Here is a 57,449-nt window from a genome sequence, read left to right on the forward strand (position 1 = left end):
GGTGCGCGGCTCGCCGTTACGCGGGATCTCGATGCCGAGCATCGACGGCCGCACGTTGCCGAGCAGCTTGACGCGCTCGGCTGTGGTGCGGGCGCGGTTGAGGGAGAGCAGGAACTCGCGCAGCGGGTTGCTCACCGCGATCGGAGCGTCGGAGGTCGTGTCGACGCCGCCACCGATCCCGGCATCGATACGCCCGGCTGCGATCGCATCGCCCACCGAGATGATCGACTGCAGGCCGGTGCCGCACGCCTGTTGCAGATCCCACGCGGGGGTGTAGGGGCTCAGGGCGCTACCGAGAACGCTTTCACGGACGAGGTTGAAGTCTCGGCTGTGTTTGAGCACCGCCCCGCCGACGACGGCGCCGAGACGCTCGCCTTGCAGGTTGAAACGACTCACGAGACCGTCGAGGGTTGCAGTGAACATGTCCTGGTTGGACGCGCGTGCGTACCTGCGGTCCGAACGCGCGAACGGGATCCGGTTGCCACCGAGGACGGCGACGCGACGCTGCTGCGTGGAACGAGCCATATGACGCTGCTGCGTGGAACGAGCCATATGACGCGGCTGCGTGGATCGGGCTTTGGTGGTCACTGGCATCTCCCGCATTCAGGTGGACTCGAACTGTGGCTACTATTCTTACTCAGGAGTAAGTTAGTTGTCGACTACAGCATCGACGACCGAATTCGAAGAAGGTGGAAACGTGGCTGACGCCAAGGGCGCACCCAAGCTCTATTCCCAGCTCATCTCGTCCGCACCCGGCTCTTTCCTTGCGAAACAGTTCGGTCTGCCCCAGCCGGAGAAGCTTCGCCGCTACCAGCCCGGCGAGCCGGCGCTGCCCGGCCCCGTCCTCCTCGGCGGCAACGGTCGCCTCGTGGAACCGATCCGCACGCTGCTGCACGAGTACACGTTCGCAGACCCTGCCGACACCGTGTTCGGCGCTCTCGTGTTCGACGCTACCGGCATCAGCGACGCCGCGGGCCTCGAACAGCTCCATACGTTTTTCCAGCCGGTCATCCGGAGCCTCGCGCCCAGCGGGCGCGTCGTCGTCCTCGGCACCGCCCCCGAGGACACGGACTCCGTCGACGAGCAGATCGCGCAGCGTGCCCTCGAAGGCTTCACGCGCAGCCTCGGCAAGGAGCTGCGGCGCGGTGCCACCGTCCAGCTCGTCTACGTCTCGCCGAAGGCCTCGACCGGTCTGTCCGGCGTCGAGTCGACGTTGCGCTTTCTGCTGTCCGCCAAGTCGGCGTTCGTCGACGGCCAGGTCGTCCGCGTCGGCGACGGCGACGCCACCGCCCCCGCGTCGTGGGACAAGCCGCTCGACGGGAAGGTCGCGGTCGTCACCGGTGCCGCGCGCGGCATCGGCGCGACGATCGCAGAGGTCCTCGCCCGCGACGGCGCAACGGTCATCGCAGCAGACGTCCCTGCTGCCGGTGAAGCGCTGTCGCAGACCGCCAACCGCGTGGGTGGCACGTCCGTCCCGCTCGACGTCACCGCTGCCGATGCCGGCGACAAACTTGCCGCACACCTGCTCGAGCGACACGGCGGCGCCGACATCATCGTCCACAACGCCGGCATCACCCGCGACAAGCTGCTCGCCAACATGGACGGCGGCAAGTGGAACTCGGTGATGGCCGTGAACCTCGTGGCCCCGCAGAAAATCACCGAGGCCCTCGTCGCGAAGGGGGCGCTGAAGGAGGGCGGTCGCGTGATCGACGTGTCGTCGATCGCAGGCATCGCAGGCAACCGCGGGCAGACCAACTACGGTGCATCCAAGGCGGGCGTCATCGGTCTCGTACAGGCCACCGCGCCCGTCCTCGCGAAGAAGAAGATCACCATCAACGCCGTCGCGCCGGGCTTCATCGAAACTGCGATGACCGCCGCGGTCCCGCTCGCGACCCGCGAAGGTGGCCGCCTGATGAGCTCACTGAACCAGGGCGGCGAGACCGTCGACGTCGCCGAGACCGTGGCCTGGTTCGCGAACCCCGCGTCGAGCGCCGTCACCGGGCAGGTCGTGCGGGTCTGCGGCCAGTCCATGCTGGGGGCTTGATGAGCGAGATCGAACTGTCGGAGAGCCCGTCGATCCTCGGCGTCTACGGTCGCGCCGTGCTGTCGGCGCTGCCGGTCGTGGGGGCATCCGGCGATTCGCTGCCCGACGACACGCTGGTGCTCCGCGACCTGCGGGTCGATCCCGACAACCTCGCCGAGTACGCAAGAGTGTGCGGTCTGCGTTTCGGCGACACGTTGCCGCTGACGTATCCGTTCATCCTCACGTTCCCGCTCGTGATGAAACTGATGGTGTCCAAGGGGTTTCCGTTCGCGGCGATCGGTTCGGTGCATGCCGAGAACGTGATCGAGCAAGTGCGGCCGATCTCCGTCACCGAGCCCCTCGACCTGCGTGTGCACGCCGAGAACATGCGTGAACACCGCAAGGGCTTGCTCGTCGACGTCGTCACCGTCGTCAAGGTGGGGCGCGAGACGGTGTGGCGCCAGACCTCGACGTTTCTGCATCAGCAGCGCACGTCGCTCTCGGGTGAGCCGAAGCCGGAACCGAAGACCGAGGAGATCCCGGCCGTCCCCACCGCCACGCTGCGCGTCGACCAGAAGACGATCGACAGGTACGCGGCGGTGTCGGGCGATCGCAATCCGATTCACGTGTCGTCACTGGGCGCGAAGGCCTTCGGGTTCCCGAAATCCATCGCGCACGGAATGTGGACCGCCGCAGCGACACTGTCGACGGTGGAAGGGCGGATCCCCGAGAAGGTCACCTACTCGGTGCGGTTCGGCAAGCCCGTGCTCCTACCGTCGTCGCTGAGCCTCTACGCGCAGCACGAGAGCGATCATGACGGAAAGGCAGGCGGCTGGGATCTCGCGGTGCGGCACCCGAAGAAGCAGTACCCGCACCTCACCGCGACCCTGCGCTGAATCCCCACAGCACTCGTCCGCGTCTCTCGCGTGCGGCGAGGGAAGAGGGTGCGCCGGGGCGCGATGGGGGCGTCCCGGCGCACCGTTCCGAGAAGAAGTCCGATCAGCCCGGCTGATCGGACTTCTTCTTGCCTGCCAGGCCGCGCCACGCGAGGTTCTCGAGCAGGTCCGCGGCCTTCTCGACGTCGATCTCGCCGCCTGCGACACGGTCCGCGACGGCTTCGCCTGCCCCGACGAGCGCAACGGCCATGATCTGGAAGTCGGTTCCGGGTTCCGGGTCGCGTGTGCTGGATTCGAGGAGATGGGCGGTCAATTCGATCAACTGATCGCGACTGTTCTGCACCGAACCGGCGAAGGCCTGCTGCCCGAATGCCTGCCGGTAGAGCACCATCCACGAGTTGCGGTGGGCGTCGACGAAACCGAGGAACGACTCCAGCGCCACGCGCAACTGTTCGCGCGGCGACAGCGACAGATCGCCGGCGGGCTTGAGCGCCTCGACGAACGCCTGCCCCTCGCGGCTGATGCACGCGGCGAACAGTTCGTCCTTCGACCCGTAGTAGAGGTAGAGCATCGGCTTCGAGATCGCCGCACGCGCCGCGATCGCATCCATCGACGCGTCATGAAACCCGTTTTCGGAGAACACATCCACGGCGGCGTCGAGCATCTGCTGCTCTCGCACCGCACGGGGCAGTCGCTTGGTACCGCCGGCCATGACTCCTCCAACACCTACGTGACGAACAAGTTCTTACTCTACGGTAGGGAGTCGGAGTCCACCGCGTGATCGACGCGTTCTCAGCAGTCGAGCGCGCCCTTGGCACGCGCGACGGTGCGGACGGACTCGTCGACCTGCGCTGCGGGCAGCTCACCCGAGGTCACTGCGTTCTCGAGGTGATCGAGAACGGCCGGAACCTGGTCGGTGGTCAGCCACAACGCCTGGTCGACGCCCGCGACCAACGCGGCCTCGACCGCTTCGGTGATCGGATAGGTATCGGTGATCGCCTGCATTCCCGACAGATCGTCGGTGAAGATCACACCGTCGAAGGGGCGACCGCCATAGCCGGTACCCGTTCGCAGCAGGTCCACCGCAGCGGGGCTGATGCTGGCGGGGACCCCGTCCGTCAGGCCGGGTACGTCCAGGTGCCCGAGCATCACCGCGACGTCGGACGAGACCAACTCCCGGTAGGGCAGGAGGTCCTTGGCGACGAGTTCGTCGAACGGCGGGGTGCTCACGGCACCGGTATGCGAATCACCCGACGCAGAGCCGTGACCGGGGAAGTGCTTGAGCACCGGCAGGATGCCGGCGTCTTGCAGCCCGCGGGCGTACGCGCCAGCGTAGTCGGTGACGACAGCCGGGTCGTCGGAGTAGGAACGGTCGCCGATCACAGAGTTGTCGGGCTGATCACTGACATCCACGTCGGGTGCGTAATTCACGGTGATCCCGAGTTCACGCAGCTCCTGCCCTCGCTCGAACGCCATCCCGTACGTCTCGTCGATGGTCATGGTCTGCGCTGTGGCGCGGGCCGACGGGTCGGGGCCGAGCAGTTCGCCCACCCGCGACACGCGACCCCCTTCTTCGTCGATCGTCACCATCAACGGCAGCGGGCTCTGCGCCGCGACTCCCGGGATCTGACGTTCCGCCAGCATCGCGGGGTCGGTCCAGCTGCCGACGAAGATGCCGCCGATCTGTTCCGCCTGGATCATTGCCAGCGCGTCGTCGGCACCGGTGACACCGACGTTGAGCAACTGCGCGAGTTTCTGACGCAACGACAGCGACGCGAGCAGGTCGTCGCCGCACACAGCAGGCTGCGCGGACGACGCCGGAGTGGCCGACTGCGGCGGTGCCGATTCCGTGGACGTCGACTCCGGCGCGGGGGCGTCGGCGCTGTCGCCGGCACCGCAGGCCGTGACCGCGAGTGCCGAGGTGAGAACGACGGCGAGGCTGTGTCGAATCCGCATGATCCTCGACGGTAGCCGACTCGTGTAGGTGCCTCCCCACCACCCGCTCAGGCGAGGTATCGTGCACCCAGCCACTGCTGATACGAGAGCTTTCACGTACACGACCTGGAGGAGTGCACGTTGGCCGCAGACCTGATTCTCATTGCTTACGACGGATCCGAGAACTCCAAGCGCGCCGTGCAATACGCGGGTCGTTTCCTCGAATCGTGCCGTGCCATCGTCGTCACCGCGTGGGAGCCCATGGTCCGCCAGGCCGCGCGGATGTCGGGCCTGTCGGGTGTCATGCAGCCCGAATGGGTGCCGGACGAGGAGAACGAGGACGTGGCTCTGTCCGACGCGAAGGTGACCAACAGGGAAGGCCTCGAGCTCGCCAACTCTCTCGGTCTCCATGCCGAGGGTCGCACCGTCGAAGTCGTCAACGCGGTGTGGGCGGCCATCATCGAAGCCGCCGACGAACTGGACGTCGACATCATCGTCACCGGCACCCGCGGCACCACAGGGCTGCGTTCGCTATTGCAGTCCTCGGTCGCCGACCACGTGCTCCGCCACAGTCATCGACCGGTCCTGATCGTGCCTCCCGGCCGCTGACGTCCCACTCCACGGAATCCCCCGCACTACGAGCGGAACGGCGTGTGGGCGATATTGTCGTCTCACCATGGACGGATTCCTGCTCTCGCGCGCCGATCGTTGTGTACACGCCATCGGGACGCGGCGCCTGTTCTCCGATGTCGCCACGGCCTCGACGGCTCTGCGCCGCGGCAAGGCCGATCTGATCGTCGGTGCGCTGCCTTTCGCCCCGGACCGAGCAGTCGCGCTGACCGAACCCGAGACCGTCGCGATCACCGACGGACCGTGGCAGGCCCCCGCCGATCTCCCCGATCTGCCTCCGGTGCGGATGACTGCACAGATTCCCCTCCCCCGCATCCATTCCGCGCGGGTGCGTTCGCTCGTCGAGCGGCTCGAACTCGGCGAGTTCGACAAGGTGGTCGCGGCGCGACGAGTGACGCTCGAGGCCGACGAACCGATCGACCCGCTGTCACTGGCTGCACGCATGATCGAACGCCACCCCGACGCGACGACCTACGCGCTCGACCTCAGCGCGGCAGACGAACGGTACTGGGGCCACACCCTCGTCGGCGCGACACCGGAACTGCTGGTCAGCGTGCGCGGCGCGCGCGTGACGTGCCGGCCACTTGCCGGTACCGCCGCCCGCCAGGCCGATCCGGATGCCGATCGCAAGGCCGGTGAGGAGCTGCTGACGTCGCCGAAGAACCTGGCCGAGCACGCGTTCGTCATCGACTGGATCCGATCGCGGCTGACCCCGCTGTGCAGCGACCTCGACATCCCCGCCGGACCGGAGCTGACGTCGACGCCGGACGTGTGGCATCTCGCGACCCCGATCACCGGGACGCTGCGCGATCCAGGTACCGACGCGCTCACCGTCGCCGCAACCCTGCACCCGACACCTGCGGTCGCGGGGACGCCCACCGAAGCGGCCCTCGCGACGATCCGGGCGACCGAAGGCAACCGCCGCTTCTACGGCGGTGCGGTCGGCTGGTGCGACTCGAACGGCGACGGCGACTGGCTCGTCGCGATCCGCTGCGCCGAGATCAGCTCCGACGGGCTGCGGGCCGTCACGTGGGCCGGCGGTGGCATCGTCGCGGAGTCCGATCCCGACGACGAACTCGCCGAGACCACCGCGAAGCTACGCACGTTGCTGGGCACCATCGGACTCTGAACCGCCGAACACGGTGCGCTGGCATCGTCTCCGTGATCCACGGGTGATACCTTGACGCGGAGCCAAACGACGTGAGTCGATCGATGATGGGGAGTTGGGTATGGGGAAGTTCCTGGGACCAGGCTTGATCAGCGCGGTGGCAGGCGTCGTGGTCGGCGCTGTCGCGGTATTCGGAGTCACAGCCGCGGTGTCCGAGAATTCTCGTCCCGATATCGATCGCAGCGGCAACGCTGACTCGTCTCTCCTGAACCAGGTTGAATACGGCAGCCGCTGACGGCGCCGGCAACGTTTCGAGTTCACGTACGCACGGCGCCGCGGACCCTTCCGGCGCCAGGTCTTCGCAGTCCGGGGAAATGCAGCCGTCCGCGGAACCACTGTCGCGACGGTGGCTGTATGTTGTCACCGCCGTCGCATTTGTGCTGTCGTTCGCTCAGGTCCCCGGTCTGATCGTTGCTGATACCAAATACGACCTGACGCAGAACCCGATCGGTTTCCTCACACGCGCGGCCCACCAATGGAGCAGCGTGGCACCGCTCGGGCAGGTGCAGAATCAGGCGTACGGGTACTTCTTTCCCCACGGTTCGTTCTTCGCTCTCGGCCAGCTTCTGCACATCCCCCCGTGGATCACGCAGCGTCTGTGGTGGGTGCTGCTGCTCGTCGCGGGTTTCTGGGGTCTGATCCGGCTCGCTGAAGCACTCGGAATCGGCAGCCGTAGTTCGCGGGTGATCGCGGCAACCGTGTTCGTGTTGTCGCCGCGCGTCCTGACGACTCTCGGGTCGATCTCCTCGGAAGCACATCCGCTGATGCTTGCGCCGTGGGTGCTCCTGCCCCTGGTGCGCTATCTGAACGGGCGGGATACCCTCTCGCACCGTGTGCTCGCCGCGCAGTCCGCCGTCGCCGTCGCTCTGATGGGCGCGATCAACGCCGTCGCCACCGCCGCAGCCTGCCTCGTCGCGGCGCTGTGGTGGATCGCGCACCGGCCGAACCGACGCTGGTGGCGTTTCACCGTCTGGTGGTTGCCACTGTGCGTGGTCGCGGTGACGTGGTGGATGGTGCCGTTGCTGTTGCTCGGCAGGGTCAGCCCCCCGTTCCTGGACTTCATCGAGTCGTCCGGAGTGACGACGCAGTGGACGTCTCTGGCCGAGACACTGCGCGGCACCAGCAGCTGGACGCCGTTCGTGTCGCCGGAGCGGATCGCCGGCGCCGTACTGGTCACCCAGCCCGCCGCGGTGCTCGTCACCGGCCTGCTCGCCGCCGCAGGGCTCGCGGGCCTGGCGATGCGGACGATGCCCGCGCGTGGGCGATGGACCCTGATCCTGCTCGTCGGTGTCGCAGGGCTCGGCGCCGGATACGTCGGCGAGCTGAGTTCCCCGCTCGCCGAACAGGTGCGCCTGTTCCTCGATTCCGCGGGTGCGCCCCTGCGCAACGTGCACAAACTCGAGCCGCTGGTGCGGCTCCCGCTCGTCCTCGGGTTGGCGCACCTGCTGCGGTGGGTGCCTTTGCCTGGTTCGGTGCCGTGGCGCCGCGCCCGCACCGCGTTCGCGCATCCCGAACGCAACCCGATGGTCGCCTTCTCCACCTTGGTCCTCGTGGCCGCGACCCTCGCGACCTCGCTCGCGTGGACGGGAAAGCTCGCACCCCGCGGCGCGTACGACGAGGTACCCGAATACTGGCGCGAGACCGCACAGTGGCTCGACGAGCACACCGACGAACGCGGCGAACGCGCCCTGATCCTTCCCGGAGCACCGTTCGGCAGCCAGATCTGGGGTCTGACCCGCGACGAGCCGATCCAGGCTCTCGCGTCCACGCCGTGGGTCTCACGCGACGCGGTGCCGTTGGTGCCCCCGGGCGCGATCCGCGCCCTCGATTCCGTGCAGCGGCTCATCGCCGACGGTCGCCCGTCTCCCGGGCTCGCGGCGACACTGCGCGGCATGGGAATCGGCTACCTGGTGGTGCGCAACGACCTCGATCCCGACACCTCCCCCTCGGCACGGCCTGCGCTGGTACACCGGGCCGTCGAGGGATCACCGGGAATCGAGCGGGTCGCCGAGTTCGGCTCGGAGATCGAACGCGCTCAGCCGGACGACGTCGTCGCCGACGCCGACCTGCGTCCTGCGTATCGGGCGGTGGAGATCTATCGGGTCGACGAACCAGCGGACGCTCCGGTCGGCCCGTACGCGGTGGACACCGCATCGGTCCCCGTCGTGCAGGGCGGGCCCGAATCATTGCTGAGCCTGAACACCACCGACCCCACTCATGTGGGTCCGAGAGTGTTCGCGGCGGACGGTGCACGTGCGGGCCGGGACGCGGATGCCGGACAGGACCCGAGCACGCTGACGGTGACCGACACCCCCACCGATCGGGAAACCGACTACGGGCAGGTCGATCACCATTCATCGACGATCCGCGCCGAAGGTGACGCGCGCCGCACGCACAATCTGGTGCCCGACTATCCCGTCCCCGACACCGACCTCGTACAGGCCGAGTGGGAGGGAGCCCGGATCAGCGTGTCGAGTGCGGCATCGGACGCCACGCAGCTCGGTGGGACGTCGGTCGGCAGTGGCTCGGCCGCCGCGATCGACGGTGACCCGACAACCGGCTGGCACAGCAACGGTCTCGAATCCGCGATCGGGCAATGGCTGCAACTCGATCTCGACACCCCGATCGATGCGGGCATCCTGCACCTGACAACAAGTTCCGGTGCGCTGGGTGCACCGGTGAAATGGCTCGAGGTGACCACCGACCGGGGAAGCACCGCGGTCCGTGTCGAGGAGCCGGGCACCCCGCAGACCGTGGCGTTGCCGCTGGGTACGACGACGTGGATCCGGATCACCGCGACGTATGCCGAAGGGGGCAGCCGCGGCAACCAGTTCGGGCTGTCCGAAGTCGCACTCGAGGACCACACCGACCGCACCGACCCGCAGTTCCTCGACATCCGGCGCCGCATCGTCGTCCCCGGCCCCGCTGACGGCGCCTCGGTGCGCGGCTGGGATCTTCGGCAGGAATTCCCGGGTCGCGGTAGTTGCATCGACACCCCCGACCGGGTGCGGTGCGCATTCGGGCTGTCCACCGCACCCGAGGAACCGAATCTGTTCACGCGCACGCTGAACGTGCCGGTCGAGTCGTGGGTGACCCCGCAGTTGTGGGTGCGTGCCCGCCCCGGGCCGGCCCTCGACGAGGTGATCGACCGGTCCGATCGGGTCGTTGCCCGAGGCCCCGCCGACGTGGTGGATCTGCAGGGTTCGGCGTTCGCCGCCACCGACGGTGATCCGCGGACGTCGTGGACAGCGGAGGAAAGCTCCCTCGAGCCCGGCGCTCCGCACCCGACCTTGACCCTCGATTTGCCGTCACCGCAGGTGGTGACGGGTCTCGATCTCGCGACATCGTTGGGAGCGCTCCCGGCGACACCCACCCGGGTCGTCGTGAACCTCGGCAACGGCCCGCAGGTCCGGGAACTCGACGAGGACTCCTCGGCGACATTCGGTGCCGATGGCACGGCGATCGAGGTGACACCACACCTCACCGACCGGGTGCAACTCACCCTCGTCGATCACGACCACATGATCGATCGCACGATTCTCGGGTTCTCGAAGGAGACGCCGCCGGGGCTTGCCGAGATCACCGTTCTCGGTGAGGACGGCCCGATCGGCGCACAAGATCCGATCTACGATCGCGTCGTCACCGTCGGGTGCGACGCGGGGCCCGTGATCACGATCGACGGCCGTAGCTACCGCACCTCGGTCACCGGAACCGTCCGCGACCTCGCGGAGGGCGCGGAGGTGCCGGCGACCCTGTGCGACACCGACACGGTCGGGATGTCGGCGGGACGGATCGATGTGGACGTCGAGCCGGGTACCGCCTTCGTGGCGTCGAGCCTGCAGTTGCCGCTCGCGGGTGCGGAACCACCGCGCACCGATCCCGTGGAACTCGAGAGGGGAGTGTGGACGGAGAACCTGCGTGAGCTGCAGCTGCCCCCTTCCGATTCGGATCGGCTGATCGTGGTTCCGGAAAGCACGAACGTCGGGTGGGTCGCCGCCGCCCCGGACGGCACCGAGTTGACGCCGGTGGTGGTGGACGGATGGCAGCAGGGCTGGATCGTCCCCGCCGGAACAATGCCGTCGGATGGTGGGGGAACGGTCACTCTCGAGTTCGCGACCGATCGCTGGTACCGCCTGGGAATCTTCGGTGGCCTTCTACTCCTGCTTCCCCTGTTCGCCCTCGCACTCCGCCCCCTCCGGCGCCGCCGACCGGTGCCTGAGCCCGGTCCCGCGCCACGGACGTGGCATTCGGCCACCGTCGCGCTCGTCGGGGTCGCAGCCGCTTTCGGCGTCGTCGCCGGTGGCGTGGGAGTCGCCGTGACGGCGCTCGCCGCGGCTGGTGCGATCGCTGCCGCGGCGCGGTGGGGTTCCACGGCGGTGTCGCGGACCCTCGTCGGTGTCGGCGGCGGGTCGACGATGCTCGCGATGGCGCTGTTGTCGACAGGACCGTGGCGCTCCCCCGACGGCTACGTCGGGCACTCGTACCTGGTTCAGTTCACGGCGCTGCTCGGACTTGTCGCGGTGGGTGTCGCGGCAGCCCGCGCGCCGGAGTTGCCCGAGGCCTGGCGGCGGCGTTCCCAGCGGCGGAACGCCCGCCGGGCCGGTTCTTCGACGAATGCGTAGCTCACGGACGCCACTGCGACGCTCAGCACGAGTGTCACGGTCAGCACGAACCAGAAGCGTCCCTGGAAGGCGGGGATCCCGAACACCGGCAGGACGACGGCGAGCACGGCGAGATGCCAGATGAAGATGCTGTACGACCAGCGGCCGATCGCCAGTGCGAGCGGACTCGCCAGGATGCGATGTTCGGTGCGCGGTGCGAGCACCAGCGGCGCCAGCAGTGCGAAACTCATGAGCGCGCCCAGCACGATCTTGCCGTTGTACTCCCACGGTTCGAGCGTGGTGAGGGTCTCCGGACCTGCGAGCGGTGTGATCGCGAGACCGAACGCGACGAGCGCCACGACCGCCATGACGTGCCGTTTCGCGGCCAGACGATGCATCCACGTCGGGGGGTGCACGGCGAGTTCGGCGAGGATCATACCCGCGGCGAACCACGGTATGTAGCCGGGCAACCAGTTGTCGTGGTTGATGTGGTCCGGTGTCGCCACGGGCATCCACACCCATGCCAGCGACAGCACGGCCGCACTCAGCAGGATCGGGATCCGGAAGCGGGCTGTGCCGCCGCGTAGTCGGCTCACCGACCAGGCAAGCAGCGGCAGCGCGATATAGAAGGCCATCTCCACCGAGAGGCTCCACATCTGGGTGAGTCCCTCGGTGAGGCTCAGCGGAACGAACACCTGCACCAGCGCAAGGTTGGCCCACCACACCGTCGGGCCACCACCCGCGCCGGGGAGCAGCCACAGGATGAGGATCACCGCCACCCAGTAGGCTGGCAGGATCCGGGCGGCGCGCGAGACGAAGTAGCGACGTGTCGACGGACGAGCACCCTCCCCGCGTGCGGCGGCCGCATGCGGGCGCCACAACAGGAACCCGGAGAGCGCGAAGAACAGCGCCACCGCGAGGTCGAATCGACCCCATACCCTGCCGATCCAGGGATCATGAACCGCTCCGGTCTGGAATGCGACGTGGGTGATCAGCACACCAACGGCGGCAATTCCTCGCATGCCTTCCAGCGCGGGGAGGAAGCCTCCCGCGGGTCGGGGCGGAACTGTGGGAGAGGTCATCGGCGACCAGTGTGCCGTGTAGTGCCCGATACGAGAAGTGTGGCCCCCACGGCGTGCGGGCGCGCACCACCGAAGCCCGGACTGTTAGTGTCTGGGCTCACGTGGTGTTCGCGGGTCGGATGCCAGACGATCCGTGCAGCCCTGCTGCCGGTGGGGGTACTCGATGGAACCGTTGAGTGAGGAGATACAGCATGGCTGAGCGTTCCAGCTCGGGCCGGATACTGGCGATGATTCTGGTGGGCTTGGGGACATTCCTCCTGGCCATCGCGATTCTGATCCCGACGTACACCGTCGGGAAGCTGAAGAAGACGCCGCTCGACCTCGAGGTGACCACGGTCGCCGACGGCACGGGCGACATTCTGAATTCGAGTGCGCTGCTCGCCGGTAACGCTCAGGTCGACACCGATGTCCCGATCGTGGCTCAGCGCTTCGTCACGGTCGAGGATCCTGCGGACGGCGAGATCATGACGCTCCAGGCCGGCCAGACGGTGCGCCGCCTCGACATGCAGGGCGACACCGGGCTCGTGTCCGCGACCGTCGACCGCCTCACGATCGACCGGGTGTCGTCGATGCCGGTGTCGGAGGAGGAGTACCCGGATCGGGTGAGCACGATCCAGACGTCCGCGGATTCGCCGGGCGAGGAGATCGACAACCGCGACGGTCTGCAGTACAAGTTCCCGTTCGACGTGAAGCAGGAGTCGTACCCGTACTACGACAACAATGCGCGCCAGACCTTCCCCATCGACTTCGTCGGTGAGGAAGAGATCAACGGCATGCCCGTATACCACTTCAGTCAGGAGATCGGCCCGATCGATCTGTCGGAGGCCGATCCGAGCGCCCCGACCTACAAGCTCGAACTACCTGCGTCGACGTGGGGTGTCGGTGAAGGCGACGAACCCGTCGAGATGACCCGCTGGTACAACAACGTCCGCGACCTGTGGGTCGACCCGATCACCGGCGTCATCGTCAAGGGCCAGGAAGCGCAGGATCAATACTATGCACGCGAGGCAGACACCCCCGAGGTCACCGTCCTCAACGTGACGCTGCCGTTCGACGAGCCCACGATCGAGTTCCAGCTCGAGCAGGCCCGCGACGGTCAGGACCAACTGTCGCTCTTCGGTAAGACCCTGCCGATCGTCGCCGGAATCCTCGGTGTCATCCTGCTGGTCGTCGGCTTCGTCCTCGGTCTCCGCGGTGGTGGAAACGGCGGTCGCCGTGCAGCCGCGCCGGGCAGCCCCGCTCCTGCGGGTCCGGCCTCTGCGGCAGCAACGGGTGCAGGTGGTGCGCATGCCGCCGACACGCAACGCGACTTCACGGACGACCGCACCGAGGTGATTCCGCGCTCGGATCTCCCGCAAGAGCCGGAGCAGCGGGACTGGACGACCGACCAGACACAGGAGATTCCCCGCACAGACCTGAACAAGCCCCCCACTCAGGACTGATCGAGACCGGACGAACGCCGCCTCACACCTCCCGGTGTGGGCGGCGTTCGTGCGTGGGAGCCGAGTGATCTTCGCCGTGGACGCCCCGCGGACAGCGAGTACCGACCGCCCCGCGGACAGCGAGTACCGACACCACCGCCGCCGTGACAGCGGCAACACCGACGGCGATGGCGATGAAGTGCTTCATCGTCGACGCGACCGTCGCCATGAGCACGGCCTCGACCGCGAGACCCACCCACGCGACACCGGCCAGCGCGGTGCGGTCCCCGGCGATCGCAGACAGCAACGCGCCCTGCAGCACGGCGAGACACGCGCCTTGGAGCGCGAACAACCACAGCAGGGACTGGACAGGCTCGTAGGCGTCCCCGACGAGAAGTGGCACAACGGGCGCGCAGAGCGCCGCTGCCGCCACGAGCGCCCCACCGAGACCGACGAGGACCGCGAGGGCCGAACGCACGGCAGACGCCGACTCGGCCGGGTTCGCCATCCGGGGGTATAACACCACCCCGACGGCCTGGGGCAACCAGAACGCCACCTTCGTCGCGACCGCGCCGAGTGCATAAAGGCCAGCGGAGTCGGCATCGAGCAGCATGCGCGCGAGCATCAGATCGAGTGAGGTCAATGCGATCAACGCCAGTTGGACCTGTGACGCGCGCAGCACCGCTGCCGCACCCGGTATGCGTGGCGCAGCTTCCGCGTCGCCGGTGCGCTGGACGGGTTCGCCGCGAGCGACGAACAGCGCGGCGGCCACCGCCACCACTCCCGTTCCCACCGCGCCGGCGAACAGCGCGGCACCCGGGCCGCCATCGGCTGCGAGTACCGCGACGGCAGGGACCACCTTCGCAACCCCCGCGGCGGCGAGAACGACGCTCAGCGCCGCGAACCGGGCTCGTCCCTGCAGCAACCCCTGCTCGGCCGCGAGAAGCACCAGCAGAGGCGCCGACACCAGCGACCCGAACGCACCCGCAGTGCTCGTGTCCAGTGCCCATGACACCACCGGCACGAGTGCCACGGCGACGACCGCGGCGATCAGTGCGCACCGATACCCGAGGCGACGCAGCACCGCGATGCTCGCTCCGTGCACTGCTTCACGCGCGATGACGGTCTGCAGTGCCAGCGCCGGGACCGCGAGAACCAACTGAGCCGCGAGCAGGCTCGCGAACTCCCCGTACCCGGCGGGGCCGAGCCACCGTCCGGCGGGCAGATGCAGCAGATAGGACGCGATGTTGGCGGTCATCGCACCGAGGGTCACCATCGTCATACCCGCCACCGCGGTTCCTGTCCCGGAGTGGCGCGTCGTGTTCTCTGGCGGCATCCGACCATCCTCGCACTCGTGCGCACCGTAGTCTGCGGCCATGTCCACGCAGGGTCAGCACCGTCTTCGCGCGACGACACGTGCGCCGGCACCGACACCGTCGTTCGTTCCGGCACTGTCGTTCGTTCCGGCACTGTGGTCACTTGCCCTGACCGTCGTCGTGCTCGGCCCGATGTTCACCTCACACGGCTATCTGTTGCTGCGCGACGCGGTGAGCACCCCGCGCTCGTACCTCACGGACTCGGCCCTTGGGCTGTCCGATGCTGCGGCTCGCGCGGTCCCTCAGGATGCGTTGCTCGCGTGGGTGACGACCGTCGTCGACGGCGGTATCGCGGTGACCGCTCTTCTCGCTTCCTCGCTGTGGGCGGCGGGCTTCGGTGCAGCACGGCTCGTTTCGGTTCTGCTACCCGGTGCCGGTGTGCCCGCGCAGGTGACGGCGGTGACCGTCGCGATCTGGAACCCGTACGTCGGCGAGCGATTGCTGCAGGGGCACTGGAGCCTCTTCGCGGGCTACGCGGCGCTTCCGTGGGCTGTGTGTGCGGCGGTGGCGGTGCGCCGACGCAGGAGTGGCGGATGGTGGGCGCTCGCGTTCTGGCTCGGAGTCGCGGGACTCACCCCGACCGGGGTGCTGCTCGCCGCGGTGACCTCGATTGCGATCCTCGCGATGCCCGGTGGCCGCGTATCGCGGGTGGGCAGGCTCGTGGGCGCCGGCGCGCTGATCGTGGCGGTGTCGGCACCGTGGCTCGTCGCCACCGCACTGTCCGGTGGTGGCACCGCGGCCGACCCGGCAGGTGTCGGTGCGTTCGCGGCCCGCGCGGAGCCGCTTCTGGGTACTGTCGGGTCGGTCGCCGGTCTCGGCGGCATCTGGAATGCCGATGCGGTACCGAGTTCACGCACGACGCCGTGGGCGCTCATCGGGACCGTGCTGCTGCTCGTGGTCGTCGCGTGCGGACTGCCCGCGCTGTGGCGCCGACGCCGCAACCCGGTGATCGTCGCGCTCGCTATCCTCGCAGTCGTCGCGGTGCTCGGCACCACTCTCGGCGCCACCGCACCGGGTCTGCGGTTCGGGGAATGGGCGATGGTGAACATTCCCGGGGCCGGACTGCTGCGCGACACCCAGAAGTGGGTGGCACTGCTGATGCCGCTCTACGTGGTGGCCGCGGCCGCAGGAGTGGGGGCGTTGCGGCAACATTTCACCCCCGACCGCGCCCGCAGCGACATCGCGTGGGCGGTGTTGTCGGTCGTCGCCGTGGTGGGTGCGCTCCCCGACCTCGCGTGGGGAGTCGGCGGTCAGGTGCGACCCGTCCACTACCCCGACGGGTGGCAGCAGGTGGCGAGCATCGTCACGGCGGGCGAGGGTGACGCCGCGGTGCTGCCCACTGGGATGTTCCGCCGGTTCGACTACTCCGGCCCGGTGGCAGTCCTCGACCCGGCACCCCGCATGGTGCGCGCCGACGTGCTGCAGACCGGAACCCTCATCGTCGAGGGCGGAGCGGTGGAGGGAGAGGGCACCCGTGCCGTCGACGTCGAGCAGCTCCTTCTCGATGGTTCGGATCCGTCCGAACTGGCGGCGCGGGGTGTCGGCTGGGTCGTGGTCGAGCACGGCACCCCGGGCGATCACGGCCGGTCGGAGGAGACCCTCGACCTGCTCACCCAGGTCTACAGCGACGACGACCTGACTCTCTATCAGGTGGACGGCGCGTGGGCTCGGGAGACGACCGGGCGGACCGTCGCGATCCTTGCGCACCTGCTGCTGATGCTGGTGGTGGTCGCCGGGGCGACCGGCATGCTCGCAGCCCGTCTACATACCCGCGCAGCGGAGCTGTTCCGTGCCCTGGCCCGCCTTCTCCGCCGTGATTCGGGGAAACAGGCCTGACGCCCACTGCCCCGATGCGACACCGGTCAGTACTTCGAGCACACCGGATCCGGTGGCCTCCCACGAGAACTCGCCCGCCCTGATTCGGGCCTTGTCGCCCAGCTCGGTGCGGCGCTCGGCATCACCGAGCAGCTCCGCGACCGCGGCGGTGAGGTCGTCGACGGAATCGACGAGGACACCCGTGACGCCGTCGACGATCGAATCCGTGAGTCCCTTCGAACTGCGGTATCCGACCGTCGGGACACCGTGCTGCGCGGCCTCGATCACCGCGAGCCCCCACCCTTCCTTGCGGGACGGCATCACGTGCAGCCAGGACCGCGCCAGGACCGCATGCTTGCACTCCTCGGAGACGTGGCCGTGGAAGGTGACGGCGTCGTCGATACCCAGCTCGGCGGCAAGGCTACGCAGGTTCTGTTCCCACCAGCCACCGCCGACGACGTCGAGGTGCAGGCCGGGGACGCGGGAGCGTAACACCGAGACGGCGGTGAGCGCGTCCTCGATCTGCTTGTGCGGCACGAGTCGCGACAGCACGCACACGCTCGGATGCGCGGTACGGGTGTGGTCGGCGCCTGGAACGACCTCTGAGGGGATGGCGTCGGCACCGTTGCGGACGACCGCGATGCGGTGGTGGTCGACGCCGAGCACCCGCAGTTCGTCGGACGACGGCAGCGAGACCGTCAGGTACTGGCTGCGGCGATGCACTCGCGGCGACAACGTGGATTCGATCCACCACCCGAGCTTCGCCATCACGCGACCCGCGACCGGCCACTGCTCGCGGTGGCAATGGTGCACGAGCACCGTCACCGGGGCGCCGGCGACGAACCGGGAGAAGAACGGGATGCCGTTCTGGGTGTCGATGACGGCGTCGGGACGGATGCCCTTCAGCGGACCGAATCCGAGTCGTCCTGCGGCGATCGCAGCGAGAGCGCGCGGGTATACCCCGAGGCGGCCGCCGCCGCGGCTGACGTCGATACCGTCGATGGTGTCGCGCTTGCTCGCGCCGGGATATGACGCGGTGCGCAGCGTCACTTTGATTCCGCGGGCGGCGAGTTGCGCTCCGACCTGCTCGAGATAGCGCTCGCTGCCGCCTCCCTGCGGGTGCCCGCTGTCGCGCCAGCAGAGCAGTAGAACCTCCCGCACGCGGATTCCCCCCGGTAGTAGAACACGCCCGTATGGACGCGGTGGACGTCACGGACACCCTAGCGGGTGTGCTCGCGATGTAGGTGCACGACGGCTCTGCCGGTGGGCACTACTGTGGTTCCACGTGCCATCGAAGACCACGTCCGATCCCCGTGTGACCCGGCTGTTCGAACGCCGCGCCACGTTGCGGCGCTCCATCGGCCTGCTCGGCAGCTTCCGATTCGAGCAGAGTGCACCCGACAGATTCTACGGCGGCCTCGCCCGCGACACCGCCGACCTCGTCGGCGATCTCTACACAGACCTGACCGGGAACAGCCTCGCGGGCACGACCGTCGTCGACGTCGGAGGCGGTCCCGGCTATTTCGCCGACGTGTTCGCCGAGGCGGGCTCGCGGTACGTGCCGATCGAGCCCGATCCGTCCGAGATGCACGCCGCCGGGCTTCGGGTGGGTGGCGCGATCCGCGGGTCGGGTCTCGCGCTGCCGCTGCGCACCGGGTCTGTGGACGTGTGCTTGTCGTCGAATGTCGCCGAACATGTGCCGCAGCCGTGGGCGATGGCCGACGAGATGCTGCGAGTGACCCGCCCCGGCGGGCTGATGGTGCTCTCGTACACGCTGTGGTGGGGCCCGTTCGGCGGACACGAGACCGGTCCGTGGCACGCGTTCGGCGGCGAATACGCGGCACGGCGCTACACCCGGAAGCACGGGAAGGAACCGAAGAACCGATACGGAGTGTCGCTGTTCGAGGTCAGCTGCACCGAGGGTCTCGACTGGGCCCGGTCGACGCCCGGGGGTGAGTTGCTCGCCGCGTTCCCCCGCTATCACCCGCGGTGGGCGTGGCCGCTCGTGCGGGTGCCGGGGGTGCGCGAGTTCCTGGTCAGCAACCTGGTGCTCGTGCTGCGCCGACGATGATCATCTAATCTCGCCAGATGACCGCATTGGCACTCGACGTGGGTGGCACGAAGTTCGCCGCGGCATTCGTCGCCGACGACGGGACGCCCGTCGAGCCGAAGACCGCGTCCGTCCCCCCGACCGGCGCGTGGGACGCCTGTGCCGCCCTGCTGCGCGAGGTTGCCGAAGCCGAACCGATCTCTGCCGTCGGGATCGCGGCGGCAGGCCCGGTCGACGCACGGAACGGCACCGTTTCGCCCATCAACATTCCCGAGTGGCTGTTCGGATTTCCCTTGGTGGAGGCCGTGCGCAGCCTCTTTCCCCACGCGCGCGTCTCGTTGGCGATGGACGGTGCGGCCGCCACACTGGCCGAGCACCGATTCGGTGCCGGTCGTGGAACGGACGATCTCCTCGGAGTGGTCCTCGGCACCGGCATCGGTGGCGGCCTCGTCCTCGACGGTCGCCTGGTGTCCGGCCGCACGGGGAACGCCGGGCACATCGGCCACATCGTCTCGGCATACGGCACCGAGTTGTGCACCTGCGGCGGTGCGGGCTGCATCGAGACGGTGGCGAGCGGAACCGCCACGGTGAAGTGGGCGCGGGCACGCGGCTGGGCGGGGTCGGACGGTGTTGCACTCGCGGCTGCGGCGCAGGCCGGCAACGGTGTCGCGGCAGCTGCGCTCGAGCGCGCAGGAACCGCGCTGGGTCAGGTCATCGCATCTGCTGCCGCACTGACGGACGTCTCGCTCGTCGTCGTAGGCGGCGGGTTCGCGGAGTCGGGAACGCTGCTGTGGCGCCCGATGCTCGCGTCCGCGGCACGGCAGGCCCGCCTGAGCTTCATCCGGGATCTGCGTATCGTGCCGGCTTCGCTGGGTGCGCTGGGAACACTCGTAGGTGCCTCCGCCCTCACACATGGTCACGAGTAGGTAACCATTCGGCGTCGCACGGGCGCCGAGGCCCTACTCTGACGGGACCAACCCAGCGGGACGGATCGGTGGTATCCGATGAGGATTGCCGAAATTTTACGAAACAAGGGTGCAGCGGTGCAGACGGTTCCCCCAGGAACCACGCTCTGTGAGCTGATCGGCGACTTCGCACGCCACAACATCGGGGCGATGGTCGTCGTCGACGGCACCGACGTCGTCGGAATCGTCACCGAACGTGACGTCGTCCGGCAACTCCACGAACGAGGGCCGTCCGTCCTCGTCACCACAGCATCCGAGGTCATGACAACCGATGTGGCGACCTGCCTGCCCACCGACAGTGTGGACAGCCTGGCCGAGACCATGACCGAGCGACGCATCCGGCATCTTCCGGTGGTCGTCGACGGACAGCTGGTGGGAATCGTCAGCATCGGCGACGTGGTCAAGAGCCGGATCGACGAGCTCCAGGCCGAACGCGATCAACTCCGGTCGTACATCCACCACGGCTGACCTCGATCTCGCTACGCTGCCGCATCGGCTGTCCGCCGGGCACGTCCGGTCCGGGTCATTCCGGTGCCGAGTCGGCCTGCCGGTCGAGCACGCTCACACTCATTCCGAACGGCAGAAACCGAGCCGACCGCGCCGGGTCGGTATTGCCCTTGAGACTGCGGAGCGCTTCGAGCTCCGAGGGATACACCTGGTCGATGTGTGCGACACCGTCGGCATCCGCGGTGTAGACGACCCATACGCCGTCCCCCGCGTCGCCGGTGGTCTCGGGTCGCGGCGTCGGCTGCGGCCGCGGAGGTGGTGGTGCGACCGGCTGGTCGAGGAAGGCGAAGACCCTGTCTTTGAGTTCGCGCAGTTCTTCCCCGGCCTCGCGGACGACCCGATCGATGTCGTCGGGGTCGAATCCGAACGGATTGTTCTCTGCCATGTCTACTCCTGACGGTCGGCCCCTCCAGTGTGGGCAACACTGCGCCGCCGCGCCACCATCGACGCCGCTGCACCCTTTCGCAAGTCTGAAACGTGTTCTAGTCTCGGGGTGAACCGGCGCGAACTGACTAGGGGCAAAATATGACCGACTACGACAAGGTGTTCATCGGCGGCACGTGGGTGACGCCGTCGACCGACGAAACGCTCGAGGTGTTCTCACCGGCCACGGAAGAACGGGTCGGTTCGGTACCCATCGCCGGGCCGAAGGACGTCGACGCTGCAGTTGCCGCGGCACGCACCGCGTTCGACGACGGACCGTGGCCGCGCATGACCCCGGCCGAACGCGCGGAGGTGATCGGCAAGGCAGCGAAGATCATCGAAGAGCGTGGCGCCGAGATCGTCGAGGTCGTCTCGTCCGAGATGGGGCAGCCGGCCGCGTCGGTGCAGATGATGCAGATGACGCCGACACTCGCGACGCTGAACTTCTATGCCGGGCTGGCTGATTCGTTCCCCTGGGTCGACGAACGCAGCGGCTCGTTCGGCCGCACACGCGTCACCCGCGAACCCGTCGGCGTCGTCGGTGCGGTCATCGCGTGGAATGTGCCACTGTTCCTGTGCGCCAACAAGCTCGGCCCTGCTCTGCTCGCCGGCTGCACCGTGGTCCTCAAGCCCGCTCCCGAAACACCACTGGCCGTCAACGTGATCGCCGAGATCTTCGCCGAAGCCGGTCTGCCCGAGGGCGTACTCTCGGTGGTGCCCGGTGGCGCCGAGACCGGCGAACACCTCGTGTCGCACCCGGACCTCGACAAGATCACCTTCACCGGGTCCACCGCAGTCGGCAAGCACATCGGCGAGATCGCCGCACGCAACCTCAAGCGCTGCTCGCTCGAGCTCGGGGGTAAATCCGCCGCGATCATCCTCGAGGACGCCGATCTCGACTCGACCATCGCCATGCTCGTCATGTCCGGTCTGATGAACACCGGGCAGGCATGTGTCGGCCAGACCCGCATCCTCGCACCACGTTCGCGGTACGACGAGGTGGTCGAGAAGATCGTCGCGACCGCCGCATTCTTCCCCGTCGGACCGCCGTCCGACGAGACCGCTCAACTGGGCCCGCTGGTCTCCGCCAAGCAGCGCGACCGGGTCGAGGACTACATCAAGAAGGGTCTGGACGAGGGTGCACGTCTCGTGCTGGGTGGTAGCCGACCCGCCGGTCTCGACAAAGGCTACTTCCTCGAAACCACGGTCTTCGCCGACGTCGACAACTCGATGACCATCGCCCGCGAAGAGATCTTCGGGCCGGTCCTGTCGGTGCTGCCCTACGACAGCGTCGACGATGCCATCAAGATCGCAAATGATTCCGACTACGGCCTCGCCGGCTCGGTGTACACCACCGATGTGGAGAAGGGCCTCGACGTCGCATCGCGCGTCCGCACAGGCACCTACGGAATCAACTGGTACGCATTCGATCCCGGATCGCCGTTCGGTGGCTTCAAGAACTCCGGCATCGGTCGCGAGAACGGCCCCGAGGGGCTCGAGGCGTTCTGCGAGACGAAGTCGATCCTGTACCCGCCCGGTTACCAGGGCTGATCGCCCCGGGCCTCGGCTCACCGAGGGGAGGTCGGGTGCGTTTCTCTCGAAGAAATCGCACCCGGCCTCCCCTCGGTCACGTTTGCGGCATTCACGGACGGTGATCAGATGTACATTGCCGGATCGATGTAGCTGGTCGGATCCACCAGCGGCTCATGCTTCTTCCGCGACCGAACCGTCGCGGGGATACCGGTGGCGATCGAATCCACGGGCACGTCGTGTGTGACGACCGCATTGGCGCCGATCGCGCTGTCGGCGCCGATCACCACCGGCCCCAGAATCTTCGCTCCCGCACCGACCGTGACGCGATCACCGAGCGTCGGATGCCGCTTCTCCTTCGCAAGCGACCGGCCGCCCAGCGTCACACCGTGATAGAGCATGACATCGTTTCCGATCTCGGCTGTTTCACCGATGACCACGCCCATGCCGTGGTCGATGAAGAAGCGTCGACCGATCGTCGCACCGGGATGGATCTCGATTCCGGTGAGGAATCGGGTGAACTGCGAGAGGATCCGCGCCGGCCCCTTCAATACGGGCACCGCCCACATGCGGTGCGCGATGCGGTGCGACCAGATCGCGTGCAGACCGGAGTACACGACCGCGTTCTCCACATTGCTGCGCGCGGCAGGATCGTTGCCGCGCGCAGCCTGCAGATCTTCGTGGAGAGTACGAAGAATACTCACGACGACGATCAGTCCCGGATGTGCTCGAACAGCGGAGTGGAGATGTAGCGCTCACCGAAATCGGGCACGACCACGACGATCAGCTTGCCTGCGTTCTCCGGGCGTTTGGCGACCTCGAGGGCAGCCCACACGTTCGCACCGGCCGACACGCCGCCGAGGATGCCCTCGTCGGTGCCGAGCGCGCGACCGATCTTCACTGCGTCGTCGAACTGGACATCGATGATCTCGTCGTAGATCTCCCGATCGAGAACCTCGGGCACGAAGTTGGCACCGAGACCCTGAATCTTGTGTGGGCCGGGGTTGCCGCCCGTGAGGATCGGCGAATCAGCAGGCTCGACACCGATGATCTGGACGCCGGGCTTGCGGGCCTTGAGGTTACGGCCCACACCGGTGAGCGTGCCACCGGTGCCGATACCTGCGACGAAGATGTCGATCTCGCCTGCGGTGTCGTTCCAGACCTCTTCACCCGTGGCGTCGTGGTGGATCTGCGGGTTGGCGGGGTTCGCGAACTGACTCGCCGACACCGCGTTCTCGGTCGACTCGACGATTTCCTTGGCCTTCGCAACCGCGCCGGCCATGCCCTCGGAACCCGGGGTGAGGACGATCTCCGCACCGTAGGCGCGGAGCATGACGCGACGCTCGGTGGACATCGTCTCCGGCATCGTGAGGATCACCTTGTAGCCGCGGGCCGCGCCGACCATGGCGAGTGCGATACCGGTATTGCCCGACGTGCCCTCGACGATCGTGCCCCCGGGCTTCAACTCGCCCGACTTCTCCGCCGCGTCGATGATCGCCACGCCGATACGGTCCTTGACGCTGTTGGCCGGGTTGTAGAACTCGAGCTTCGCCGCGACGGTTGCGCCGAGGCCCTCGGTCAGCCGGTTGAGCTTGACGATCGGGGTACGACCGACGAGCTCGGTGACATTGTTGTAGATCCCGCTCATAGCTGATCCTCTCCCGGTCACCAGGGACCGGCTGTGGTGTGCGATATACCTATTGCATCATGTTGCAGACGACGCACCATGTCGGGTTCCTTCAAGACAGGCGCGACTCTCGAGTCCAACACTGGGGAACATGACGAATTCCGTGAATCCCATTCCCGAGGGTTACACCGCCCTCACTCCGTTTCTCGTCGTCGACGGGGCTGCAAAGGCCATCGACTTCTACTGCGATGCGTTCGGGGCTGCACTCGTCGACCGCACCGACGCTCCCGACGGCTCCGTGGCGCACGCGGAACTCGATCTGGGCCACGGTCGCATGCAGTTGAGCGACCCCATCCCGACGATGGGCCTGCGCGCCCCGGACGGAACGAACGACGTGAACCACTCCTACGTGCTGTACTGCGCCGACTCCGACGCGGTGTTCGCGCGGGCCGTAGAACTCGGTGCGCACGTCTTCGAAGAGCCGTCGACGTTCGTCACCGGCGACCGATTCGCGACGATCCTCGACCCGTTCGGACACCGGTGGGCGATCATGACCCGAGTCGAGGACGTCTTGCCCGACGAAGCGAAGCGGCGCATCGACGAATGGCTGGCCTCGCAGAGCAGCTGAGCTGCACACCGCACCCGCAACGCACCGCAACCGAGACGCAGCAACCGAGACGCCGAATGCCCCGCCACTGGGCGGGGCATTCGTGGTGTCGTTCGGTCGATCAGCCGAGGCGCTGCTTCAGAGCCTCGAATTCGTCGCGGATACCCGAGGGCACCTTCTCGCCGAGGAACTCGAACCACTCGGTGATGCCGTCGATCTCGGTCTTCCACTCGTCGACGTCGACCGCGAGAGCCTCGTCGACATCGGAAGGATCGACATCGAGACCGTCGAGGTTCAGATCGGCTGCGGTGGGCACGTACCCGATGGCGGTGGACTGTGCGTCGACCTTGTGCTCGATGCGATCGACGATCCACTTCAGCACGCGAGAGTTCTCGCCGAAACCGGGCCACAGAAACCGGCCGTCTTCGCCGCGACGGAACCAGTTGACGTAGAAGATCTTCGGCAGCTTGGACTCGTCGGCGTTCTTACCGAGGGTGATCCAGTGGTTCAGGTAGTCGCCGGCGTTGTAACCGAGGAACGGCAGCATCGCCATCGGATCGCGCCGCACGTTGCCGACCTTGCCCTCGGCAGCGGCGGTCTGCTCGGACGACAGGGTCGCGCCGAGGAAAGTGCCGTGCTGCCAGTCGAAGGATTCGCTGACAAGAGGAACTGTCGTCTTGCGGCGGCCACCGAACAGGATCGCCGAGATCGGCACTCCCTGCGGGTCATCCCATTCCGGAGCGAGGATCGGGCACTGCGACATCGGGGTGCAGTAGCGCGAGTTCGGGTGGGCTGCCTTCGTGTCGGACTCGGCGGTCCAGTCGTTACCGAGCCAGTCGGTCAGGTGTGCCGGGGTGTCGCCTCCGATACCCTCCCACCAGACGTCGCCGTCGTCGGTCTTCGCGACGTTGGTGTAGATCGTGTTGCCGGCCTCGATCGTCGCCATGGCGTTCGGGTTGGAATCTGTACTGGTGCCGGGTGCGACACCGAAGAAGCCGAACTCGGGGTTGACGGCGTAGAGACGTCCGTCGGCACCGAAACGCATCCATGCGATGTCGTCGCCGAGGGTTTCGGCGCGCCAGCCCGGGATGGTCGGCTGGATCATCGCGAGGTTGGTCTTGCCGCACGCCGACGGGAAGGCCGCAGCGATGTAGTAGGGCTTGTTCTCGGGCGAGATCAGCTTGAGGATCAGCATGTGCTCGGCGAGCCAGCCCTCGTCGTGGGCCATCGCCGACGCGATGCGCAGCGAGTAGCACTTCTTGCCGAGCAGTGCGTTGCCGCCGTAACCCGAGCCGTAGCTCCAGATCTCACGGGATTCGGGGAAGTGGGTGATGTACTTCGTGTCGTTGCACGGCCACGCCACGTCCTGCTCGCCCGCTTCGAGAGGCGCACCCACCGAGTGCAGCGCCTTGACGAACGGTCGATCGACGCCCATCTTCTCGAGGGCAGCGGCACCCATGCGGGTCATGATGCGCATGGAGACGACCACGTACTCCGAGTCGGTGAGCTCGACACCCAGCTTCGGATCGTCGGCACCCAGCGGGCCCATGCAGAACGGCACCACGAAGAGGGTTCGGCCACGCATGCTGCCCCGGTACAGCTCGGTCATCGTGGCACGCATCTCGTCGGGCGCCATCCAGTTGTTGGTGGGGCCCGCGTCGATCTCGTTCTCGCTGCAGATGTATGTGCGCGACTCGACGCGTGCGACATCCGACGGATCGGAGTTCGCGAGGAACGAATTCGGCTTCTTCTCGTCGTCGAGACGGGTGAATGTGCCGGACTCCACGAGCTGAGCAGTCAGCCGATCCCATTCCTCGTCGGATCCGTCGGCCCACACGACGCGATCGGGCTGGGTGAGCTCGGCAACCTCCTGAACCCACGCAAGCAGCTCGGCATGCTGGGTCGGGAGCTTGTCGTCGGTACCGTTCAAACCGGGAATGGTCGCTGAGGTCATCAAACTCTCCTGGGGTGTGCCCGGAACCGGATCCCTCCCCCGACCTGCATCTGTAGTGCAGTGACAGCGGCGAACCCGGGCTTTCCCCTCTCGGCAGGGGTACCACCCGCTTCGTCCGTGGCCGAACGGAGGACGCGGGCGCCGGATGTCCTATTCATAGAGGTTAACGCTGGACGTCCGGCCGGGAACACTCGGGGCCGGTCGGAAATATCACAGAAACGATTCAGAGCCACGCAGAATACAGCCCCCTTCCGCGTCCGTACAGGCGATACGCCTCACTTGTGCTCGGTTGTATGACTTTCGTCTATTCCGATCGTACCTTCGTCGACCCTGCTCCATCTGGATGTTCCGTCGAGCTCGCGGTGGAACTCCCAGACACCGAATTCGCCGTCGTCGGCAACAGCGGTGATCCGGTCGGTGAGACCATCGAGGTCGGTGTCGGTTGCTACGACGAGCGCACCGAGCCCGTTGTCGAAAGCGACAGTGTCGCGGATCCCGTCCCCGTCGAGATCGGTCGTCGCCTCGACCGAGTCCGCCCACGCAGCGGTGCTCGCGGGGTCGAACACGCCGAAGCCGGCGTGATGCTCGTCATCGAGCCCGTCTGCTCCGAGGAATGTGTCTGCCATGCCTGCTCCTGAGTTCCGGTCCTGCGTTGCTCGTTGCCCTATACCGTTCCCTCACCCAATCCCTCACCCAATTGGATCCCTCACCCGATTGGACGCGCCGGATCGCCGACCGGTTCCACCTGTCGCAACACCGCCAGGTCCCGTTCACACGCCGCGATGCGGGCACGTTGCTCCCCGGTGTATCGACGGATCCGTTCGTCGATCGCTGCCACCCGCTCGTGGAGTTCGGTTGTCCGTGCGCGCTCCCGCGCTGCTGCATCATGATCGAGCTTCGATTCGGCGTCGAATGCGATTGTGCGGATCCACGCCTCGAGGTCCGCACGAAGCGAGGTCAGCTCGTCGAGAACCCACCGTCGCATCAACTCGCGGTGCGCCAGCTGCCTGCGCAGACGGACGAGCCACCAGGCGGCCACAGCGCCACACACGACCGTCACCAGCACCGACACTGCAACCGGAACCGCTCCGAGCATGGTGGCCGCGATGCGGCCGAGGCCCGCACCGGCAGATCCTCCCACCACGAGCGCGAGGCGATCATCGAGGCGGCGGCCGGGCACCTGCGGTGCGGGATCCGGTCCTGTCGTCGTCGGCTGCGCCGCGATTCCGAGCCTGCGCTCGGCCGCTGCAGCGACCTCGTCGCGGAGGCGCTGCCAGTGCGCGGTCAGCAGAGCCTCCACGTCATGCGGATCGGTGGAGCCCTCGTCGAGTGCGGCGCGCAACTCCGCCGACACCTCTCGCACTCGCACAGTGAGCTCCTGCATCAGTTCCACCCGGGCTCGATGCACGTCCGGGCGAGGCTCGGAGCCGACCGGACGCGTGACAAGTCGTTCACGCTCGGCACGCAGGTCCGAAGTGCCGTCGGCAGCCGAGAGCGCAGCGATCTCTTCTGCGATCATGCTGCGGGTCCGCGCGATCACCGCTGTGCGCGTCGCCTGGCCTTGCGGCGACGAAGCGGCCGCCGCAAGGAGCGCCTCGTGCACACCGACGATCCCCGACTCGAGTCCGAGCACCCGGCCTGCGTCACCACCGAGCTCACGTGCCCAGGCTGCGGCGACAGCCGACACCGGAATCACCACGACGCGCGCGAGCCACGGCGCGTGCCGATGCAGCAGTTCGATGTCGCGGTCGCGGACCGATCGCCATCCCGGATACCGATCGATGCCGGTGATCACGAACACCACGTCGGCCGCGTCGCGCGTCGCCGCGTCGAGTGCGGCCAGCTCGGTGCGGCCGAGAACTGAGGATGCGTCGAGCACCATGAGCACCACCGGTGCGTCACCGTTCTCGAGATATTCGACACCGCCGAGGGCTGCGAGTTCCGCCGTGAGTGTGGTGCGGCCAGTTCCCGTCACCCCCGCGACCCGCACCACTGGCGCACCGGGTTCCGGAACCGGCGATCGGTGCAGCCGTGCCCAACCGCGTGGGTTCCAGCGCCGCAGGACATCGTCGGCGGCACTCACGGAACCGCAAGCCCACGGACTGCAGGACCCTCGAGAGCCGCCTCGATCACATCCCGAGCCAGCGGGGACGCCCCGATCCCCGCGACCGCGCGCACGAAATCCTCGAACCGCCTGGTGTGGGCACCGTCGATACGGTCGGTGATCGTCGGGTGCAGGTTCGGGTCGTCCTGCGCGAACACCGGCACTTCCAGACCGGTGACTACTGTATAACCGGTGACTACTGCATCACCGGTAACCACTGCGACGACGCGACGGGAATCGAGTGCGTCGAGGAACCGGTGGTCGGCGGGATGCACCGAGGTCGGATCGAGCCGGGCAGGCAGGACGTAGACCACTACATCGGCGTCGAGAACGGGATCGGGAACCCCTGGGGCATCGACGACAGCCGCCTCCAGAGCACCGGACAGCACAGACAAGGCGGGGGCGGTCGACAGCGCACGCTGCATCTCTCCGCGTCCGACGCCTGTACGCCCCGCCACCTGGATCCGCAACCGCGCGGTGGACCGGGCGAGCGCAGAATGCAGCATACGTCCGGCCTCCGGATCCAGCCGATCCACCTCGTCCGCGATCCGACGCCAGGCACCTGCGTCCGCACACGGGCCTGCTTCCGCACGCTGTTCCCCCGGACACTGCACGTCCCCCGGACACTGCACGCTCGATTCCCCGGTCATGCTCCCCCCTTCGTTGCGACGGATTGTGTCAGAGAACACGTCCCGGCACCTCGCTGAGCACGACTGAACGCGACATTCGATGCAGCCATCCTGAGAAAACCCTGTGGCCACACCAGTCACTCCTGCCACGCACTCCGGCCATACGTGACAATGGTCGGGTGAACCACTCCGATCAGGACACGACCGACACGCTCGACGAGCAACCGGCCAGGGGGAATCGTCTGTACCCGCGGGTGACCAGCTTCCGCTCTCGCCGCGGATCTCTCACCGATCCACAGCAGGGCACATGGGACCGTCGCTGGCCCGAACTCGGTCGCGATGTCGGCGATGATCTGCTCGACACGCACGCATGGTTCGGCCGCCCGGCCCCCCTCGTGCTCGAGATCGGTTCCGGCACCGGCACCGCTGCCGTCGCGATGGCACAGGCCGAGCCGCACCTCAACCTGATCGCCATCGAGGTCTACCGCCCGGGCATCGCGCAGACGCTACAGCGGATCGAGCGCACCGCAGGCACCGACGCACCCGTGTCCAATCTGCGGATTCTGCGCGGCGACGCAGTCGAGGTCCTCGAGCGCATGGTCGCGCCCGAATCGCTGACCGGCGTCCGGGTCTTCTTCCCCGACCCGTGGCCGAAGGCGCGACACCACAAGCGCCGGTTGTTGCAACCCGAGACGTTCGCGCTCATCGCGAGCCGACTGAAGCCGGGCGGCGTGCTACACGTCGCGACCGACCACGCCGAGTATGCGGAGTGGATCCTGGAAGCCGGTAACGCCGAGCCGCTGCTCACAGATGTGACGTGGGAGTCTCCCATCAGCTGCGAACGTCCTGTCACGAAGTTCGAAGACAAGGCTCACCAAGTGGGTAGCCGCATCGCGGAGATGATCTGGGGGAAGATCGGAGCATGAGCGTCCACGAAGATGTGCCCGGTGCGCCCGGCACCGCCGTGATCGACAACACCGAACGACCCGGGCGCGTACTGCTCGTGTGGGACGCACCGAACCTCGACATGGGCCTCGGCGCGATCCTCGGTGGCCGCCCGACTGCGGCATACCGGCCACGGTTCGATGCGCTGGGCCGTTGGCTCCTCGGCCGCACGGCCGACCTGTCGCGTCACCGCAGCTCACCTCTCGAAGCCGAGGCGACCGTCTTCACGAACATCGCACCGGGCAGCGCCGACGTCGTGCGCCCCTGGGTGGAGGCTCTGCGTAATGTGGGCTTCGCGGTGTTCGCCAAGCCCAAGATCGACGAGGACAGCGACGTCGACTCCGATATGCTCGAGCACATCGAGTTGCGGCGCAGCGAAGGCCTCGCCGGTGTGATGGTGGCATCCGCCGACGGGCAGGCGTTCCGGGAACCTCTCGAGGAACTCGCCGCAGCCGGCATCGCGGTGCAGGTGCTCGGATTCCGCGAGCATGCCAGCTGGGCGGTGACCTCGGAGATCCTCGACTTCGTCGATCTCGAGGACATCCCCGGAGTATTCCGTGAACCACTACCTCGGGTCAGCCTCGAAACACTGCCGGACGAGGGTGCGTGGCTGCAGCCGTTCCGACCGCTTTCTGCCCTTCTTGCGGGGCGCAAGAGCGTCGCCGAATAGGAGATTTACGTGTTCGACCGTTGGGGAGAGCTCGTCGTCCGCGCGCGCTTCACTGTCATTGCGGTGATGGTCGCGGCGTTGCTCGGGCTCGCCGGGTACGGACTGAGCCTGAACGACCATCTCAGTCAGAGCGGCTGGGACGACCCCGGCTCGGAATCCGTCACCGCCGCGAAGCTGGCGGACGGCACATTCGGTCGAGACACCAGCGGTGATGTCCTGGCACTCATCACCGCGCCCGACGGCATGACCATCGACGACCCAGCGTTCACAGCAACCGTCGCCGACGGCCTGAACTCGTGGGTCGCCGACAACCCGGACCAGATCCTCATGATCAATGCGGCGTACTGGTCCACGGACGCAGCCCCGGCATTGCCGGCACTCGGCGACGCGTCCAAGCAGCATGGTGTGGCGTCGATCGCGATCGTCGGTGACAACGACACCGAGATCGCAGGAAACTTCCGCGACGTCAAGGACGCACTTCGAATCGACGGTGTCGACGTACAACTCGCCGGGTTGCAGCCGGTCACCGGCTCGCTCAACGACACGATGGCGAACGACATCAAACGCATGGAGATCCTCGCTATCCCCGCGGTAGGGATCCTCCTGTTCTTCGTGTTCGGCGGGGTCATCGCCGCGGCGCTTCCCCTCATCACCGGCGGGCTGACGGTCGTCGCTGCGAGCGGAATCGTGCGCCTGATCACCAACTTCACCGAGGTCAACTCCTTCGTCGAGCCGGTGGTGTCGCTGATCGGGCTGGGCCTGGCGATCGACTACGGACTGTTCATAGTGTCGCGGTTCCGGGAGGAACTCGCGGAGGGGTACGAGACCGGGGCAGCGGTGCGTCGCACCGTGGTCACCTCGGGACGCACCGTCGTGTTCTCGGCGACGATGGTGATCACCAGCCTCGGCGGTCTGCTGTTGTTCCCGCAAGGATTTCTCAAGTCCGTTGCCTACGGTGCGATCGCAACGGTGTCGCTGGCCGCACTGACGTCGGTGACGGTGCTTCCCGCGATCCTCGCCATCCTCGGTCGGCGCATCGACAAGTTCGGCATGAAGAAGTTCGGCCAGATCCAGTCCAACGAGCAGGTCGAGAACAGCTTCATCGGTCGCCTGACACGCTGGGTGATGCTCAACCCGATGAAGGTGACCATCCCCACTGTCATCGGTCTGCTCCTGCTCATCATGCCGCTGACCGGCATCAAGTTCGGCGGCATCAACGAGACGTACCTGCCGCCCGACCATCCGACCCGCGTCGCGCAAGCACAGTTCGACGAACTGTTTCCCGGCCAGCGCACCGAGCCGGTCAAACTCGTCGTCCGAGGCGCCGAGGGCGGCGACCTCAACCAGATCATCGAGACCGGCAGCGCCGCGCCCGGCCTGGTCGAGAGGTTCAGTATCGAGGGCCCCGCGAAGGACGGCGTCCGCGTCCTGAAGGCCGGTCTCGCCGAGCGCAACACCACCGCCGAGACCATCGACTACCTGCATTCGGCGTCGTGGCCCGACGGTGTCGAGGTGTACGTCGGCGGCACCCCGGCCATCGAGCAGGACTCGATCAAGGCACTGCTCGACACGCTGCCCTTGATGATCATCTTCGTTGTGGTGCTCACGACCATCCTGATGTTCCTGGCGTTCGGCTCGCTGGTGCTGCCCATCAAAGCCGCCTTGATGAGTGCGCTCGGGCTCGGTTCGACCCTCGGTATCCTCACGTGGATCTTCATCGACGGGCACGGCGCGAGCCTGCTGAACTTCACCCCCGGCCCCATCATGTCGCCGGTGCTCGTGCTCATCATCGCGATCATCTACGGTCTGTCGACCGACTACGAGGTGTTCCTGCTCTCGCGCATGGTCGAGGCCAGATCGCAAGGTGCCAGTACCACTGAATCGATCCGCATCGGCACCGCGCACACCGGTCGCATCATCACCGCCGCAGCGCTGATTCTCATCGTCGTCACCGGCGCGTTCGCCTTCTCCGAACTCGTGATGATGAAATACATCTCCTACGGCATGATTGCCGCTCTCATCATCGACGCAACGGTGATCCGCATGTTCCTCGTCCCCGCCGTGATGAAACTGCTCGGCGACGACTGCTGGTGGGCACCCAAGTGGATGAAACGGGTTCAGGAGAAGGTGGGTCTCGCCGAGCCCATCCTCGCCGACGAACTGATGCCCGAGGACGTCCCTGAACTGATCACCGTCGGCATGTTCGGCCCCTCGACGATCACGGCGACGGGGTCGCACCGATTCCCGAAGGGGGCGTTCGGCGATGCCGAGGGCGCAAGCGACCTGACACAGCCGATGCCCACGATCGCTGCACCACGCCCGGCCTCCGAGCAGCGACGGACACGCGATCTACCACCTCCGCGGCGGTCGCAGGGACGTCCGCCCGCGGCCCGTCAGCCGGCTCAGCCCGGCCAGCCGGGCGGGCCCGGCCAGCCGGGCGGGCCCGGCCCCCGTAGCGGCGCGGGGCTTCCGCCTCGCCGCGGCGACCAGACTTCGGCACCGATGCGTCGTGGACGTCCGGGCCAACCACCCGTTCCCCCTCAGCAGGGCCTCCCCCCGCAGCAGGGTGCGGGACAGCCTCCGCTTCCCACCCAGGGGATGCCGGCGCCCGGCAACGCGAGCGGTCCGCTCCCCCGACGTGGGGCTTCAGGTCCACAACAACCGGCTGCACCAGGTCCGCAGCAAGGCGCACCGCGACAGCAGGGTCAAGCACAACAGGCCCAGACCTCTCGCGAACAACCGTCGACCACGGCGATGCCGCCGTTGCCGCGCCGACAGCGTGGCTCGGTCCCCCCGCCACTGCCTCGCACGGACGTACGTCCTCAGGCGCAGGCGAGCAGCACCGGGGAGGACGTACAAGCAGGTGCAGGACGTCCGGGCCCCGCGCAGGGGCAGGTCCCTCGTCCGGAGGGTCGAGACCCGCAGGCCATCGAGAACTGGCTTTCGCAGATGCGGCGGGCACCGTCGGCCTCCGGCCACAGTCCCGGGGCATCGCAGGCACCCGAGGCGGGGGATCCGAACAACTCCGTTGCACGCAACCCTGAGGACATGCCGGAGGTGCCCCAGCGCGACGACCACCGCCGCCCGCCTCCGAGCCGGGATTCACGCGGGCCCGACACACAGAGCCGGCGACACGGTGGCGAAGACGCCGACGCCGAGACGATCAGCGTCAGCGAACTGATCGCACGGCAGCGCCGGCAGTAGAGCAAGCGGCCGTAGGAATCAGGTTCCCCGGAGGAACTTGCGCAGTCGTGCACCCATCGGGTGCGCGACTGTAAGGCTCCCGGCGCGCATCTTGCCCGTCACCACCAGGTGCAGCGGGCCGTACGGGGCACCTGCGCCCACCTTCGAATCCGCCGACGACGCGATGGACTCGAGGCCGTTGATGTCGGCTGTCGCCTCCATCGGCACCACGATGCTGATCGAGCTGAGGTAGTCACTGATCTCGATCCTCACCACCTGCGTCTGCATGACGGCCTCGGTGAAGTCCAGCGACACCGACGACGCCACCGTGTCGAGCTGCAGCACCGGCGGCACTTCCCAGCGGCCCTTGCGTGAAATCGTCGACATCCGGCCTTTGAGAACGGACCCGGTACCGGCCGGGTACATCGGCGAACTGGTCGTGGCAACGTGCGGCTCATGAGCTCGCGCGGGCGGAAACTGCGTCGGCTGTTGCTGGAACTCCGGGCGCATCTGGATACCTGGCAGGTCGACGAGCACCCGGTTCAGGTCTTCACGGGTCTTCGCGGCGAGCACAGTGTCCATCCGTTCGGTGAATTCACCGAGCGACAACATCCCCTGGCCGACTGCGCGCTGCAGCAGTTCACCCACGTGTTCACGTTCTGCGTCCGAGACTCTCAGATCCTTCGGGTCCATGCCGACCACTCTAGAGTCGTCAGTCCATTCCAGAGTCGTCAGTCCAGGCCCCGCTCGATCGCATACCGGGTCAGTTCCACCCGATTCGCCAGCTGAAGTTTACGAAGCGTGGCCTGCACATGGTTCTCGACGGTGCGGTGACTCAGCACCAGGCGCGACGCGATCTGCTTCGCAGACATCCCCTTCGCGACGAACCGCAGAACCTCGGTTTCACGGTCGGTGAGGGTCGGCGTCGACGATTCCCGCAGCTTCGACACCGACAACCTCCGATACTCGCCGAGCACGAGGCCCGCCAGACCGGGCGTGAATACGGCCTGCCCCGCTGCGGTCTTGACGACGGCTTCGACGAGTTCGGTGGCCGAAGCACTCTTCACCAGATACCCGGACGCCCCCGCCTTCACCGCGCCGAGCACATCGGCACGTTCGGACGACGCCGACAGCACGAGCACCCGCGACCGCGGCGACACCTCGAGCACCGCGCGGGTCGCGTCCGTTCCGCTGCCGTCGGTCAAGGACATGTCCATGAGCACCACGGTGGGTTCGACCATGGCACGTACACGCGCCGTCCGCACACTGTCGGCCTCCGCCACCACGCGGAAGCCGGCGTCCTCGAGATCTCGGGACACGGCGGTGCGCCAGATGGGATGGTCGTCGACCACCATCAGGGTGATCTCAGCCATGCGGTTCCTCCTTCGGGACGCGTATCTCCCACTCGGTGCCTTCACCGGGCGCAGTCTCGAGTTCCGCTGTACCGCCGAGCCACCGTGCCCGGCCGACGATCGATTTCGACACGCCGAGGCGACCCTGCGCAGATGCTTCGACCAGCCGTCCCGATGCGATACCGACGCCGTCGTCTCGGATCGAGAGAACTATCTCGTCGCCGAGATCTTCGAGCAGAACGAACGCCCTGGCACCCGGCCCTGCATGATGCTCGACGTTGTCGAGCGCGGTGGCGGCGAGCGCCACGAGTTCACCCGCGCGTGGCCGGTCCATCACGATGGGATCCGCGGGCGCCGCGACGGTGACATCGCCGTCGACCCGCATGCGCAGCATCGCGGTCAGGTCGACGTGCTGTCCGCCTCGATCGACCTCGGTGTCCTGCTCGGAGATCAGCCGACGCAGTGCCTCTTCCTGTTCACCGGCCAGCTGTGCGAGTTCGGCTCGGTCGACACCGAGTCCTGAATCCTCGTCGGCACGACGCTGCACGAGCGCGAGCACCTGCAGGACACCGTCGTGAACCTGCCTTGCAAGCCTGTCTCGTTCCTCCGTGGCCGCCGCGATCCGCATCGCGTCCTCGAGCTGACGGTGGGCCGTCCGGGCCGTCCTCATTGCAAATCCCATCGCGACGCCGCACGCGACGAGAACGGGCGCGGTCGCATCAGACCACAGATCGAGGTTGATCTGATCGCGCACTACCGCGCTGACCGCGGCCATCACGATCGCCGAGCCGATTCCGGCGAGCGGACCGGCGAAGATCGCGGCCGAGATGACGGCGTTGGCGACCCACAGTGTGGTCGGCATCGTCTGATGGTGGCTGTACCAGTCGTGATCGGAGATCAACCGTGTCGACGCCATGAGCCCGATCGCCGTGATCTGGTCGACTGCCACCACCACCGGGCGGCCCTGAGGTCCGCGCGCGAGGAGCAGCGCCGAGGCCAGCGACCACGCCACGAGGACGCCGATGAGGAACCAGCTCAACGTCTCGTCGGTGTAGTGGGGGACGGTCGAGAAGTGTGAGCTGACCGCGTATACGACGGTGACCAGGCGGAAGACCTGCGCTGCCCGCCACAGCGGCGCGTCCGGATCTGCCGTCTGCGAGAGCCCGGGTATGGACACCCCCATCGCCGCGCTCCTCGCCTTCGTCGTCGCTTTTTGGGTGAATCCAACCACTCGGTGACCCCAAAGTGCGACCACAAGGTCATGTGACCGTCCGCACAGTGGTTTGATTTGAAGTCGTGTTGAGGTCATATCGAGCAGTCGCCGCGACTTTGCGAAGCCGCTGGCCGCTCTACATGGTCTCGATGGGCGCCTCGAATCTGTTCGGTGCCATGCTGGTGTTCGCCTTCGTCCGGTATGGCCTGCCGATCGAGGAATCGGAGAACATCATCGCGGACAGGGTCCGCAATTTCGCCGTCTTCGCCGCCTACCTGACGTTCGCGGGGGCGGTGAGCCTGACTGCAGCAGCCCTGATGCTCCGGTCCGTAGTGCGGTGGCAACTGCGCGGCGGCCCGCCGACGCGGTCGGAGCAGATGGCTGCCCTGCACGCACCCCTGAGACAGGCGATCGTGCATCTCGCGCTGTGGTTGCTCGGTGGGGTGCTGTTCGTGTTCCTCACCGCGGAGGAACTACCGTCGCTCGCGATCACCGTAGCGATCACCGTGGCGATGGCCGCGACGACCACATTCGGTTTCACCTACATGCTCGGCGAACGCATCCTGCGCCCGGTGGCCGCGCGCGCGCTGAGCGAGGGCCGTTTCGATCGGACCATGGCACCCGGTGTCGGCACTCGCCTTGCGATGACGTGGGGCCTGGGCACCTTGATGCCGGTTGCCGGGATCGTGCTGCTGTGCGTCACGCAGCTGACGACCGACAACGAATTCGGTTCCGACGCACTCGCATGGTCGGTGCTCGCGTTGGCCGTGATGTCGATCGGGCTTGCGCTCGTCTTGTCGCTGCTCACATCGGCGCAGATCTCGGATCCCATCAAGCAGTTGCGCTGGGCCATCGAGCGGGTCCAGCGCGGTGCGTCCGGGGTCCAGGTCGAGGTGTTCGACGGCAGTGAGATCGGTCGGCTTCAGGTGGGTTTCAACCGGATGATGGCCGAGTCGGACGAGCGGCGTCGGCTGCGGCAATTGTTCGGTCAGCACGTCGGCGAGGACGTCGCACGCCGGGCTCTGCAGTACGGCACCGAACTCGGCGGCGAGACGCGGTACGTCGCCGTGCTGTTCGTCGATATGGTGGGCTCGACGGCCACCGCAGCCGAACGACCTCCGAACGAGGTCGTGGAGTTGCTCAATGAGTTCTTCCGGGTGGTCGTCGACGTCGTCGACAAGCACCACGGGTTCGTGAACAAATTCATGGGTGACGCAGCCCTGGTGATCTTCGGTGCACCACTGGACCGCCCCGATGCCCCTACTGCCGCGCTGGCTGCGGCACGCGAGCTGCGGTTCGCGCTCAACGAGATCACCGGGCTCGACATCGGCATCGGGGTCTCTGCCGGTCTGGCGGTGGCCGGAAACATCGGTGCCGCGGAGCGCTTCGAGTACACGGTGATCGGTGATCCGGTCAACGAGGCGTCGCGGCTGACCGAGCTCGCGAAACTGCGACCCAGCCGGGTGCTCGCGTCGTCGAGTGCTCTGTACTTCGCGGACGACGAGGAGCGCGGACACTGGGAGTTGGGCGACGAGGTGCAGCTGCGCGGACGGGGGCGCATGACCCATCTGGCATGGCCTGTTCGATCTCCCGAAGCGGCCTCCACCACCGGGTAACCAGACGGCGTCACCGACAGCGTTCGATACGCTGGCCGTGTGGCGCAGCCGCATGAAGACCGATCTGGCCCCGACGCTACACCGCGACGGGGCCGTTTTCGGTGGATCAAGTGGGTGTCCGCGGTCGCGCTGATCGCGCTCCTCATCGTCGAAGGTATCTATCTCTGGCCCTCGATGAGCGAGTCCTGGCGAGCGCTGACGGAAATGCACTGGGGCTGGGCCGCAGCGGCGGTGGTCGCGCAACTCGTGTCGCTCAGCGCATTTGCGGGGCTCCTCCGCAAAGTGCTGCGCGCGGGCGGGGTCCACGTGAGCATACCGCGGTCGACCTCGGTGGTCTACGGGAGTACTGCGATGGCAGTGACACTCCCCGCGGGTCTCGTTTTCTCCTCGGCGTTCACCTACCGGCAGACGCGCCGTTGGGGCGCGACACCGGTGGTCGCGTCATGGCAGCTCGCGGTGTCCGGAGTCATCTCCACCGCCGCACTCGCCAGCCTGGGGGTCGTGGGAGCATTCGCCGTCGGCTCGTCCGGCAGTCCCGGCACCTTGCTGCTGTCGATCGCGGCCGCCGGCGCGCTGCTCCTCGGCCTGTGGCATGTCACCCGGGATCCCCTGTCGGTCAAGACCTTCGTCACGTGGATTCTGAAGCGGTTCAACCGGCTGGCCAAGAGGCCCGGCGACGCCGGGGTCGACGCATTCGAACGCGTACTGTCCCAGCTCGAGGCGGTGCACCTCCGTCGACGGGATGTGCTGGCCGCGGCCGCGTGGTCGGGTCTGAATCGCGTGTTCGACATGATCTGCCTCGGATTCGCGTGCTGGGCAGTCGGCGGCACGCCCTCGTTGGCCGGCCTGATCATCGCGTTCACCGCGGCGAAGGCGGTCGGCAGCATCCCGCTGGCACCGGCAGGGCTCGGATTCGTCGACGGCACGCTGATTGCAACACTGACCGCCGCAGGACTGAGCGCATCGGAGGCTCTCGCTGCCGTGTTCGTCTACCGGGCTGTGAGTGTCGTGTTCGTTGCGGTACTCGGGTGGATCACCGTTGCGGTTCTGTATCGGGGAGCGAGCGCCGGTACGGAGATCGACCCGGTCGCAGAACGGAGCGCGCCCGGCGCAGGACCTTCTGTGGAAAGCGCGCCTTCCGCTGCAGAACGCACTGTTCTGCAGCCCGAATGAATCCCCTGCCGGAAAGTAGTTGCGAATTCAACTAGAAAATGGCATGCTTCTTTCGTAAGAAGTTGAAGGTTCAATGAACTGCCCGACGTATCACGACTGGAACAATCCGAAGGAGCACCCCATGACCGCCAGCACCACCTTCCTCCCCGGCCTGACCGCAGGCACCTGGGCCATCGACGCCGTCCACTCCTCCGTCGGTTTCTCCGTCCGTCACCTGATGGTCAGCAAGGTCCGCGGCACCTTCGAGAACTTCTCGGGCACCATCGTCGTCGCCGAGGACGGTGCCGCCACCGCGACCGCCGAAATCCAGGTCGCCTCGATCAACACCAAGAACGCCGACCGCGACGCACACATCAAGTCCGCCGACTTCTTCGACGCCGAGCAGTTCCCCGTAGCAACGTTCGCCACGACGGGTGTACGCGCCGACAGCGGCGACTACGTGCTCGCAGGCGATTTCACACTGCGCGGCATCACCAAGCCGATCGAGCTGAAACTCGAGTTCAACGGCGTCAACCCGGGCATGGGCCACGGCGCCGTCGCCGGCTTCGAGGCGACCACCGTGATCAACCGCAAGGACTACGGCATCAGCATCGAGATGCCCCTCGAAGGCGGCGGAGCAGTCGTCGGCGACAAGATCACGCTGAACATCGAAATCGAGGCGATTCTGCAGGCCTGACGCCACCGGCCGGGCCCGCGAGCACCGGGGATACCCTGGACGTGTGAGAAAGTACGTACCCGCGCTGGTCATCGACGTCATCCTGGTCGTCGCCTTCGCTGCGCTGGGGCGCTCCAGCCATGACGAAGCACTCGACCTCGTGGGCCTGGCCGGGACGGCATGGCCGTTCCTCGGCGGACTCACCATCGGGTGGTTCCTCACCGCGTGGCTCTACTGCGAGAAGTTCGACGCCTACGCCGCCGTCCCGACCGGGCTGACCCTGTGGGTGAGTACGCTCGTCGGCGGAATGATTCTGCGGACCCTGACTGGCCAGGGTACTGCCGCGGCATTCATCATCGTCGCGACACTGTCCCTCGGTGTCGTTCTCGTCGGGTGGCGACTCGTCGCTCAGGTGATCATCCGTCGTCGGGTACACACAGGGTAGTCATCACGACCGGAGGATCATCACGACCGGGTGATCGATGGGTCGAAATCGGCGACGCCATACACCCAGCGGTGCCACAGTGACCTTCATGAGCGACATCGCCGAGATTCGGTCCGACCACAGGTTCTTCGGACAACCGCTCCCCCTCGCCAACCTCTTCGGTGTCGAGATGTGGGAGCGGTTCTCGTTCTACGGCATGCAAGGCATCCTGATCTACTACCTGTACTACTCGGTCGCGGACGGTGGATTGGGTCTGAGCCACGTAGCAGCCACCTCGATCGTCGGCGCGTACGGCGGCACCGTCTACCTGTCGACGATCGTCGGCGCCTGGATCGCCGACCGCCTCCTCGGCGCCGAACGCACCCTGTTCTACAGTGCGGTGCTCATCATGTGCGGGCACATCGCTCTGGCGGTACTCCCCGGGTTCGCCGGGGTCGGGGTAGGCCTGATCTGCGTCGCGTTCGGTAGCGGCGGGCTCAAGGCCACGGCAACCTCGATGGTCGGCGACCTCTACGACAAAGACGACGACCGACGCGACGCCGGATTCTCGATCTTCTACATGGGCATCAATCTCGGCGCCCTTGTCGGGCCGCTCCTCACCGGATTCATGCAGACCCGGTACGGCTTCCACTGGGGGTTCGGCCTGGCCGCGGTCGGAATGGCGCTCGGTCTCGCGCAGTACACGATCTACCGCAGTCGGTTCGGCACAATCGGCAACACACCGCCACATCCGCTCCCCGCAGACCTTCGACTTCGCGTCGCCGGTGGAGCCGCGGCCGCCATCACCGTCGTCGCCGTGCTCGCGGCGACGGGCGTAATCACCTCGGGCAACATGTCCGACATCGTGGTTGCGCTCACGATCGCTGCGGCAGTCCTCTACTTCGCCATCATTCTGACCAGCAAGCACATCACGCCGGTCGAACGCAGCCGGGTCTGGTCGTTCATCCCGATGTTCCTCGCCAGCGCCGTCTTCTGGTCGTTGTTCCAGCAGCAGTTCACGATGGTTGCTGTGTATTCCGACACACGCCTGAACCGCGAGCTGTTCGGCTGGGAATTCCCGCCGTCGTGGGTCCAGTCCATCAATCCGGTCTTCATCATCATCTTCGCCGGTGTGTTCGCCGCAGCGTGGACCAAGCTCGGCCCGCGGCAACCGTCGTCGCCCATCAAATTCGCATGCGGCACCATCATCATGGGCATCGCGTTCCTGTGCTTCATTCCGATGGCGGGAGGCGGCGCGGGCAGCGCGCCTCTCCTCGGACTCGTCGGAATCCTGCTGCTGTTCACTCTGGCCGAACTGTTCCTGTCACCGGTCGGGTTGTCGCTGACGACGAAACTTGCCCCGAAGAACTTCCACACGCAGATGGTTGCCCTGTTCTATCTTTCGGTCGCGCTGGGCAGCGCCATGGCCGGCACCCTGGCCGGATCCTACGACGAGGACAACGAGGTGCCCTACTACCTGTGGATCGGCGGTGCCTCGATCGCCGTCGGCCTGATACTGATCGCCTTCACTCCTCGGATCCGCAAGCTCATGCACGGAGTGCACTAGCCACTCATGCACAGAGTGCACCAGGGATCACGCGGGCGGCTTCGCCAGTTCGGTGAGGAAGCGGTCGGCCATCTTCACGGCGCGGTCGCCGCCGTCGGCGTCGGCAACGAACACCGCGAACGCCACGTCGCCGGTGTAGCCGAAGAACCAGCGGTCGTCGCCGGCCGTGGCGGCGATCCCGGCGAGGCCCGGGTGGCCTTTCAACAAGGACGCGGGGCCGTTCTGGACGTTGTCGATCATCAGCCCGCGCAGCGCGTCGGTCACGTGCGCGGGCAACGGCTCGGGTTCCTCGGCGACCGTCGCGGGCCTGCCCTGCACGAGCATGGGTGCTGGAGCCTCGCCGCGCGCGATGGACGCGGCGAGCAGCGCGGCGCCGAGCGGACTGACAAGTGCTTCGTCGTCGCCATCGCCGGTGAACTGCACCACCCCGGACCTGCCGTGCCCGATCTGTGCAGTCTCGAATTCGAAGCCCGGCACCGAATACCCCACGCCGAGCCCGAGGCGACGCGCGGTATCGGCCAGATCGTCGGTGTTCACCGAATCGGGCGCGACACCGCGGTCGAGTCCGGCCGCCACCCGGACGGGGTCGAAGACCGAACCCGCCGAGTAGAGACCCCGGGTAGCTACGGGGCCGAGTTCCATCGCCTGGTTGTTGACGTCTGCGGCGAGGATCCCGCCGGTGGACGGCTGGATCGCGACAAGCGCCGCGGGAGTTCCCACGGTGACGACGGCTTCCTTCGCTGCGAGCTGCACGTGCGAATCGACGGTGGACGTCATATCCGGAGGCGGGGGCCCCTGGAATCCAGCGACCTGGATCGGTCCCTGCTCGGGGTCTTCGAGCGTCACGGCCCAGCCGGCGGTGTTGTCGCGTTCGAGTTGCCACGCGGAGCGGAGTGAATCGAGCAGGGGCGTCGAGACCCGCCGGTCGGAGCTGATCAGCGTGGGCGTCTTGATGACTTCGACACCGGGGATGGCGACGATGCCGCCTTCGAGGAATTGATAGTCCTGGTCGCGGAGTTTGACCGCGGTGATCCGGGCTCCGGGGTCGGCGGCGAGCCGCTCCTGCATGAGCTCGGCGGTGATCACCGGCGCGACAGGCGCGAGGATCTCGGCAAGCCGTGTCGTGCTGGCACCGGGATCGGGCATGAAGGCAGGATTGAGCACAACCGCATTGATCGTCTGCTCCTCCATCAGAGGTTTACCCGTGCGGTCGAAGATCTTGGGCGGCGCGGCGTCCGTCCGCACATGGTGGACAGTCCGGCCCGCGAGGTCGGGCACAACCACATCGGGGCTCCACGACACGCGCCAGCCGACGGCCAGTTTCCGGACGGAACCGTCGACCTGGTAGTGCCAGTCCTTGTTCTCTCCGAAGTTCCAGTCGGCCGTAAGTGTGAAGTATCCGGAGTCCTCGTTGAGTTCGACGAGTTGAGTGACGTCGTAGTCGACACTGCCATCGGACAGACCGTCGAACATCTGTGCCAGCACAGGTTCGGCGGCGTTCGGATATGAGGTGAGCTCGGCGGCGTCGCCGGGTTCGCGGTCGTTGAGTGCCTCCACGAAATCGTCGACCAGGATTTCGGCATCGCTGCGCGGGTCATTGAACACGAAGGTGTTCAGGCCCACCGCTGCAGCCACGGCCACGGCAGCACCGAGGGCGACAGTGCGAACGCCTCGCCGACGCTGCCACTCTCGAAATCCCATACTCCACAACCTTCACTCCAGCAACATCAGCCACAAGCACGAGTCGTCTACGTTGCGATCACGATTGCACTACATCCGAAAAGATCACCTCCCCAGCCACTGTCCGGCCGCCCCCACGGCGGGAGCCGAACTACCGGCGCCCGCGACGAACACTGCGAACGCCAGGTTATCCTGTGCTCCGATGAACCAGCCGTGTGCCCCGCTCACGTCGCCGACTACCCCGCTGTTGCCACCGTACTCCGCGGTTCCGGTCTTTCCGATCAGTTCGGGAAAGTCGCTCAGCGCGCTCGCCGTACCCTCGGTTACGGTCTCTCGCATCATCGTTCGCAGTGCGGCAATGTCGTCTGCGGGGGCAGGTGCAACCTCCTGATCGGCCGTCGCCGGTTGCCCGTCGACGAGCGTGGGCAGCGGCGTTTTCCCACCCGCGATCGACGCGGCGACGAGCGCCATTCCGAATGGCGATGCCGTCACCTGCCCCTGCCCGATCGCGCCTTCGACACGCGCCGCCCCCGAATCCATCGGCGGGACACTTCCGGTGACGGTCACGAGCCCGGGCGTGACGTAGTCCACGCCCAGTCCGAACTGCAAGGCAGCGTCGGTCAAGGCCGTGGACGGCATGTCCACAGCGAGTCCGGCCATGGTGGTGTTGCACGAGTTCGCGAACGCAGTGTGCAGGGGAACCTCGCCGAGGTCGAAGCTCTCGTCGTTCGGGATGGTCCGGTCGCCGATCGTTGCGACACCGGGGCAGGGAAGGACCGTGTCGGGTTCGGCGAGACCCGCCTGCAGCGCCGCCGATGTGGTCACCGTCTTGAAGGTCGACCCCGGTGGGTACAGGCCGGTGAGCGCTACTGGCCCCTCCTGATCGGCCGCAGCGTTCTGCGCGACGGTGCGTACCGCGCCGGTGTCGGCGTCGATCCCGACGATCACCGCAGGCCGATCGAACGACGCGAGGGCGGCTTCCGCGCGCACCTGCAGATCCGGATCGATCGTGGTGTGCAGGTCGGGGGCCTCGCCGGCCTCCGCACCGGCGATCGATCGAACGGTGCCGTCGGAGGTCACCGACTGCACCGCCCAACCCGCCGTCGCGGCCTGATTCTCATGCCACATCTCGTCCAGACCCGACCACACGGGTGACGCCAGATCGCGATCAGCGGTGAGCAGTCGTGCCTGCGGAGCGAGCGTCACCCCGGGCAACGCGGAGAGTTGCTCTTCGATCGGCGCGAGATCCGGCTCGCGCAGGGCCACCGCAGTCATCGGCGCGCTGGCCGCCTGTTCGAGGTTCGCAGCGAGAGAGCCCGCAGTGATCGTCGGCGCTGCGGTAGCGAGCAACGGCGCCACCGCAGCGGGGTCGGCCGACGAATCGAGGTTCACGAGCGTCACGATCTGCTCGCTCATCAGCGGTTGCCCCGCTCCGTCGAAGATCGTCGGCGGCGTTCCCGTGGTCGGGGTGTAACGCAGCGACGTATCTTCGCCAAGGCCCGGTGCCACTACGGCCGGATCCCACCGGACCCTCCAGCCGTCGTCGTCATCCGACTCGCCGGCCGGATCCTCGATCGCTGAGCCGGTAGTGCGATACGACCAGTCCCGCCCCTCCCCGAAGTTCCACGACACGTCCAGATCGAACGTGTCTCCGTCGCCGACACTCGCGACCGTCACGGTGGGATCGTCGTTGCCCAATCCGTCGAACAGACCCGAGATCGTTGCCCCCGCGGCCGCCGGATCCGTGGTCAGTGCTGCGGCGGATGCTGCGTCACCGGAATCCAGCGCAGCGGCGAACTCGTCGGCTACCGTGTCGGGCTGATCGGGCCCCGTAGCGCAGCCGACCACGCCCAGGGTGAGGGAGGCTGCCGTCACGAGCGTGACTGTCCGTCGACCGATATGCATGTCACGATCATGCCGGAGATCGGACAACGGTGCCGTCGCCGATCTGCGATCCGGCAACCTGAGCGACGACCACCCTGCAGCATCACCCTGTGTGACGACCCACAGATCAATTCGATTGCGCAACCCGCAATGCTGCCCTTATCGTGGAGATCGCATCTGTTCCCGGCGTTCGGAGAAGGCATTGCTCCTGTAGAGGTTCTCGACTCACCGCGCGATATACGCGGGCCGTCTCTCACCTCCAGGAGTTCGCATGTCTGTACCCATTTCTGCATCCAGCAGTGTCACGCTGTCCGCCCTCACCTACGAGCATTCCGACGGCACCCCCGTCTTCGACGGTCTAGACGCGACGTTCACCGTCGGCCGCACCGGCCTCGTCGGGCGGAACGGGAGCGGCAAAAGCACTCTGCTACAACTCATCTCCGGCGATCTCCGCCCGGCCCGCGGGTCCGTGACAATATCCGGACGTGTCGCGTACCTGCCACAGGACATCACCCTCGACCCCACCGTGTCGGTTTCCACCGTCCTCGGGATCGACACCGTGCGAACAGCGTTGCAGCGTATCGAATCCGGAACCGGCACCGTCGACGACTTCGACATCGTCGGTGACCGCTGGGACGTCGAAGAGCGTGCGCTCGCAACAGTGCATCGACTCGGGCTCGATCGAATTCTGCATGACGAACACGATTTCGATCGCACCGTAGGCACGCTCTCCGGCGGGGAGACCATCCTGCTCGGACTCACCGCCCGGTTGCTCACCGAACCCGGCGTGCTGTTGCTCGACGAACCGACCAACAATCTCGACACGGCCGCCCGCGAACGACTGCAGGACGCTCTCGACCGTTTCCCCGGTACGGTGATCGTCGCAGGCCATGATCGCGATCTACTCGATCGGATGGACACGATCGCCGAACTACGCGACGGACGTCTTCGCATGTTCGGCGGTGGTTTCAGCGATTACGAGCAGATCATCGAAGCCGAACAGGCGGCGGCTCGGTCCGCGATGCGGGACGCGCGCAGCGATGTGCGCCGCCAGGCCCGTGAACTTGCCGCAGCTCACATCACGCTCGATCGACGAGCCCGCTACGGCCAGAAGATGTTCGAGAACAAACGTGAACCGAAGATCATCATGGGGATGCGGAAACGGCAGGCACAGGAATCTGCCGGCCGGTACCGCCGCGAGCACGAGGGAAACCTCGAATCTGCGCGAGCACAGCTCGACCGGGCACAGGAGGCGGTGCGGAACGATCGTGAGATCCGGGTGGATCTGCCCGGCACCTCGGTGCATCCGGGTCGCCGGGTTGCCGAGGGTCCGCTCGAGATCGTCGGACCCGAACGCATCGCAGTACGCGGGCCCAACGGTTCGGGCAAGACCACGCTGCTGCGCCGGATCGTCGAGGCCGGGCCGTTGGTTCCGTTTGCGCTGCTTCCCCAACGCCTCGACATCTTCGACGACACGGCGTCGGTGGTGGCGAATGCAGAAGGGCGCGCACCGCACCTCCCTCCTCAGGAGGTGCGTGCACGCCTGGCGCGCTTTCTGTTCCGCGGGTCCGACGCCGATGTCCCCGTCGGAGTCCTGTCGGGGGGTGAACGGCTTCGCGCCGCGTTGGCCATCCTCCTCGCTGCCGACCCCGCTCCACAGCTGCTGATCCTCGACGAACCGACCAACAACTTGGATCTGCCCAGCCTCGCGCACCTGACCCAAGCGCTGCAGGCGTTCGAAGGCGCGCTGGTGGTGGTGTCCCACGACGAACGGTTCCTCGACGACATCGGGGTGACACGATCACTTACTGTGGGTAGCTCGGTCGCTCCGGGACCATGACGTGACTCGCAGCCCAGTCGGACGGCAGTCCGATCAGACAGTCAACGGTTCCGCTGCCCGCAACATGACCGACTCCACCAGTGCGCTGATCATCCGCTTCATCACGTCGGTGGAGTCGGGCACCGACAGGCCCACGACGTCGCGCAGCGAAACCCAGGTCGGCCATGTCGACGTGATGGCGATCGCCTGGACGATCCGGACGCGTTCCAGGTCGTCGGCGCGGGCGAACTCCCGAGCGAACAGCACCCGCACTTCGATCTCCGCTCGCTCGAGATAGCTGTAGCGGTTGCGTTGCAGTTCTTCCGAGAACGGTGCCCGAACCTCCGCCGATCGAGAGAAAGGAGCGATGTACTCGAGCGCCTCGGCACGCTGACGGCAGTACCGGTCGATACGTTCCGCGAGGGGCAGGCTCGGATCAACCGGTTCGTGCGCGTCGTCTTGACGACGCATCAACTCGGTGCCCGTTGCCGAGAAAAGCGTCTCGAGGTCGCCGAAGTGCCCCCACAAGGATCTCAGCGACACTCGTGCCCGCTCCGCAATCTGCGCGCCGGTCGGTTTGAGTTCGCCGTCGCGGATCAACGCGATATGCGCGTCGATGACCGCTTGACGTGTACGTTCGGCGCGCGCCGACCGGCCGTCGATACTGATCGGCGTGGTCGGTCGGTCGTCGAACCGGATTATCGGCCGGTCTCTCGACCCATTCTCTCCCCCGTGCATAGTGATCCTCCCCGATACTTGTGCACTCTGCTAACAGTTAACTCGCGTTACAGCTAAATCGGTCCCGTTCCGTAAGCCCACGTGCCAAGATATGCGAAGACACCGGGCAATTACCACTACCCGGTGTCTGTCGGCGCGGTTTTCGTGTTACCGACCGAATCTGCAACTGGGGAGACTCACCCCGAAAACAGTCATTTCGGTCATTTCGACAAAAGCCCCTTCGCGATGTGCGTCACCTGGATCTCGTTGCTCCCCGCGTAGATCATCAGCGACTTCGCGTCGCGCGCGAGCTGCTCGACACGATATTCGGCCATGTAGCCGTTGCCGCCGAAGAGCTGCACTGCCTCCATCGCGACCTCGGTGGCGGCGCGCGACGAATACAGCTTCATCGCCGAAGCCTCCGACAGGCTCACCGGCTTCCCCGCCTGCGCACGCTCGATCGCGCTGAACACCATGTTCTGCACGTTGACCCGCGCGATCTCCATCTCCGCAAGCTTGAGCTGAATGAGCTGGAACTGCGAGATCGCAGTGCCCCACAACTTGCGCGACTTCGCATACTCGGTGCACAACGTCAGGCATTGCTCGATGATGCCGAGAGACAGATAAGCGATCCCGATACGCTCGGCCGCGAACGACTCCTTCGCGCTGCTCTTGCCATCGCTCTTCCCGCCGTCCTCGGTTTCCCCGAGCAGGCGATCGCGCGTGATGCGCACATTGTCGAAGAACAACTCACCGGTGGGTGAGGAGTTCATGCCCATCTTCTTGAACGGCGGGCTCTGAGTGAGGCCCTCCATTCCCTTGTCCAGTACGAACGCGAGAACCTTGCGGTCGCGTCGGTCGATCGTCGCGTCGCCGTCGTCGAGTTTGGCGTAGACGACGATGACGTCAGCGTACGGACCGTTGGTAATGAACGTCTTCTGCCCGTTGAGGATGTAATCGTCGCCGTCACGGCGCACGGTGGTCTTCATTCCACCGAACGCGTCGGACCCCGAATCCGGTTCCGTGATGGCCCAGGCGCCGACCTTGTCGAACGTCACCAGCTCGGGTAGCCAGCGCTTCTTCTGGGCGAGGGTGCCGCGACCGCGGATCGTGCCGGCGGTGAGCCCGAGACTCACCCCCATCGATGCGACCAGCCCCAGGCTCACGCCCGCGAGATCGATGTTGAGCAGTGCTGCCATGCCCGGCGACCCGCCCGTCCCTCCCGAGCCTCCGGACGAGCTCTCGCCCTGCTCCTCTTTCGCGAGTGCCCGTTCGAGGGACTCGCGGGCCATCTCGTCGATCCCGAACGCGGCGTACATCTTGCGGATGATGCCGAACGGCGGAAGCTCACCGGACTCGAGCTCATCGACGTGGGGGCGGATTTCCTTCTCGATGAATCCGCGCAGCGCGTCGCGGAACATGAGGTCTGTGTCGGACCACTCGTACATGAACGAAATATAGAACATGTTCCTGTTCGTGTACACCGCCGGTTGTGCACACCGCCCGGCACCGGGTTCTGTGCGCTCGCGCGCCGCCGTGAACCCGTCAGGCGCTCCGAACCGCCGCGATGAGTTCCGCAGCGAGTTCACGGCCGCGGCGGATCGGCTCGGTCGAGTGCTCGAACTTCGAACCGGCGAGCGCTCCGTCGTAGATCAACCGCACGCGTTCGGCCGTTGCGGCGGAATCCGGGGCAGCGATCCGGTCCAGTAGTCCCACCAGAGTATCGAGCAGCCACTCACGATGCGCCAGCACCGGCGCGATCCGCTCGTCCGGGAACTCAGTGGCCGCATTGGCGTACTGGCATCCCCGGAAGTTCTTTCCCGGCGCCGAGGCCAGAGCGAGATCGAAGAAGGTCAGGATTCGGCACACCGGGTCGTCCATGCCTGCTACGGCATCGCTCCACCTCGACCGATCATGTTGGTCGAGGCGGTCGAGGTAAGCGTGGACGAGGCCATCCTTCGAGCCGTAGGTCGAGTACAGGCTCGCACGCGCGACACCCGACTCGGCGAGGATCCGATCGACACCCACCGCGCGAATGCCGAACTCGGCGAACAATGCGCTGGCAGTGTCGAGGAGCCGTTCCGCAGGCGGTCGCTTGACGATGGTTTCGACTGTGGTGCGCACACAGAAGAGAGTATCGGATCGAACCGATAGACAGACCGTTCTATCCATATGTATGGTGGCACTCGTGACACGCCGTCTTCTGACCCGTCGCCTGCACGTGGATCTCGTGCGGGTGACCGGTGCTGCGTGTTGTCGCTTCCTGCGCTGACCGGCTCCTGCCTCGCCTCGTTCATCACTTCCTGACGAAAGCCTGCGCTCACCCCTGCCGTCAGCATGCCCACCCCGACCTACCCGGAAGGTGACCCCATGTCGCTGTATCTCTACGAGCTCGTCCCCACCGAAGGCCAAGCAGAGGCCGCCATCAAGGCATTCGACACCGCAGTCGTCAACGCCGGTGGCGAACTGATCGAATCGCAGGTGACCTCCGGCGGCACACGCATCTTCGCTGTCGCCGAGTTCGCTGCATGCCGCGCAGCACAGCTCGAGGCAGCAACCCTGGACGTTGCAGAAGTAGTGGGCCCCAACGAAGTTCGACTTGTCGGCGCCGACCTCGACCAGATCAAGGCCGCACGCCCCGAGGCCGGCTATCTCGTCGAGTGGGACATCCCCGATACGATCGACATGGAGACCTATCTCGCGCGCAAGAAGGCCAACTCACCGAAGTACGCGAACGTCCCCGAAGTGAGCTTCCTGCGCACCTACGTCCGCGAGGACATGGACAAGTGCCTGTGCTTCTACAACGCTCCCGACGAGGACGCCGTCGTCCGCGCTCGCGAAGCCGTCAGCACCCCGATCGACCGCATCCACTCTCTCGAAGGATAGGCACCCGATGACCGCGGCCACTCAGAACCCGAACGAGCAGCTCGACACGATCACCGAATTCGTCCGCGACCGTGCCTCCGCTCTCGATCGCGGCGAGACCGATATTCGCACCGACCTCGCACGCATCGGCGAAGCCGGACTGCTCGGAAACGGGCTCGGCGGAAAATGTCTCGACCACATGGCCGCGGTCATCGATGGGATCGCCGCGGAATCACTCACCGTCGGGTTCTCGCTGTGGGCTCAGCGCATGACACTCGAATACCTGGACCGCGCCCCGGAACACCTCCGCGCACGGTACTGCGACGACCTCGCGACCGGCCGGTTGATCGGCGTCACGGCCATGGCGGCCGCGCTCAAGTACCTCGCGGGGCTCGGCGAACTCCCACTACTCGCGGAACGCACCGACGACGGGCTCATCGTCAGTGGTCCGATCCACTGGGCTACCAACGTCTTTCCGGAATCGCTCATCGTATTCCCCGCCCGCACTGCCGACGGCGGACACGTGATCGCCGTCGTCCGCGCCGACACACCGGGCATCCGCATCAACTCGTCCCCCGAACTGCTCGCGCTCGGCGCCACCTCGTCGACGTCCCTCACCTTCGACAATCTCCGAATTCCGGGTTCGGACATCATCTCCGACGACCTCACCGAATTCTGTGGTGCCATCCGCCCGACCTTTCTGCTGCTGCAGACGTCGTTCTGCGCGGGGATCACCCGAGCGTCACTCACGGAGTCGTTGTCGCGGCTGCACGGTCTCGGCGAGCAATTCAGTGACGAATACCGGGTTCTGAAACAGCAATACGAATCTCTTCGGGAGCGGCTGTACCGCTACTCCGCCGCGCCGTCCACGGTATCCGGGGCCGATCTGATCCGCCTGCGCCTCGATGGCTCCGTCGTCGCAGTTGCCGCGACACGGCTCGAAGCGACGCTGCGCGGCGGTGCCGGATACGCCTCCGCCAGCGCCACGAACAGGCGCTTCCGCGAGGCCGCGTTCCTCCCCATCCAGTCTCCCTCGGAAGGACAGTTGCGGTGGGAACTCTCGAAGTTCGCATAGCAGGCGCCTACAAGAGTTTCGCGGGTCGACGCGAACCAGTCCTCCAGGGACTCGACCTCGACGTCACCACCGGGGAACTCCTCGTCCTGCTCGGCAGCAGCGGTAGCGGAAAGTCGACACTGCTACGGATCATCGCGGGTCTCGATCATCTCGACCGCGGCGAGATCGACTGGCCGAGCACCGACGGTGACACCCGCCCGCACACCGGCGTGGTGTTCCAGCAGCCGTACCTCATGCCATGGCTCACGGTGCGCGAAAATATCGCGCTGGGTGGGCGTTTCAAGAATCACCGCGATCGATTCGACATTGCGTACGCCGATGGACTACTCGCCCGCTTCGGCTTGTCCGGCCTCTCCGGCTACTATCCTGATCAACTGTCCGGCGGACAGGCGCAGCGTATCGCCGTGATCCGTGCCGTCGCGGTGCGTCCGCGCCTACTGCTGCTCGACGAACCGTTCAGTGCACTCGACCCTGCAACCCGTTCCGATCTGCAGTCATGGCTCGGCGACCTCGCCCGAGACCTCGCCTTCACGACGGTGCTGGTCACCCACGACATCGACGAAGCGCTTCGCCTCGCCGACCGGATCGCTTTGTTCGGCCGAGCAGGCACAGTGCGGCAGCAGTGGCGCATCGCCGACGTCAACCAGGACGAACGGGCCCCGCTACGCACGGAGATCTTCGAGCACTATCGCGATTCGTCGCTGACCCCATCGTGAAGAATCTGACGCGGCGCACTCTCATGCGGGGTGCGCTCGGGATCGCCGCTGCCGGCGGCATATTCGGGGCAGCCGACCTGGCGCGTACCGCCACAGCAGACCGCACCAACGTCACGGGGCAACTCCGCATCGGCTATCTGCCGATCACCGACGCTGCTCCACTGCTCGTCGCGCACGGCGCCGGACTGTATCCGAGCGGAATCGTGGACACCGCGCAACCTGTGCTGTTCCGTAGCTGGGCGTCACTCGCGGAGGCATTCGTCAGTCGGCAGGTCGACGTCGTGCACCTGCTGATGCCCCTCGCGGTCCAATTGCGCTACGGCCTAGGCAGTTCCGCTCGCATTCTCGGATGGAACCACACCAACGGGTCCGCACTCACCGTCGCCCCACAGATCACCGATCTCGGACAGCTTGCGGGCGAGACCATTGCGATCCCGTTCTGGTGGTCGATCCACAACATCATCGTTCAGCAGACGCTGCGCGAACACGGTTTGACTCCCGTGGTGCGTCAGGCGCCGTCGAGATCCGCGCGCACCGTCGGCCTCGTCGTCATGGGACCGTCCGATATGATTCCCGCCCTGGCCAACGGCTCGATTGCGGGATTCACTGTTGCAGACCCGTTCAACGCCGCTGCCGAGCTCCGCGGTGTGGGTCGCATCCATCGCTTCCTCGGCGACCTGTGGCGCGACCATGCATGCTGCGCCCTGCTCGTCCACGAGGACGTCATCGAAGAGAATCCGACAGCTGTGCAGGCTCTTTCGGATTCGGTGGTGTCCGCCCAATTGCGGATAGCGGCGGACCGCCCGGCCGCGGCAACGATGCTCTTCGATCGCTATCTGCCGCAGCCGCTTCCCGCGATCACGACGGCCCTGACCTATCCGGGACGCGACGTCGGCACCCGGCATCCGCAGTGGGCACCGCAGCAGATCGGGTACCAGCCCTTCCCGTTCCCCAGTTTCACGACCGCGCTCGTCGAGGCGATGCACGGCACGGTCGTCGACGGCAACACCGACTTCCTGTCGCGGATCGACACGGCAACGGTGCATCATGAACTCGTCGACGACCGGTTCGTCCGCACCTCACTGACCCGGGTCCCCGGCACCGATACCTTCGGGCTACCCGCAGATCTCACCCGTATCGAGGAGGTCGACCCCACGTGAACACCCCCACCCGGTCCGCCTGGAGGCTTCCGCTTCTGCCGCAGACCATCGCAGTGGTCGTCGCCGTGGCACTGTGGTGGCTGGTCACCACGGTCGTCGCCGGACCCGATTCGCTCGTGCGCGAATTCGCGCCGCAGTATGTGGGACCGGCCATTGTGGATCTGTTCGCCCGCGGCGTGCTCCTGCCCGACATGCTCGCGAGCCTGTGGCGGCTTCTCGTCGGATTGCTGATCGCCGCGACATTCGGCATTCCGCTCGGGCTGCTGATCGGGCTCAACCCGGTCGTCGAGCAAGCAACCATGCCGGTCATGCAGTTCCTGCGGATGATCTCGCCGCTGTCGTGGGCTCCGATCGCAGTGGCCCTGTTCGGAATCGGGCACCAACCGGTGTTCTTCCTCATCGCCGCCGCCGCGATCTGGCCCATCGTCATCAACACGGCCGCGGGCGTGCACGCCATCGACCCCGGACATCTCATGGTTGCCCGATCCTTCGGCGCGACACGAGTCGAACTGCTCACGACGATGGTGCTGCCCTCGATCCGCTCCCAGGTGCAAACGGGTCTGCGAGTCGGGCTCGGAATTGCCTGGGTCGTCCTGGTGCCAGCCGAGATGCTGGGTGTACGTTCGGGTCTCGGCTATCAGATCCTCAACGCACGCGACCAGCTCGCGTACGATCAAGTGATGGCCGTGATCGTGGTGATCGGCTTCCTCGGATTCTGGCTCGACTGGGCAGCACGCCACCTGCTTCGGGAACGCCGTACACCGATTCGGATGGAGGATGCCGACGCGCACCAGCCGGTGTGACTGTCTTTTTCGGGGTCAGCGCGATCGCCGTCCGGCGAAGCAGGTTCACAGGGTCAGCGACCCCACTCGGCGAGCACGGTCCGGAGCGCAGTGACCAAGGCCAGCGGCTGATCGAACATCGGGTGGTGCCCGGCAACGGGAAAATCCACCACCGTCGCGTCGGGCCCGAGCTGGTCCCGAATCTGCGACAGCAACGGTTCCTGGATGATTCCGTTCTCACATCGGTAATACGCGAGGGGACAGCCCTGTCGCAGCGTCTCGAGGCTGCGGCGAGCCTCACGACCCATGCGCAGATTGTCGAACTTCCACGACCAGCCTCCGTCGACCTCCTTCAACGAGGTGCGGGCGATGCGGTCGAACACGAACGGCTCGGCCTCGTCCTGCGGTGGCACGAGCCGGAACCGCGCAACCGCGGCATCGACCGTCGGGTACACCTTCGGCGGCCCGGCATCGGCGACCATCTTCGCGCGCATCTCGAGTTCCTCGGGGGTCATGTCGCGAATCGGGGAGTCGAGGATCACCACACCGGCGAGCCTGTCACCGTGCAGTGCGGACGTCACGAACGAGACGATTCCGCCCATGCTGTGGCCGACCAGAACTGGAGGACCGGAAATCCCGCCGTATTCGGCCGCACCGAGGACCTCGTCGGCCCAATACTCGAGGCCGTACTCGTCGCGATGGTCACTGTCGCCGTGTCCGCTCATATCGAGTGCGACGACGCGACGACCGGCCGTCAACTGTGGCCCGATGTGATCCCACCAGTGCGAATGGGCCATGCCGCCGTGGACGAGCACTACACCGGGTGAGCCCGCTTCACCCCACGCACGGTAGGAGATCGCCGCACCCGACACCGTGTAGCTGCCAGTCTCGACGGGCGCAGCCAACGCATCGACGAACCACTGCGGAGCAGGGCAGTTCTCATTGCTCATCACTCGAACTTATGCGAAGTGTGACGCTCACCAACAACCGGGCGGGAAACCACACCCGTACCCAATGTATGCCGTTACCAAATCGTGACTCGAACACTTATTCGATCATGCGTAGAATCGGAACATGAGTTCGAATGAGGTGGGATTCGGTCAGGCTCGCGACGCCGTCGCGGCACTCGAGGCCCTCGCCTCCGCCGACCTCACGGCACTACCCGACGGCGAAATCACACGCCTCCTCCAAGCCGCAGAAACAGCGCGCCGCACTCTCGACGGCCTCGGGAACCGCGTCATCGGCGAAATCGAGAACCGAGGCATACACGACACCGTGAGGCTCTCCTCACCTCAGAAATACCTCGTCGAACTACTCCGTATCTCTCGCGCCGACGCCCAACGCCGAGTCAAGAACGCCCGCGTCCTCGCGCCCCGCGTCACCCCCACCGGTAGCGTCCTCGACCCGATCCTGCCCGTCACGGCACGCGCACTCACGGACGGCGCCGCAGGCGCCGACCACGCCGACGCCGTACGCAAGGTCATCGACAAAATCCCCGGTCGATTCGGCAACTCCGCCCTCGAGCAGATCGATCAGATCCTCGGCGCCCTCGCCCGCACCGCCACACCGGACGACATCACCACCGCCGGCATCGATCTTCTCGCCCGCCTCGACCCGGACGGCACCCTGCCCGACGATCGCGACCGCAAGAGCCACCGGTCTCTGCGCCTGGCACCCCAGGATGCAGGGCTGATGTCCGCCCTGCGCGGCGACCTACATCCGACCACCCGCAGCAAACTCGACACCATCCTCGCCAAATGGGCCCGCCCCGGCATGAACAATCCCGACGATCCCGAGTCTCCCCACGGCAGCATCGATCACCCGGACCTCGACCTCGCCGCAGTCGACCGCGCCGCCCGCCGCGACCTGCGCACCCCCGATCAGCGTCTCCATGACGCCCTCGACGCGATCTGCACCCACGCACTCGCCACCGGCGCACTCGGACACCACCGCGGCCTGCCCGTCACCGTCATCGTCACGATGACACTGCACCAACTCGAAACCGGCACCGGCCTCGCCACCACATCCAGCGGCGGGGTCCTGCCCGTCAAAGACGCCCTGGCCATGGCCGAACGCATCCATCCCGCGCTCGCCCTGTTCGACCACAGTGGCGCACCCTTGCACCTCGGACGCGGCAAACGCCTCGCCACCGCCGAGCAACGACTCCTGCTCACCGCCTGGCAACGCGGCTGCACCCGCCCCGGCTGCGACGTGCCCGCATCCCACTGCGCCGTCCACCACCTCACCGAATGGCAGCACGGCGGCACCACCGACATCACTAACCTCACCCTGGTGTGCGACGCCGACCACGCCCGCATCACCGGAACCGACTCGGGCTGGACCACCACCGCCGACCCGGACGGCCGACCCTTGTGGACAGCGCCACGCCTGCTCGACCCGAGCCGAATCGCTCGGCGCAATCACCGCCACCATCCACACGAATTGATCATCCTGTCGAGGATGACCACACGACCCATCCACATTTCGACCACCGACCGACCGCGACGGCGGTGGCGGGCACGACAACCGAAGCACCCCGACGATCGGCGGTCATATCCCAGTGGATAGTCAAGCGCTGCGCGGGATCATGCGGTCGACGGCTGTCCGCAC

At 66.7% G+C, this 57,449-nt stretch carries 51 protein-coding genes and 1 pseudogene (2 of these 52 cut by a window edge); 29 read left to right on the plus strand and 23 right to left on the minus strand.

Going from position 1 to position 57,449, the window contains the following annotated elements; genetic code table 11:
- Positions 1-588: the 5' portion of an acetyl-CoA C-acetyltransferase gene (locus ACZI8W_RS16220; protein WP_463369523.1), read on the minus strand. It extends 780 nt beyond the left edge of the window; 588 of the gene's 1,368 nt are visible here — the first part of the coding sequence; its start codon is at positions 586-588; the stop codon falls past the left edge of the window.
- A gap of 109 nt (positions 589-697) precedes the next feature.
- Between ACZI8W_RS16220 and ACZI8W_RS16225 the strand changes: the two genes are divergently transcribed.
- Together ACZI8W_RS16225 and ACZI8W_RS16230 are read left to right on the plus strand one after the other, a co-directional pair.
- A complete protein-coding gene (locus tag ACZI8W_RS16225) occupies positions 698-2,044 on the plus strand; it encodes a 3-oxoacyl-ACP reductase (protein WP_463369524.1) in 1,347 nt (448 codons plus the stop codon).
- The gene (locus ACZI8W_RS16230) at positions 2,044-2,919 is read left to right on the plus strand and encodes a MaoC/PaaZ C-terminal domain-containing protein (RefSeq protein ID WP_463369525.1); all 876 of its coding nucleotides are present in this window, start codon (positions 2,044-2,046) and stop codon (positions 2,917-2,919) included. The genes ACZI8W_RS16225 and ACZI8W_RS16230 overlap by 1 nt, the downstream gene beginning before the upstream one ends.
- Positions 2,920-3,022: 103 nt before the next feature.
- Here the strand turns inward: ACZI8W_RS16230 and ACZI8W_RS16235 are convergent, their stop codons facing one another.
- The gene (locus ACZI8W_RS16235) at positions 3,023-3,631 is read right to left on the minus strand and encodes a TetR/AcrR family transcriptional regulator (RefSeq protein WP_463369526.1); all 609 of its coding nucleotides are present in this window, start codon (positions 3,629-3,631) and stop codon (positions 3,023-3,025) included.
- A gap of 80 nt (positions 3,632-3,711) precedes the next feature.
- Positions 3,712-4,875 carry a glycoside hydrolase family 3 N-terminal domain-containing protein gene (locus ACZI8W_RS16240; protein WP_463369527.1) on the minus strand — a complete coding sequence of 388 codons (1,164 nt, stop codon included), beginning with the start codon at positions 4,873-4,875 and terminating at the stop codon, positions 3,712-3,714.
- Between the two features lie 120 nt (positions 4,876-4,995).
- Here ACZI8W_RS16240 and ACZI8W_RS16245 point away from each other — a divergent pair, with 120 nt between their 5' ends.
- The 4 genes from ACZI8W_RS16245 (at position 4,996) to ACZI8W_RS16260 (ending at position 11,274) form a co-directional block, all read left to right on the plus strand.
- Positions 4,996-5,463 (plus strand): universal stress protein, encoded by a 468-nt coding sequence (locus ACZI8W_RS16245; protein ID WP_054718659.1) that lies wholly within the window; start codon positions 4,996-4,998, stop codon positions 5,461-5,463.
- A 67-nt stretch (positions 5,464-5,530) separates the two neighbouring features.
- The gene (locus ACZI8W_RS16250) at positions 5,531-6,613 is read left to right on the plus strand and encodes an isochorismate synthase (protein ID WP_463369528.1); all 1,083 of its coding nucleotides are present in this window, start codon (positions 5,531-5,533) and stop codon (positions 6,611-6,613) included.
- Positions 6,614-6,713: 100 nt separating this feature from the next.
- The gene (locus tag ACZI8W_RS16255) at positions 6,714-6,887 is read left to right on the plus strand and encodes a DUF2613 domain-containing protein (RefSeq protein ID WP_463369529.1); all 174 of its coding nucleotides are present in this window, start codon (positions 6,714-6,716) and stop codon (positions 6,885-6,887) included.
- A gap of 79 nt (positions 6,888-6,966) precedes the next feature.
- A complete protein-coding gene (locus ACZI8W_RS16260) occupies positions 6,967-11,274 on the plus strand; it encodes an alpha-(1->3)-arabinofuranosyltransferase domain-containing protein (protein WP_463369530.1) in 4,308 nt (1,435 codons plus the stop codon).
- 20 nt (positions 11,275-11,294) lie between these two features.
- Here the strand turns inward: ACZI8W_RS16260 and ACZI8W_RS16265 are convergent.
- Positions 11,295-12,335, minus strand: a pseudogene (locus ACZI8W_RS16265) (acyltransferase family protein); the annotation flags it as partial.
- 191 nt (positions 12,336-12,526) lie between these two features.
- On the opposite strand from ACZI8W_RS16265, the gene ACZI8W_RS16270 reads away from it, so the two are divergent.
- A complete protein-coding gene (locus ACZI8W_RS16270) occupies positions 12,527-13,777 on the plus strand; it encodes a cell envelope lipid trafficking protein PgfA (RefSeq protein WP_463369531.1) in 1,251 nt (416 codons plus the stop codon).
- 22 nt (positions 13,778-13,799) lie between these two features.
- Here the strand turns inward: ACZI8W_RS16270 and ACZI8W_RS16275 are convergent, their stop codons facing one another.
- Positions 13,800-15,092 carry a polysaccharide biosynthesis protein gene (locus ACZI8W_RS16275; RefSeq protein ID WP_463369532.1) on the minus strand — a complete coding sequence of 431 codons (1,293 nt, stop codon included), beginning with the start codon at positions 15,090-15,092 and terminating at the stop codon, positions 13,800-13,802.
- A 172-nt stretch (positions 15,093-15,264) separates the two neighbouring features.
- Between ACZI8W_RS16275 and ACZI8W_RS16280 the strand changes: the two genes are divergently transcribed.
- On the plus strand, positions 15,265-16,968 hold the full coding sequence (locus ACZI8W_RS16280) for an MmpA family trehalose lipid delivery protein (protein WP_463369578.1): 1,704 nt from the start codon (positions 15,265-15,267) through the stop codon (positions 16,966-16,968).
- Here ACZI8W_RS16280 and ACZI8W_RS16285 read toward each other — a convergent pair.
- The gene (locus ACZI8W_RS16285) at positions 16,894-18,108 is read right to left on the minus strand and encodes a glycosyltransferase family 4 protein (RefSeq protein WP_463369533.1); all 1,215 of its coding nucleotides are present in this window, start codon (positions 18,106-18,108) and stop codon (positions 16,894-16,896) included. The genes ACZI8W_RS16280 and ACZI8W_RS16285 overlap by 75 nt on opposite strands.
- Before the next feature lie 154 nt (positions 18,109-18,262).
- Between ACZI8W_RS16285 and ACZI8W_RS16290 the strand changes: the two genes are divergently transcribed.
- The 3 genes from ACZI8W_RS16290 to ACZI8W_RS16300 all read left to right on the plus strand — a co-directional run bounded on the left by ACZI8W_RS16290 (position 18,263) and on the right by ACZI8W_RS16300 (position 20,430).
- Complete coding sequence (locus ACZI8W_RS16290) at positions 18,263-19,018, plus strand: class I SAM-dependent methyltransferase (protein ID WP_463369579.1); 756 nt, start codon at positions 18,263-18,265, stop codon at positions 19,016-19,018.
- 17 nt (positions 19,019-19,035) lie between these two features.
- Positions 19,036-19,923 carry an ROK family protein gene (locus ACZI8W_RS16295; protein ID WP_463369534.1) on the plus strand — a complete coding sequence of 296 codons (888 nt, stop codon included), beginning with the start codon at positions 19,036-19,038 and terminating at the stop codon, positions 19,921-19,923.
- Positions 19,924-20,001: 78 nt separating this feature from the next.
- Complete coding sequence (locus ACZI8W_RS16300; RefSeq protein WP_463369535.1) at positions 20,002-20,430, plus strand: CBS domain-containing protein; 429 nt, start codon at positions 20,002-20,004, stop codon at positions 20,428-20,430.
- Positions 20,431-20,485: 55 nt separating this feature from the next.
- Here ACZI8W_RS16300 and ACZI8W_RS16305 read toward each other — a convergent pair whose 3' ends face one another.
- On the minus strand, positions 20,486-20,854 hold the full coding sequence (locus ACZI8W_RS16305; protein ID WP_463369536.1) for a hypothetical protein: 369 nt from the start codon (positions 20,852-20,854) through the stop codon (positions 20,486-20,488).
- A 140-nt stretch (positions 20,855-20,994) separates the two neighbouring features.
- On the opposite strand from ACZI8W_RS16305, the gene ACZI8W_RS16310 reads away from it, so the two are divergent.
- Positions 20,995-22,443 carry an aldehyde dehydrogenase gene (locus ACZI8W_RS16310; RefSeq protein WP_463369537.1) on the plus strand — a complete coding sequence of 483 codons (1,449 nt, stop codon included), beginning with the start codon at positions 20,995-20,997 and terminating at the stop codon, positions 22,441-22,443.
- 104 nt (positions 22,444-22,547) lie between these two features.
- Here ACZI8W_RS16310 and epsC read toward each other — a convergent pair whose 3' ends face one another.
- The gene (gene epsC / locus ACZI8W_RS16315) at positions 22,548-23,126 is read right to left on the minus strand and encodes a serine O-acetyltransferase EpsC (RefSeq protein WP_463369538.1); all 579 of its coding nucleotides are present in this window, start codon (positions 23,124-23,126) and stop codon (positions 22,548-22,550) included.
- 8 nt (positions 23,127-23,134) lie between these two features.
- Complete coding sequence (gene cysK, locus ACZI8W_RS16320) at positions 23,135-24,070, minus strand: cysteine synthase A (RefSeq protein WP_463369539.1); 936 nt, start codon at positions 24,068-24,070, stop codon at positions 23,135-23,137.
- 130 nt (positions 24,071-24,200) lie between these two features.
- Between cysK and ACZI8W_RS16325 the strand changes: the two genes are divergently transcribed.
- On the plus strand, positions 24,201-24,677 hold the full coding sequence (locus ACZI8W_RS16325; RefSeq protein ID WP_463369540.1) for a VOC family protein: 477 nt from the start codon (positions 24,201-24,203) through the stop codon (positions 24,675-24,677).
- Between the two features lie 100 nt (positions 24,678-24,777).
- On the opposite strand, the gene ACZI8W_RS16330 is transcribed toward ACZI8W_RS16325, so the two are convergent.
- The 4 genes from ACZI8W_RS16330 to ACZI8W_RS16345 form a co-directional block, all read right to left on the minus strand.
- On the minus strand, positions 24,778-26,610 hold the full coding sequence (locus ACZI8W_RS16330; protein ID WP_463369541.1) for a phosphoenolpyruvate carboxykinase (GTP): 1,833 nt from the start codon (positions 26,608-26,610) through the stop codon (positions 24,778-24,780).
- Positions 26,611-26,885: 275 nt separating this feature from the next.
- The gene (locus ACZI8W_RS16335; protein WP_463369542.1) at positions 26,886-27,236 is read right to left on the minus strand and encodes a DUF6802 family protein; all 351 of its coding nucleotides are present in this window, start codon (positions 27,234-27,236) and stop codon (positions 26,886-26,888) included.
- 80 nt (positions 27,237-27,316) lie between these two features.
- A complete protein-coding gene (locus ACZI8W_RS16340) occupies positions 27,317-28,693 on the minus strand; it encodes a hypothetical protein (protein WP_463369543.1) in 1,377 nt (458 codons plus the stop codon).
- Entirely contained in the window at positions 28,690-29,364 is a 675-nt protein-coding gene (locus ACZI8W_RS16345; RefSeq protein WP_463369544.1) for a hypothetical protein, read from the minus strand. The genes ACZI8W_RS16340 and ACZI8W_RS16345 overlap by 4 nt, the downstream gene beginning before the upstream one ends.
- Before the next feature lie 122 nt (positions 29,365-29,486).
- Here ACZI8W_RS16345 and trmB point away from each other — a divergent pair, with 122 nt between their 5' ends.
- From trmB to ACZI8W_RS16360, 3 genes are read left to right on the plus strand one after another with little or no spacing between them, the layout of a single operon-like run.
- Entirely contained in the window at positions 29,487-30,269 is a 783-nt protein-coding gene (trmB, locus tag ACZI8W_RS16350; RefSeq protein WP_463369580.1) for a tRNA (guanosine(46)-N7)-methyltransferase TrmB, read from the plus strand.
- Positions 30,266-30,958, plus strand: coding sequence for an NYN domain-containing protein (locus tag ACZI8W_RS16355; protein ID WP_463369545.1), 693 nt, complete (start codon positions 30,266-30,268; stop codon positions 30,956-30,958). The genes trmB and ACZI8W_RS16355 overlap by 4 nt, the downstream gene beginning before the upstream one ends.
- Before the next feature lie 9 nt (positions 30,959-30,967).
- Positions 30,968-34,162 carry an MMPL family transporter gene (locus tag ACZI8W_RS16360; protein ID WP_463369546.1) on the plus strand — a complete coding sequence of 1,065 codons (3,195 nt, stop codon included), beginning with the start codon at positions 30,968-30,970 and terminating at the stop codon, positions 34,160-34,162.
- Between the two features lie 18 nt (positions 34,163-34,180).
- Here ACZI8W_RS16360 and ACZI8W_RS16365 read toward each other — a convergent pair whose 3' ends face one another.
- From ACZI8W_RS16365 to macS, 3 genes are read right to left on the minus strand one after another with little or no spacing between them, the layout of a single operon-like run.
- Positions 34,181-34,834: a DUF1707 SHOCT-like domain-containing protein gene (locus ACZI8W_RS16365; protein WP_463369547.1), complete on the minus strand. Its 654-nt coding sequence runs from the start codon at positions 34,832-34,834 to the stop codon at positions 34,181-34,183.
- A gap of 38 nt (positions 34,835-34,872) precedes the next feature.
- Positions 34,873-35,514 (minus strand): response regulator, encoded by a 642-nt coding sequence (locus ACZI8W_RS16370; protein WP_463369548.1) that lies wholly within the window; start codon positions 35,512-35,514, stop codon positions 34,873-34,875.
- Positions 35,507-36,676, minus strand: a complete 1,170-nt coding sequence (gene macS / locus ACZI8W_RS16375; protein WP_463369549.1) for a MacS family sensor histidine kinase — start codon at positions 36,674-36,676, stop codon at positions 35,507-35,509. The genes ACZI8W_RS16370 and macS overlap by 8 nt, the downstream gene beginning before the upstream one ends.
- 170 nt (positions 36,677-36,846) lie before the next feature.
- Between macS and ACZI8W_RS16380 the strand changes: the two genes are divergently transcribed.
- From ACZI8W_RS16380 to ACZI8W_RS16400, 5 genes are all read left to right on the plus strand, one after another.
- The gene (locus ACZI8W_RS16380; RefSeq protein WP_463369581.1) at positions 36,847-38,322 is read left to right on the plus strand and encodes an adenylate/guanylate cyclase domain-containing protein; all 1,476 of its coding nucleotides are present in this window, start codon (positions 36,847-36,849) and stop codon (positions 38,320-38,322) included.
- Positions 38,323-38,361: 39 nt separating this feature from the next.
- Positions 38,362-39,495: a lysylphosphatidylglycerol synthase transmembrane domain-containing protein gene (locus ACZI8W_RS16385; protein WP_463369550.1), complete on the plus strand. Its 1,134-nt coding sequence runs from the start codon at positions 38,362-38,364 to the stop codon at positions 39,493-39,495.
- 121 nt (positions 39,496-39,616) lie between these two features.
- Complete coding sequence (locus ACZI8W_RS16390) at positions 39,617-40,171, plus strand: YceI family protein (RefSeq protein ID WP_463369551.1); 555 nt, start codon at positions 39,617-39,619, stop codon at positions 40,169-40,171.
- A 43-nt stretch (positions 40,172-40,214) separates the two neighbouring features.
- On the plus strand, positions 40,215-40,595 hold the full coding sequence (locus ACZI8W_RS16395) for a DUF3054 domain-containing protein (protein WP_463369552.1): 381 nt from the start codon (positions 40,215-40,217) through the stop codon (positions 40,593-40,595).
- A gap of 88 nt (positions 40,596-40,683) precedes the next feature.
- On the plus strand, positions 40,684-42,141 hold the full coding sequence (locus ACZI8W_RS16400; protein WP_463369553.1) for a peptide MFS transporter: 1,458 nt from the start codon (positions 40,684-40,686) through the stop codon (positions 42,139-42,141).
- Between the two features lie 27 nt (positions 42,142-42,168).
- Here ACZI8W_RS16400 and ACZI8W_RS16405 read toward each other — a convergent pair whose 3' ends face one another.
- Positions 42,169-43,842, minus strand: a complete 1,674-nt coding sequence (locus ACZI8W_RS16405) for an NTF2-like N-terminal transpeptidase domain-containing protein (protein ID WP_463369554.1) — start codon at positions 43,840-43,842, stop codon at positions 42,169-42,171.
- 84 nt (positions 43,843-43,926) lie between these two features.
- Entirely contained in the window at positions 43,927-45,726 is a 1,800-nt protein-coding gene (locus ACZI8W_RS16410; RefSeq protein ID WP_463369555.1) for a penicillin-binding transpeptidase domain-containing protein, read from the minus strand.
- Positions 45,727-45,976: 250 nt separating this feature from the next.
- On the opposite strand from ACZI8W_RS16410, the gene ACZI8W_RS16415 reads away from it, so the two are divergent.
- A complete protein-coding gene (locus tag ACZI8W_RS16415; RefSeq protein ID WP_463369556.1) occupies positions 45,977-47,545 on the plus strand; it encodes an ABC-F family ATP-binding cassette domain-containing protein in 1,569 nt (522 codons plus the stop codon).
- A gap of 33 nt (positions 47,546-47,578) precedes the next feature.
- Here ACZI8W_RS16415 and ACZI8W_RS16420 read toward each other — a convergent pair whose 3' ends face one another.
- The 3 genes from ACZI8W_RS16420 to ACZI8W_RS16430 all read right to left on the minus strand — a co-directional run bounded on the left by ACZI8W_RS16420 (position 47,579) and on the right by ACZI8W_RS16430 (position 50,365).
- Positions 47,579-48,262, minus strand: a complete 684-nt coding sequence (locus ACZI8W_RS16420) for a TetR/AcrR family transcriptional regulator (protein ID WP_463369557.1) — start codon at positions 48,260-48,262, stop codon at positions 47,579-47,581.
- A 200-nt stretch (positions 48,263-48,462) separates the two neighbouring features.
- The gene (locus ACZI8W_RS16425; protein ID WP_463369558.1) at positions 48,463-49,689 is read right to left on the minus strand and encodes an acyl-CoA dehydrogenase family protein; all 1,227 of its coding nucleotides are present in this window, start codon (positions 49,687-49,689) and stop codon (positions 48,463-48,465) included.
- 97 nt (positions 49,690-49,786) lie between these two features.
- Positions 49,787-50,365 (minus strand): TetR/AcrR family transcriptional regulator, encoded by a 579-nt coding sequence (locus ACZI8W_RS16430; RefSeq protein ID WP_463369559.1) that lies wholly within the window; start codon positions 50,363-50,365, stop codon positions 49,787-49,789.
- A 52-nt stretch (positions 50,366-50,417) separates the two neighbouring features.
- Here ACZI8W_RS16430 and ACZI8W_RS16435 point away from each other — a divergent pair, with 52 nt between their 5' ends.
- The 6 genes from ACZI8W_RS16435 (at position 50,418) to ACZI8W_RS16460 (ending at position 54,860) form a co-directional block, all read left to right on the plus strand.
- Complete coding sequence (locus tag ACZI8W_RS16435) at positions 50,418-50,513, plus strand: putative leader peptide (protein WP_463369560.1); 96 nt, start codon at positions 50,418-50,420, stop codon at positions 50,511-50,513.
- A 98-nt stretch (positions 50,514-50,611) separates the two neighbouring features.
- Positions 50,612-51,127 carry a DUF4242 domain-containing protein gene (locus ACZI8W_RS16440; protein ID WP_463369561.1) on the plus strand — a complete coding sequence of 172 codons (516 nt, stop codon included), beginning with the start codon at positions 50,612-50,614 and terminating at the stop codon, positions 51,125-51,127.
- 7 nt (positions 51,128-51,134) lie between these two features.
- A complete protein-coding gene (locus ACZI8W_RS16445; protein WP_463369562.1) occupies positions 51,135-52,181 on the plus strand; it encodes an acyl-CoA dehydrogenase family protein in 1,047 nt (348 codons plus the stop codon).
- Complete coding sequence (locus tag ACZI8W_RS16450) at positions 52,157-52,897, plus strand: ABC transporter ATP-binding protein (protein WP_463369563.1); 741 nt, start codon at positions 52,157-52,159, stop codon at positions 52,895-52,897. Before ACZI8W_RS16445 ends, ACZI8W_RS16450 begins: the two co-directional genes overlap by 25 nt.
- Positions 52,898-52,920: 23 nt before the next feature.
- Positions 52,921-54,057 carry an ABC transporter substrate-binding protein gene (locus ACZI8W_RS16455; RefSeq protein WP_463369582.1) on the plus strand — a complete coding sequence of 379 codons (1,137 nt, stop codon included), beginning with the start codon at positions 52,921-52,923 and terminating at the stop codon, positions 54,055-54,057.
- Positions 54,054-54,860, plus strand: coding sequence for an ABC transporter permease (locus tag ACZI8W_RS16460; protein WP_463369564.1), 807 nt, complete (start codon positions 54,054-54,056; stop codon positions 54,858-54,860). The genes ACZI8W_RS16455 and ACZI8W_RS16460 overlap by 4 nt, the downstream gene beginning before the upstream one ends.
- Positions 54,861-54,913: 53 nt before the next feature.
- On the opposite strand, the gene ACZI8W_RS16465 is transcribed toward ACZI8W_RS16460, so the two are convergent.
- Positions 54,914-55,789, minus strand: a complete 876-nt coding sequence (locus ACZI8W_RS16465) for an alpha/beta fold hydrolase (protein ID WP_463369565.1) — start codon at positions 55,787-55,789, stop codon at positions 54,914-54,916.
- Positions 55,790-55,913: 124 nt separating this feature from the next.
- On the opposite strand from ACZI8W_RS16465, the gene ACZI8W_RS16470 reads away from it, so the two are divergent.
- The gene (locus tag ACZI8W_RS16470) at positions 55,914-57,407 is read left to right on the plus strand and encodes an HNH endonuclease signature motif containing protein (RefSeq protein ID WP_463369566.1); all 1,494 of its coding nucleotides are present in this window, start codon (positions 55,914-55,916) and stop codon (positions 57,405-57,407) included.
- Here the strand turns inward: ACZI8W_RS16470 and ACZI8W_RS16475 are convergent, their stop codons facing one another.
- Positions 57,408-57,449 carry the end of a hypothetical protein gene (locus ACZI8W_RS16475; protein ID WP_463369567.1) on the minus strand. It continues 321 nt past the right edge of the window, so only the last 42 of its 363 coding nucleotides appear in the window; the start codon falls outside the window, past its right edge — the gene reads right to left on this strand; its stop codon occupies positions 57,408-57,410.

It is taken from the genome of Rhodococcus ruitaii (genome assembly GCF_055230935.1).

Bases quoted from the DNA above. Each gene is read 5' to 3' on its own strand.
- ACZI8W_RS16230 (WP_463369525.1), top strand. From the start codon at position 2,044: ATGAGCGAGATCGAACTGTCGGAGAGCCCGTCGATCCTCGGCGTCTAC.
- ACZI8W_RS16235 (WP_463369526.1), bottom strand. From the start codon at position 3,631: ATGGCCGGCGGTACCAAGCGACTGCCCCGTGCGGTGCGAGAGCAGCAG.
- ACZI8W_RS16240 (WP_463369527.1), bottom strand. From the start codon at position 4,875: ATGCGGATTCGACACAGCCTCGCCGTCGTTCTCACCTCGGCACTCGCG.
- ACZI8W_RS16250 (WP_463369528.1), top strand. From the start codon at position 5,531: ATGGACGGATTCCTGCTCTCGCGCGCCGATCGTTGTGTACACGCCATC.
- ACZI8W_RS16255 (WP_463369529.1), top strand. From the start codon at position 6,714: ATGGGGAAGTTCCTGGGACCAGGCTTGATCAGCGCGGTGGCAGGCGTC.
- ACZI8W_RS16260 (WP_463369530.1), top strand. From the start codon at position 6,967: ATGCAGCCGTCCGCGGAACCACTGTCGCGACGGTGGCTGTATGTTGTC.
- ACZI8W_RS16270 (WP_463369531.1), top strand. From the start codon at position 12,527: ATGGCTGAGCGTTCCAGCTCGGGCCGGATACTGGCGATGATTCTGGTG.
- ACZI8W_RS16275 (WP_463369532.1), bottom strand. From the start codon at position 15,092: ATGCCGCCAGAGAACACGACGCGCCACTCCGGGACAGGAACCGCGGTG.
- ACZI8W_RS16280 (WP_463369578.1), top strand. From the start codon at position 15,265: ATGTTCACCTCACACGGCTATCTGTTGCTGCGCGACGCGGTGAGCACC.
- ACZI8W_RS16295 (WP_463369534.1), top strand. From the start codon at position 19,036: ATGACCGCATTGGCACTCGACGTGGGTGGCACGAAGTTCGCCGCGGCA.
- ACZI8W_RS16300 (WP_463369535.1), top strand. From the start codon at position 20,002: ATGAGGATTGCCGAAATTTTACGAAACAAGGGTGCAGCGGTGCAGACG.
- ACZI8W_RS16305 (WP_463369536.1), bottom strand. From the start codon at position 20,854: ATGGCAGAGAACAATCCGTTCGGATTCGACCCCGACGACATCGATCGG.
- ACZI8W_RS16310 (WP_463369537.1), top strand. From the start codon at position 20,995: ATGACCGACTACGACAAGGTGTTCATCGGCGGCACGTGGGTGACGCCG.
- cysK (WP_463369539.1), bottom strand. From the start codon at position 24,070: ATGAGCGGGATCTACAACAATGTCACCGAGCTCGTCGGTCGTACCCCG.
- ACZI8W_RS16325 (WP_463369540.1), top strand. From the start codon at position 24,201: ATGACGAATTCCGTGAATCCCATTCCCGAGGGTTACACCGCCCTCACT.
- ACZI8W_RS16330 (WP_463369541.1), bottom strand. From the start codon at position 26,610: ATGACCTCAGCGACCATTCCCGGTTTGAACGGTACCGACGACAAGCTC.
- ACZI8W_RS16335 (WP_463369542.1), bottom strand. From the start codon at position 27,236: ATGGCAGACACATTCCTCGGAGCAGACGGGCTCGATGACGAGCATCAC.
- ACZI8W_RS16345 (WP_463369544.1), bottom strand. From the start codon at position 29,364: ATGACCGGGGAATCGAGCGTGCAGTGTCCGGGGGACGTGCAGTGTCCG.
- ACZI8W_RS16355 (WP_463369545.1), top strand. From the start codon at position 30,266: ATGAGCGTCCACGAAGATGTGCCCGGTGCGCCCGGCACCGCCGTGATC.
- ACZI8W_RS16365 (WP_463369547.1), bottom strand. From the start codon at position 34,834: ATGGACCCGAAGGATCTGAGAGTCTCGGACGCAGAACGTGAACACGTG.
- ACZI8W_RS16370 (WP_463369548.1), bottom strand. From the start codon at position 35,514: ATGGCTGAGATCACCCTGATGGTGGTCGACGACCATCCCATCTGGCGC.
- macS (WP_463369549.1), bottom strand. From the start codon at position 36,676: ATGGGGGTGTCCATACCCGGGCTCTCGCAGACGGCAGATCCGGACGCG.
- ACZI8W_RS16380 (WP_463369581.1), top strand. From the start codon at position 36,847: ATGGTCTCGATGGGCGCCTCGAATCTGTTCGGTGCCATGCTGGTGTTC.
- ACZI8W_RS16390 (WP_463369551.1), top strand. From the start codon at position 39,617: ATGACCGCCAGCACCACCTTCCTCCCCGGCCTGACCGCAGGCACCTGG.
- ACZI8W_RS16400 (WP_463369553.1), top strand. From the start codon at position 40,684: ATGAGCGACATCGCCGAGATTCGGTCCGACCACAGGTTCTTCGGACAA.
- ACZI8W_RS16405 (WP_463369554.1), bottom strand. From the start codon at position 43,842: ATGGGATTTCGAGAGTGGCAGCGTCGGCGAGGCGTTCGCACTGTCGCC.
- ACZI8W_RS16410 (WP_463369555.1), bottom strand. From the start codon at position 45,726: ATGCATATCGGTCGACGGACAGTCACGCTCGTGACGGCAGCCTCCCTC.
- ACZI8W_RS16415 (WP_463369556.1), top strand. From the start codon at position 45,977: ATGTCTGTACCCATTTCTGCATCCAGCAGTGTCACGCTGTCCGCCCTC.
- ACZI8W_RS16420 (WP_463369557.1), bottom strand. From the start codon at position 48,262: ATGCACGGGGGAGAGAATGGGTCGAGAGACCGGCCGATAATCCGGTTC.
- ACZI8W_RS16425 (WP_463369558.1), bottom strand. From the start codon at position 49,689: ATGTACGAGTGGTCCGACACAGACCTCATGTTCCGCGACGCGCTGCGC.
- ACZI8W_RS16435 (WP_463369560.1), top strand. From the start codon at position 50,418: ATGGTGGCACTCGTGACACGCCGTCTTCTGACCCGTCGCCTGCACGTG.
- ACZI8W_RS16440 (WP_463369561.1), top strand. From the start codon at position 50,612: ATGTCGCTGTATCTCTACGAGCTCGTCCCCACCGAAGGCCAAGCAGAG.
- ACZI8W_RS16445 (WP_463369562.1), top strand. From the start codon at position 51,135: ATGACCGCGGCCACTCAGAACCCGAACGAGCAGCTCGACACGATCACC.
- ACZI8W_RS16455 (WP_463369582.1), top strand. From the start codon at position 52,921: ATGCGGGGTGCGCTCGGGATCGCCGCTGCCGGCGGCATATTCGGGGCA.
- ACZI8W_RS16465 (WP_463369565.1), bottom strand. From the start codon at position 55,789: ATGAGCAATGAGAACTGCCCTGCTCCGCAGTGGTTCGTCGATGCGTTG.
- ACZI8W_RS16470 (WP_463369566.1), top strand. From the start codon at position 55,914: ATGAGTTCGAATGAGGTGGGATTCGGTCAGGCTCGCGACGCCGTCGCG.